Source organism: Actibacterium mucosum KCTC 23349 (assembly GCF_000647975.1).
GTDB lineage: Bacteria > Pseudomonadota > Alphaproteobacteria > Rhodobacterales > Rhodobacteraceae > Actibacterium > Actibacterium mucosum.
On record NZ_JFKE01000005.1, the window covers coordinates 166,103 to 220,919 of the forward strand.

A 54,817-nucleotide genomic window follows, 5' to 3' on the forward strand; every position below is an offset into this window, starting at 1 on the left:
ACAGGAATACCGGCAGCGGTCGCTTCGCGGATCAGTGGATCCATTCCATCTGGAAAGAATTCGCCCACAAGTAACATGCTCGGATTACGGCTTATCGCCTGTTGGAGCAACCGTGGGTAGTCGCTTGTCATGTTGGATGTATCGGTGACGGCAATGTATTGGTAGTCGATACCAAAGGTTTCTGCGCCTTCATCGAAACCTTGCTTGACTGCCGCGAAAAACGGCCAAGAAAGAGGGCCACTGACGACAAGTATTGGGCCGTCATTGTCTGCAACGGCAGGGACAACCGATGACATGGCAACCGCCGCACCGACGGTGAGCGACTTGATCAGGTTTGAGAACATTTTTTACCTCCTTGCTCGTCGAAGTTCCCGCTTCGGTCTCCTCCCGAGCTTTGTCCGACCTGGACCATCAACCATCGATTCAGGCTCTTTGTCAATAATTATTCAGACTGAATTACTATTGACGTGTGACGTCTGGTTTCGATACCTTCGGTGCTCAGAGCAGTGCTCTGGATCGTTGATAAGCCAGTCTTCGAGAGGCGCTGTCAGGAGGAAAGAATTTTGAGAACAGTGTTATGTTACGGTGACTCAAACACTTACGGACAAACCACCGCAAATAAGCCGGACGACCGGTATCGCCATGACGTGCGTTGGCCAGGGGTGTTGCGTAAGCTCCTTGGGTTAGATTGGCTTGTTATCGAAGAAGGCTTGAGTGGTCGAACAACCGTGAGTGACGATCCAATTGAGGGTGCCGAAAAAAACGGTCGGTCCTATTTGCGCCCCTGTATCATGAGCCACAAACCGCTTGACTTGATCGTTATCATGCTTGGCACAAATGATCTAAAAATTCGTTTCAACAAAACCCCTGGGGAAATTGCCATGGGAGTCGGCGCATTGATCACGGATATCAAATCAATGCCTGCTGGCGTAGATGGTCGGATCCCTGAAATACTGGTGGTCGCTCCGCCTCCAACTGCACCTGATTTGAAAGAATGGGCACCTGTTTTTGAGGGCGCCTATGAAAAATCCAGGTCCCTTGCCCTTCATTTCGAACGAATTGCAAACGCGCATGAGGCGCATTTTTTCGATTCAGCCCTGGTTGTGAAGTCTTCGAACGAGGACGGGTTTCATTTAGATGCACAGGCGCATAGTGATTTAGGACACGCTATTGCAGAAGAAATTGCATCCATTGGTTGGCCAGGATAATGCGCTACCTTCGATCAAAGTTAGGAGCGCGTCTTGCCTGATATGAGATTTTCGCCACCACCGCCCGTCCGACGCTCCAGCGATGCCAGCGGCATGAATCAAATGGTCGCGCGCAGTTTGAACGAACGTCTGATCATGTCGATGCTGCTTCAATGTGACGGCATGACGCGAAACGAACTGGTGCAGGCAAGCGGTTTGTCGGCTCAGACAATCTCAGTGATTGTTCGCGCCCTCGAGGCCGAAAAGCTAATTGTAAAAGGGAACGCGGTAAAGGGGCGAGTGGGTCCTCCGAGCAGGCCAATCAACCTCAACCCGAACGGTGCATTTGCCATCGGGCTGAACGTTCGCAGCACTGAGGTCACTGCCATTGTTGTAAACCTACTTGGCCAAGAGGTGGCAGGCTTGAGCCAGGGTCTCGCTGACACTTCGTCGGAGGCCTTGCACGAAGCCATTAAACAGATGATCAAAACGCTAGAGGTGGATTGCGGCAAAAGGAGATGGTCTCGACTGATCGGAGTCGGCCTCACCTTACCCCGGCCAAACGCGAGAATGGCGATCTCGGAGACAGAACTCGACGCTGCAAATCTGGAGAGCTTTCTGACATCCTTAGTCGGGCGGGATGTTCATATTCAGGAAGAAATGACTGCGCTTGTGAGCGCCGAGGCGATCTTTGGTGCGGCGCGCAAAGGCACTGACTATTTGCAATGTTTTGTCGATACCGACCTGCACACTCGTGTTTGTTTGGACGGCAGAATTTACTCTGGGAACGTCGCCAAAGGGAAAGACAACCTTGTTCATAACGACGGTACAAATTCGGAAAAATGGCTCGATGACACCGCAGATGCTTTGGTTGAGCGGATTGAATCCCTCGCGCAATTCATCACGACGCCCATCGTGGTGATCTCTTCAGCCTACTCGTCTGATACGACGCGAAAGCTGAGTTATGCGGTTCAGAAACTGGTGGGACCAAGCAAAGAAATCCTGCCGAGTTCCTTTGGCTCGCAGGCGCTTTGCATAGGAGCTGCAGCACTCCCATTTCAGGTGCGATTTGTGGCAAAGGTGGATTAGGCCTGCCGCGCGGAGCTCTTGCGTAGCTCTAGCGAAGCGGGCCGGGTGGCACGGTCGAGATTGGCGTAAACGGCTGGAACCAATCCGCCAAGTGATTTGTGTGGTCGCTGTGTATTGAGTCGATCCTCCAGTTTTCAATGATCTGTCGGGCTTCGGCGAGATTGCCGAAGATAAGTTCATTCAGACACTGCGTTTCGCAGACGGCCATTAGAGCTTTCCACGAACGCGTTTTGCACTGACTTACCGGGCGTGAAGTAGTGCCAGCCGACACCCGTATCCTGGCACCATCGGAGAAACGCGTGAGATGTCATCTCCGTTCCATTGTCGCTGCCAATCATATCTGGCTGAACGCAACGCCGGATCAGGTTGTCCAGTTCACGGATCATCCGCGCCCCGGACAACCAGCGATCCACGACTGTTGCCAGTGCCCCACGGGTGCAGTCATCCACAATCTGATCCTCCCCCACTGAAGTCGGCCTCCGCTGCGTTTAGGAGCGCAGCGAGGAAACACTTGCCCAACAAGCGACCAAAGCCCGAAGAGATAGTCACGAAGCTACGGCAGGTTGAGGTGACCCGAAAAAAGAAGAAATGGTGGGCGACCCTGGAATCGAACCAGGCGTGAGTCGCCTCGAGGGAGTTACAGTCCCCTGCCACACCTTGCGGCCTGTCGCCCAACCTGGCGTGCTGGATAGCCCCGACCGGCAAGGGCGTCAACATGAAAATTGCTTGCGGTTCCGGTTTCAACTCGTCATGTTCGCCGACCTGAACGAAAGGGTCCCGTGACCATGAAAAAACCGGCTTGGGTAGTTGAAAAAGAACGTGCCAAACGCGCAGCCGCGGCAGAGACCGTTTGGCTGTTTGGCCTGCATGCAGTTCGCGATGCGTTGATGAACCCGGCGCGTCAAAAACTGCGGCTGGTGCTGACCCGCAACGCCGCCGACAAGCTGGTCGAGGCGATTGCCGCCGGTGGGATCGAGCCCGAAATGGCGGACCCGCGAAAATTTCCGGTGCCGTTGGATCCGGGATCCGTCCACCAGGGCGCGGCGCTGGAGGTGAAGCCGCTGAACTGGGGCAGCCTCAGCGACGTTGCAATTGGTGGCGAGGGGATGCCTCGGTTGGTGCTGCTGGACCGGGTGACCGACCCGCATAACGTGGGTGCGATCCTACGCTCGGCCGAGGTGTTCGGAGCCCGCGCGGTGATTGCGCCGCACCGCCATTCGGCACCGGAAACCGGGGCGCTGGCGAAAACCGCGTCCGGCGCGTTAGAGCGGCAGCCTTACCTGCGGGTTAAGAATCTTGGCGACACGATGCTGCAATTGCGCGACATGGGTTATTACATGATCGGGCTGGATGGCGAAGGACAGGTGGCCCTGCATGACGCCGCCCTGGCCGAGGCCGACCGCCCTCTGGCACTGGTGATGGGGGCAGAAGGGCCCGGACTGCGCGCCCGCACGCGCGAACTGTGTGACGTGCTGGCCCGTATCCCGTTCTCGGGCGACTTTGGCTCTCTCAACGTGTCAAATGCCGCCGCCGTAGCGCTTTATGCGGCCCGCGCCGCGACAGAGGCCAGGCTCACGAACAGTTAAACAGTCCTTCACACTTCTATTACATCGTTTGGACCTGTCGAAAGACGTACCTATCTATTCACGTGAGGCACGAAACCGGAACCGTCGTGCTTTCACTGTCCCTCGTTCCACAACTGGCGCCCGTCCTCTTGGATCGGGCGCTTTTTTCTGGTTGAGTGCCGGCATGAGTGACTATTCAGATCCGTATCTTCGCAAGCTGCTGACACGGGCGCAGAACATCGCCGTTGTGGGCGTGTCTCTGAACCCCGTTCGGCCCAGCTATTACGTTGCGCGATATCTTGGCCGGAAGGGCAAGCGTGTGATCCCGGTAAACCCGGTGGCCGCAGGCGAAACCTTGTTCGGCGAAACGGTCTATGCCTCGTTGTCAGACATCCCCGCCGACACGAAGGTGGACATGGTTGATATCTTTCGCCGATCTGAATTCGTACCGCCTATTGTGGACGAGGCGATGGAAAGTTTTCCGGGGTTGAAGACAGTTTGGATGCAGATTGGCGTCAGCCATGCAGAGGCCGCCGCCAAGGCCGAGGCCGCGGGGCTGGACGTGGTGCAGAACCGGTGCCCCAAAATTGAATACCAGCGGTTGTTTGGCGAGCTGCGGATGGGCGGTTTTAATACCGGGATCATCTCGTCAAAGCTCTGACGCCCTCAATTCTGCCGCATTGCGCCGTTAGGCTTGCCTGAATAGGCAAAAACAGGCCGGGCAGATGGTTAAGACTTATGAAGATTTTCGTGCCGCGCTGATTCAGCGCGAATCGTCAGGCAATTACAGCGTGGTCAGCGCGGCCGGATTCCTGGGCGCGTACCAGTTTGGCGAGGCAGCGCTGGTGGATCTGGGTTATGTCGTGCATGACGGCAACCCGTTCGACAATCAGATCACCGCGTGGACCGGCAAGAACGGCATCACCAGCACCGGCGCGTTTCTGGCCAATCCCGGCGTGCAGGATGCGGCGGCGGACCAATGGTTCGCGCTGTTGTGGAGCTATGCCGAAAACCTGGGGCTGGACGCTTATATCGGGCAAGAGATCGACGGGGTATGGATCACCGCCAGTTCGATTGTCGCGGGTGCCCACCTTGTTGGTATCGGCAGCATGCGCGACTGGTTGGAAAGTGGCGGAACGTTGAACCTGACCGACGGGAATGGCACACCGGTAGAAGAGTATCTGGCGTTGTTCAGCGGCCACCAGTTGCCGTTTGATACCGGCGAAACGCCGGGAGACCTGACGCCCCCCCAAGATCCGGTTATCGAAGGGACCGATGGATCCAACATCTTACTTGGCGGATCCGGTGGTGAAGTATTTGACGGCAAAGGTGGGTTGGACCTGATCTTTGCCGGGGGTGGCGACGATACCGTTTTTGGCGGCGATGGTGTCGACATCATTCTGGGTGGCGCTGGCGGCGACGTTCTGAACGGCGAAAACGGCAATGATATCATCGTTGGGGGTGAGGGCCGCGACGAGATAACAGGTGGTGCAGGTGATGACGTGCTGATCGGACAAGGCGGCACGGATTTGTTTATCTTTGCCGACGGCTGGGGGGACGATCGGATCACGGATTTTGACGCGTCGTCGACGGGCGATGTTGTGGTGCTGCGGGATGTTGCGTCGATTACGGACTACAACGACCTGGTGGCTCACCACATGCTGCAATGGGGCAACAACGTTCTTATCCATGATGGGATGGGCAACACGATCACGCTGGTTGGGTATGAGTTAAACGAACTGGAGAGCGGGGATTTTGTGTTCTAGGGCGTGACCTGATTGAGCGCCTTGCGGCGCATTTCTTTGGTCTCGCTTAGCCGCCTTGCGGCACGCTCGGGTGGGCGTTCAGGTGCCGCGTTGCGCTTTTTCCGTGATCCCGGACGTGCCTTCACGGCGCTCCAGTTCGGAAAATACATCGGCCAGTGCCACGTCGCGCGCGGCAAGCATGACAAGCAGGTGGTAAAGCACGTCGGCGGCTTCGGATGTCAGCCTTGCATTGTCGCCCTTTACCGCTTCGATAATGGCCTCAACCGCTTCTTCCCCGAACTTTTCCGCGCATTTTTCCGGCCCCTTGGCCAGTAGCTTAGCTGTCCACGAGCTTTCCGGATCGGCGGTTTTGCGGGTCTCGATCGTGGCGGCGAGGGATTCAAGTGTGGTCATTTCCGAAGATCATCCAATCTGCTGTCTTTCATAAATACCGCATCCCACATCGCAAATGCTTCAGCTGCAAAAGAACTGCCCAAAATATCGTCCCGGTCAAGGTAGATCGCTTTTACGTCACCTCTCTCAGATGACAGATCCAGTAATCTAGCGCCTCCGGAGTCTTTGTTATAGGCCAAACCAAAGCACCACCTTTGTTCAGCTGTTGCTTCTTCGGACCAATTTCCTGTGCCGAAACGAAAAACGGGGTCCAATTCCGGATGACCCTCTGCATATCGGACCCAGTAGAAGGCGATCCACTGTCCTTTGGCATCTTCGATGTCGCCGTTGATCTGCACTGTATTCTTGCCACAACAATCACACGGCGTACTCTCGAAATCCGTTTCCACTATCCGCAAGTCTTCCCAGACGAGAGTCACGGTAATCTCATCGGAATTTCGGCCTTGGCCATATGCGCCTTTGCCTCGCCAATCGTGAAATCGCCGAAATGGAAAATCGACGCGGCCAACACGGCGCTGGCGCCGCCTTTGGTCACGCCTTCGACGAGGTGGTCGAGCGTGCCGACACCGCCCGAGGCGATGACCGGGATATTGACCGCGTCCGAGATGGCGCGGGTCAGCGGCAGGTTGAACCCGGCGCGGGTGCCGTCGCGGTCCATGCTGGTCAGCAGAATCTCGCCCGCGCCTTTGGCTTCGACCAGCTTGGCAAATTCCACCGCGTCGATGCCGGTGGGTTTGCGGCCGCCGTGGGTAAAGATCTCCCACTTGCCGGGGCTGACGGTTTTGGCGTCGATCGCCACCACGATGCATTGGCTGCCGAATTTTTCCGCCGCCTCGCGCACCACGTCGGGATTGGCCACGGCGGCGGAGTTGAAGCTGACCTTGTCGGCCCCGGCCAGAAGCAGGGCGCGCACATCGTCAACCGTGCGCACGCCACCGCCCACGGTCAGCGGCATAAAACACTGCTCGGCCGTGCGGCGCACCAGGTCGAACATGGTGCCGCGGTTTTCGTGGGTGGCGTGGATGTCGAGAAAGCAAAGCTCGTCCGCGCCGGCGGCGTCATAGGCTTTGGCGGCCTCGACCGGGTCGCCGGCATCCACCAGATCAACAAAGTTCACACCCTTGACCACGCGGCCATCGGCCACGTCCAGACAAGGGATGATGCGGGTTTTCAGCATGGCAATGCCCTTTGCGTTCAATTGACCGACCAATAGCGTCTTGGCCATTCGAAGACCAGTGTCAAACCTTTGCCACCCTTGTCAGGTGCAGGGGATCGCACTACCCCTTTCTGTATGACACGGTTTGGTATTCTTTCTTTTGGTATCGTACTTGGCCTGGCTTGGCTGGTGGGGTTGCTTGGGTATTACAGCCGTTTACCGGGCTTTCTGCCCCTTGATTTCATGCTGTTCCGGTTTCAAATCGTCAGTGCGATGCAGGCCTGGCAAGCGGGCGACGTTGCCCTGCATGTCTGGGGCACCAAGGGTCCAGACACCATCTTTCTCGCACTTTATGGTGTGGTGCTGACGGCGGTTGCCATCTGGTATTGGCAAGGGCGGCTGAGGGCGCTGATGCTGGTGCTGGTGTGGGTGGCTGTTGGCGCGGATTACGTAGAGAACCACTATAATCTGCGGTTGCTTGCGGGACAGGGTGGCGTCGGGCCACACCTTGTTGCAAGCTGGGTCAAATTCCTGGCAATTGCACCGCCCATGAATTGGGGTCTGGTCCTGTGGTTCCGCGAAATCCGTGCGCGCCGCGTTTCGTGATCAGCAATTGATAAAGCGCTTATTGGTTTTCGCGGCAGCGGTATTAACTTTCTTGTCGTAAAGGAATTAACACAGCCGTCACAATAGGTTTAAGATTGTGTTAAGATTTTCCCAACGCTGAAGCGTTGGCTGATTCTTGGCATTGAACTATGCGTGATAGCGGGTGGAGAAAGTTGAATGACCAATCAAATGCGTGTGCTTAGTGATGCGACACTGGAAGCGATGGAAAATCGTTTTGTTCCAGGCGCTTGGATTTTCCCGTTTGCGACGGCTGGCGGCCTGATCTGGGCTGCGCTGATTTGGGCCGTCCTTTCTGTGAGCGGCTTGACGGGCTGAATCAATTCACATGAACGAGCGCTGCCGAAATGCGCAGCTTTCAGTCCTGCGGGACAGAAAACTGATTGGGCGTTAACCTTTTAGGACGCGCAATGCTTCGGCCAAATCAATTGCACCGTCATAAAGGGCCCGCCCGGAAATCGCACCATTCAGATCAGCGCCACAATCGCGCAATGCAACCAGGTCTTCCAAAGACGAGACCCCACCCGAGGCAATAACCGGGATGGATACCGAGCGCGCCAAATCGGCGGTCGCCTCAATGTTTGGTCCCTGCATCGCGCCATCGCGGTTGATATCTGTATAGATGATCGCCGCCACGCCAGCGTCTTCGAAACTGCGCGCCAGGTCGGTCACCATCACGTCGGTTTCTTCGGCCCAACCTTTGGTCGCGACCCGCCCATTCCGGGCATCAATGCCAACAGCCACTTGCCCCGGAAACGCTTTGGCCGCCTCGCGCACCAGATCGGGGTTTTCCACCGCTACGGTCCCCAGGATCACACGCGCCAGCCCCTTGCCCAACCACTTCTCAATCGTGGCCATATCGCGGATCCCACCGCCCAGCTGCGCAGGCACTTTGCACCGGCTCAGGATCGCCTCGACCGGCGCAGCGTTCACCGGCTCACCTGCAAAAGCACCGTTCAGATCGACCAGATGCAACCACGCGCAACCGGCTTCCACAAAGGCTTCGGCCTGCGCGGCAGGATCGTCATTGAACACGGTCGCCTGATCCATCTCGCCCTTGTAAAGGCGCACGGCCTGTCCGTCTTTCAGGTCGATGGCGGGATAAAGGATCATGTCGGGCTCCTGTCTTTGTCTGCCGCCTTTATGCACGCCCCACGCCCAAGCGCAACGGCAAGCCGACTTAACGTCATGCTTGCCACGGGCGTGTCGCCCCATGCAGGATATCCGCCACAAGGGAGGACACCATGTTCAAAAAACTCGCTCTGACCACGGCATTCATGTTTTCTGCCGGTGTTGCCATGGCCGCCGATCCGGTTGAAGGCATTTGGAAGACCACGCCCGATGACAACGGCAATTTCGGACATATTCAAATTGCCCCTTGCGGCGCCAAGATCTGCGGCACGCTGATCAAGGCCTTTGACAGTTCCGGCGCACAGGTCGAATCCGAAAATGTTGGCCGCGCCATCATCTGGGACATGCAAGCGCTGGGCGGTGGGAAATACGGCAAGGGCAAGGTCTGGGCCCCGGATCGCGACAAGACCTATAACTCGAAAATGGCTCTCAGCGGCGACAGTCTTGCCATATCGGGCTGCGTTCTGGGTATCTGCCGTGATGGCGGCCAGTGGAACCGGGTGAAGTAACTCGATCAAACCGCAACGGGCGGCAACCCGAGCGCGGGGGCTTGCCCCCCAAGCGAGACAAGAACGGCACGCGTGCCCGCCAGGGTGCGCGTTCCTTTAACAAACAGCTGCTTACGGTGCCCAGCGCAGGAAGTTTCCGATAATCCGCAAACCCGTGGCTTGGCTCTTTTCGGGATGGAATTGGGTGCCCACCATATTGCCGCGCCCCACGATCGCCGTGATGGAACCGGCATAGTCGCAATGAGCCACCAGGTGCTCGGCTGCGTCCACCCTGAAATGATAGGAATGCACGAAATAGGCGTGATCGCCCGTTGCAACCCCGTCCAACACCGCGTGCGGTTGGTCAATCACAAGATCGTTCCAGCCCATATGCGGTACCTTCAGCGATGCATCGCTTGGCGTGATCCGGTCCACCTCGCCGCCGATCCAGTCAAAGCCCGGCGTTTCAGAATATTCCAACCCGCGCGTGGCCATCATCTGCATGCCAATGCATATCCCCATGAACGGACGGCCCGCGCTCATAACCACCTCTTCGATGGCTTCATACAGGCCGGAATGGTCGAACAGTTCTTGCCGACAGGCCGGAAAGGCCCCGTCGCCGGGTAATACCACCCGATCGGCGCGCCGCACCGCTTCGGGGTCCGAGGTCACCAGAACCTCGCCCGCATCCACCTCGCGGGCCACCCGCTCAAAGGCCTTCTGGGCCGAGTGCAGGTTTCCCGATTCATAATCGACAATGGCGGTCAGCATGCGCAGGTCTCCGGTTTTCTGCCTGTCACGTCGCGCGAAACGCGTCGGGCGTCAAGCCCGATCCGCCAAAGGCAGGCTGTCCAGCAGGGTGATAACCTTGTTGAACGCATCCAGATCCGGGTTCCCGCGGTCTACGGGGCCGAATTGTTCCGACAAGAACAATGTTGCAAAGCCATGGATCAACGACCAGACTTGCGCCTCAACCGGACCGCTCTCCGCACCTTCGGCCACAAACGGCGCACAGCACTGACGCAGCATGTCATAAGACGCACCGGGGCTTTCGGGTTGTACCTCGTTCAAATACAGCATCGCGCTGATCCCGAAGATCAGTTCGAACAGCGCCGGGTTCTCCAGCGCGAATAACAGGTAGCCAAGGCTGATCGCCTTAAGGCGTCTGTGTGGGTCGTCGCCGACTTTGTCCAATTCACGCTGCATATAGCCACGGAAAATGACAAAGCCTTCCTCGGCAATTGCCCCCCTAAGCCCTTCGACACCTTTGAAGTGGTGCGCGGGCGCCGCATGGCTGACCCCCGCGCGCGCCGCGCAACGGCGCAGCGTCAGCTTGTCGATCCCGTCCTCAGCCAGAATCGCAATGCCTGCCTGAATCAGCGCGTTACGCAGGTCGCCGTGGTGGTGTTTTGTCTTCTTTTCAGTCATTTGCAGAAATTCTAATGATAAACTTGACAGCGTCAAGATGTGTGTTAACTTTACAGTGTCAAGTTTGGACACGGAGACGCGAAATGACTTTGCTAGCCTTTTACAGATATGTTTTTCTATGGTTCCTTACGCTGGGTGTGGCGCTGGCATCCTGGCGTTTCCTGGTGGCGGATATCACCGTCGTGATGAGCGCCATGATGCATCAGTTGCAAGGTGCCAAAGGTGCCTTCTACGCACATATCTTCTTTGCCCCCATCGCCCTTGCCATGGTGCCGTTTCAGTTCTCGCAGAAACTGCGCGCCAATAGGCCCGGCCTGCACCGCTGGATGGGCCGCACTTATGGCATGTCAATCCTGATTGCAGGTGTTGCCGGTCTGATCATCGCGCCCAATGCCGATGGCGGCCTGTTCGCAGCCACCGGATTCTTTGTGCTTTCTGTCCTCTGGCTGGTCACCACGGTTCTGGCCGTGTGGCACGCCCTGAACCGCCGTATCCCGCAACACCGCAAATGGATGATCCGGTCGGCCGCACTGACCCTCGCCGCTGTCACGCTGCGGCTGCAATTACCGTTGGGCGTGCCCGTGGTTGGCTTTGAATTCGCCTATCCCGTCATTGCCTGGACATGTTGGGTGCCGAACCTGATCGTGGCCGAATGGTGGCTGCGCCGCCGCCCGGCCGCTCTGGCCGCCTAAAGCGCACCCTTGGTCGAGGGGATCGCGTCCCCCTTGCGCGGGTCGGCCTCCACCGCCTCGCGCAGGGCGCGTGCCACGGCCTTGAACGCGGCCTCGGCAATATGGTGGCTGTTGATTCCGTGCAGCGCGTCAATATGCAGGGTGATCCCGCCGCTCGACGCCAGCGCCTGAAAGAACTCGCGCACCAGTTCGGTATCAAAGGTCCCGATCTTGGCGGTGGGCAGATCGACATTCCACACCAGGTAAGGGCGGTTCGACAGGTCCAGCGCCGCGCGCACCAACGCATCATCCATCGGCAACAGGCAGGCGCCATAGCGGCGGATGCCACGCTTGTCGCCCAACGCCTGCACCAAAGCCTGACCCAGCGCGATGCCCACATCCTCAACCGAGTGGTGGTCGTCGATATGCAGGTCGCCAGCGCAACGAATGGTCATGTCGATCAGCGAATGGCGCGACAACTGATCCAGCATGTGATCAAAGAACCCGACGCCGGTTTGGTTGTCATAAACGCCCGTTCCGTCGAGGTTCACCTCAACCGAAATCTGTGTCTCTGCCGTCTCGCGTGTGATCTTGGCCGTCCGCATCGCGGGTCTCCTGATGTTGCGAGGGGTCTTATAAGCGCCGAATGCGGCGCATGAAAGGCGGTTCAGACAAGGCGCGCGGCAGATGTGACATTCCCACCGCGCGTGAAGAAAGCCGGGCCACCAAGGGCCCGGATTGATGAACGCATAACCGGGCGCCGATCAGACGTGGATCGCCCCGTCACCGCAAGCCAGAGCCGCCTCGCGCACAGCTTCCGAATAGGTTGGGTGCGCATGGCAGGTCAGCGCCAGATCCTGGGCCGAGGCGCCAAACTCCATCGCCACGCACACCTCGTGGATCAGGTCGCCCGCACCCGGCCCGATGATATGGGCGCCCAGAATGCGGTCGGTCTCGGCATCGGCCAGGATCTTCACAAAACCCTCGGCCTGTTTGATCGCCTTGGCCCGTGCATTGCCCATGAAGGGGAACTTGCCCACTTTATAGGCGCGCCCGGCCTCTTTCAGAGCATCCTCGGTCGCGCCAACGCTGGCAACCTCGGGCGCGGTGTAGATCACGCCGGGGATCACGCCGTAATTCACGTGGCCATGTTTGCCCGCGATTACCTCGGCGACGGCCATGCCCTCATCCTCGGCCTTATGGGCCAGCATCGGGCCGTCGATCGCATCGCCAATGGCATAGATGCCCGGCACGTTGGTGGCCCAATGCGCATCCGTCTTGATCTGACCCCGCGGGTGCAACTCTACGCCCAAAGCCTCCAGCCCCAGACCGTCGGTAAACGGCTTGCGGCCTGTGGCCACCAGAACCGCATCCGCGTCCAGCACATGTTCGCTGTCATCCTTGCGCAGCTTATAGGTGACCTTGGCTTTGGTCTTGGTCGTATCCACCTTCTGAACGGCAGCGCCCAGGATGAACTCGAAGCCCTGCTTTTTCAGGATGCGCTGGAAGGTCTTGCAGACCTCGGCGTCCATGCCCGGCGTGATCTGGTCAAGGAATTCGACAACCGTCACCTCGGATCCCAGCCGTTTGTAAACCGACCCCATTTCCAGCCCGATCACGCCGGCGCCAATCACCACCAGTTTCTTGGGGATCTTGCCCAGCTCCAGCGCGCCGGTAGAGGTCACAACGATCTTCTCGTCCACCTCAACACCCGGCAGGCTGCTGGCCTCGGACCCGGTGGCGACGATGATCGCCTTGGCCTCGTGCACCTCGTCGCCCACCTTGACCTTGCCGGCCTCGGGGATCGAGCCCCAGCCTTTCAGCCAGTCGATCTTGTTCTTCTTGAACAGAAATTCGATGCCGGCGGTGTTCTGGCCAACAACCGTGTCCTTATACGATTTCATCTGCGCCCAATCGACCGAGGGGCTTTTGCCCTTCAGACCCATATCGGCGAAGTTGTGCTCGGCTTCGTGCAGCTGATGCGTGGCATGCAGCAGCGCCTTTGACGGGATACAGCCGACATTCAGGCAGGTGCCGCCCAGCGTCTCGCGGCCTTCCACACAGGCGGTTTTCAGGCCCAGCTGCGCACAGCGGATCGCGGCCACATAGCCGCCCGGGCCCGCGCCGATTACGATGACGTCATAGTTTGCCATTTCATTTGTCCTTTTTGTGGGCCGGGCTTCGGGACATTTTCCCGACCAAAGATGGATTGTCGAGTGAGTTCGCACACCGCGTCATTGCAGGTAACCTTTGCTGTAAAGGCGCCACAGGATGAGGCTGGGCAGTGCGCTGACAGTCATCGCCACAACCAACAAGCTACGCATAAAACTCACCCCTGCGTCGTGGTCTCGGAAAACCTCACGTATCAGCGCGTCGGAATTAGAGGTCTCATCCAGAACTCCGCCGTCAAGCAGTAGTGTCAGATCGAGTGGCGGCGGGGGGTTTTGGACGTGATCCAGAAACGCAAAGAAGGAATTGGGGAACGTCAAGGCAAGCAGGATCACCGCTGGCCACAACGCCAGTTTTTGGTACCGGTACGCGCAAGCCGACAAGGCGATCCCCGCCAAGAAATACACCACGATTCGGGCCGTCCCCCCCAAAGAAGGGTCTTGAGTGGGTGCGCTCGCTATGAAGTGTAAATACGCAACAAACAAACTGATCGCAACAACGCCCCACGCAACCAAGCACACGGCAAGAATTGCAATGCGCTGGTCCAAGGGGCGTTTATTCGAAACGTCTGTCATGCCACGCGTTCAGCCAGAGTTTACAGATCCATCAGCAGGCGGCGCGGGTCTTCCAGGGCCTCTTTCACGCGGACCAGGAAGGTCACGGCACCTTTGCCGTCGACGATGCGGTGATCATAGCTCAGCGCCAGATACATCATCGGGCGGATCACCACCTGGCCGTTGATGGCCATCGGGCGGTCCTGGATCTTGTGCATGCCCAGAATACCCGATTGCGGCGGGTTCAGGATGGGCGAGGACATCAGCGAGCCATAGACGCCGCCGTTCGACAGGGTGAAGGTGCCGCCCTGCATCTCGGCCATCGACAGCTTGCCGTCGCGGGCGCGCTTGCCTTTTTCGGCGATGGCTTTCTCGATCTCGGCGAACGACATGCTGTCGGCGTCGCGGATCACCGGCACCACAAGGCCGGTCGGCGTGCCGGCGGCCACGCCCATATGAACGAAGTTCTTATATACGATGTCGGTGCCGTCGATCTCGGCATTCACCTCGGGCACTTCTTTCAGCGCGTGACAGCAGGCCTTGGTGAAGAAGGACATAAAGCCCAGACGCACGCCGTGTTTCTTTTCAAAGAGGTCCTTGTACTCTTTGCGCAGATCCATCACCGCGCCCATATCCACCTCGTTATAGGTGGTCAGCATGGCGGCGGTGTTCTGGCTGTCTTTCAGACGCTTGGCGATGGTCTGACGCAGGCGGGTCATTTTCACCCGTTCCTCGCGTGCCGCATCGTCAGCGGGGACAGGCGCGCGCGGCGCGGCAGCCGGTGCAGGGGCCGCAGCGGCGGCCGGTGCGATGGCGGCTTTCAGAACGTCCTCTTTCATAATGCGACCGTCGCGGCCCGAGCCCTGCACATTGGCCGGATCGATGCCTTTTTCCGCCATCAGCTTGTTTGCCGAAGGGGCGTTTTCGACGTCTTTGCCGCCGGTCGCTGCGGGGGCCGCCGCCGGTGCCGGGGCCGCAGCGGGTGCCGCGGCAACCGCACCGCCCGAGATCACGGCCAGCTTGGCGGTGGCATCCACGGTGGCGCCTTCGGCGGCGATGATTTCGGCCAGCACGCCCGAGGCGGGTGCCGGAACCTCGACCGATACTTTGTCGGTCTCCAGCTCGCACAGCATTTCGTCCTGCGCAACGTTGTCGCCCACGGCTTTGAACCAGGTCGAAACGGTGGCCTCGGTGACGCTTTCGCCCAGCGTGGGCACCATCACGTCAACGGCGTCGCCCGACGGGGCGGGTGCGGCGGCTGCGGGGGCCTCGGCTGCGGGGGCAGGGGCGGCTGCTGCGCCTTCGCCCGCCGACACATTGGCCAGCAGCGCGTCAACGCCAACGGTTGCGCCTTCTTCGGCGACGATCTCGGCCAGCGTACCGGCAACGGGGCTGGGCACTTCGACGGTGACCTTGTCGGTCTCCAGCTCACACAGCATCTCGTCCACGGCAACGGCGTCGCCGGGTTTCTTGAACCAAGTGGCCACGGTGGCCTCGGTCACGCTTTCGCCCAGAGTGGGTACACGAACTTCAGTGGACATCTTCTCTTACCCTTCGATGGTGAGCGCTTCGTTCACGAGCGCGGCTTGTTGTGCTTTGTGCTGGCTGGCCAGACCGGTGGCTGGCGATGCCGAGGCGTTGCGGCCCACGTAGCGCGGACGCTGGTGGCTGGCCTGAATGCGGGTCAGCACCCATTCCAGGTTCGGTTCCACAAAGGTCCAGGCCCCCTGGTTCTTGGGCTCTTCCTGGCACCAGACGATTTCGGCCTGCTTGAACCGTTCCAGCTCCTTGACCATCGAAATGGCCGGGAACGGATAGAACTGCTCAAGCCGCAGCAGATAGATATCGTCGATGCCGCGGGCGTCGCGTTCCTCCAGCAGGTCGTAATAGACCTTGCCCGAACACACGACGACGCGTTTCATCTTGTCATCGGCCACCAGTTTGGTGTCGGAATTGCCCTGTTCGGCGTCGTCCCACAGCACGCGGTGGAAGGACGAACCGGTGGTGAACTCGTCGGCGGTGCTGACGGCCAGTTTGTGCCGCAACAGCGATTTCGGCGTCATCAGAACCAGCGGCTTGCGGAAGTCGCGGTGCAGCTGGCGGCGCAGGATGTGGAAATAGTTGGCCGGGGTCGTACAGTTGGCCACGATCCAGTTATCTTCGGCCGACATTTGCAGGAACCGTTCCAACCGGGCCGAGCTGTGCTCGGGACCTTGGCCTTCGAACCCGTGCGGCAGCAACATCACCAGACCCGACATACGCAACCATTTGCGTTCGCCCGAGCTGATGAACTGGTCAAACATGATCTGCGCGCCATTGGCAAAGTCGCCGAACTGCGCCTCCCACATGGTCAGCGCGTTTGGTTCCGCCAGCGAATAGCCGTACTCGAAGCCCAGCACCGCGTATTCGCTGAGCATCGAGTCGATCACCTCGTACTGCGCCTGACCGGCGCGGATGTTGTTCAGCGGATAGTAACGCTCTTCGGTGTCCTGGTTGATCAGGCCCGAGTGGCGCTGGCTGAACGTGCCGCGGGTGCTGTCCTGACCGGCCAGACGTACCGGATAGCCTTCGGTCAACAACGAACCAAAGGCCAGCGCCTCGGCCGTGGCCCAGTCAAACCCCTGGCCTGACTTGAACATCTCGGACTTGCTGTCCAGCAAGCGCGAAACGGTGCGGTGCGTGGCAAAACCTTCTGGCGCGTGGCACAGCGCCTTGCCCACCTCTTCCAGGGTTTCGGGCGAAACAGAGGTCACGCCGCGCTCGTAATCTTCGCCCTCGCGATCCAGATGCGACCAACGCCCGTCCAGCCAGTCGGCCTTGTTGGGTTTATATTCCTTGCCGGCCTCGAACTCTTCGTTCAGGTGCGATTGGAAGGCCGCCTTCATATCCTCGATCTCGCCCTCGGGGATCAGGCCATCCTTGACCAGCCGCTCGGTATACAGGCTCAGGGTCGTTTTATGGCCCTTGATGCGCTTGTACATGATCGGGTTGGTGAACATGGGCTCGTCGCCCTCGTTGTGGCCAAACCGGCGATAGCAGAAGATGTCGATCACCACGTCCTTGCCAAATTTCTGGCGGAACTCGGTGGCCACCTTGGCGGCGTGCACCACGGCCTCGGGGTCGTCACCGTTCACGTGGAAGATCGGCGATTCCACCACCAATGCATTGTCGGTGGGGTAAGGGCTGGAGCGGCTGAAATGTGGCGCGGTGGTGAACCCGATCTGGTTGTTCACCACGATATGGATCGTACCGCCGGTCTTGTGGCCACGCAGGCCCGACAGGGCAAAACATTCCGCAACAACACCCTGACCCGCAAAGGCCGCGTCGCCATGCAACAGTACGGGGATGACCCCGGTACGCGCGCGGTCGTTCAACTGATCCTGCTTGGCGCGGGCCTTGCCCAGAACAACCGGGTTCACCGCCTCCAGGTGGCTGGGGTTGGCTGTCAGCGACAGGTGCACCTCGTTGTCGTCAAAGGTCCGGTCAGAACTGGCGCCCAGGTGGTATTTCACATCGCCCGAGCCGTCGACATCTTCGGGTTTGAAGCTGCCGCCCTGAAACTCGTTGAAAATGGCGCGGTAAGGCTTGGCCATCACATTGGCCAGCACCGACAGACGGCCCCGGTGCGGCATGCCGATCACCACCTCTTTGGCGCCCAGCGCCCCGCCGCGTTTGATGATCTGCTCCATCGCCGGGATCAGGCTTTCGCCGCCATCCAGGCCAAAGCGCTTGGTGCCCATGTATTTGACATGCAGGAACTTTTCGAAACCCTCGGCCTCGACCAGCTTGTTCAGGATCGCCTTGCGCCCTTCGCGGGTGAACCGGATTTCCTTATCAAAACCCTCGATCCGCTCTTTCAGCCAGCCGGCCTCTTCGGGGTTCGAGATATGCATGTATTGCAGGGCAAACGTGCCGCAATAGGTGCGCTTCACGATGTCCAGGATCTGGCGCAGCGACGCGATCTGCAGGCCCAGAACCTGGTCGATAAAGATCGGGCGGTCCATGTCGGCCTCGGTGAAGCCATAGGATTTCGGATCCAGTTCCGGGTGCGGGGTCTCGTCGCGCATGCCCAGCGGGTCCAGATCGGCCACCAGGTGGCCGCGAATACGATAGGCACGGATCAGCATTAGCGCGCGGATCGAATCCAGCACGGCGCGTTTAACCGCCTCGTCGCTGACTTCAACACCTTTCTCGGCCGCCTTGGCTTTGATCTTCTTGCCGGCTTCCTTGGTCTCGGCCGGGGCGGGCCATTGGCCGTCCAGCGCCGCGGTCAGATCGTCACTGGGGGCCGGTGGCCAGTCGCCACGCGCCCATGACGGCCCGCTTGCCTCGGCCTTCACGTCCAGCTCGGCATCACCCAGCTGCGCAAAGAACTGCTGCCACGCCTCATCGACCGCATTGGGGTCGTTGGCGTATCGGGCATACATCTGCTCCAGATACTCGGCATTGTGGCCTTGCATGAACGAAGACGCGTGAAATACGTCGTTGGGTGATTGATCCGTCATCCTTGCCTCCACATTGGCGGGCTGCTGTTAAATTGCGGCCCTGCGGGCCATTACTTTTTGTTAGATCCGGGCTTTTTCAAGCCCGGATCGGTGTCACTTTTTGTTAGCCGATCGCTTCCAGCACGGCTTCGCCCAGCGTTGCGGGGCTGTCGGCCACCACGATGCCGGCGCTGCGCATGGCTTCGATCTTGTCCTCGGCGCCGCCTTTGCCACCGGCGACAATCGCGCCCGCGTGGCCCATGCGGCGGCCCGGAGGTGCCGTGCGGCCCGCGATGAAGCCCGCGGTGGGCTTCGAGCGGCCCTTCTTGGCCTCGTCCTTCAGGAACTGCGCGGCTTCTTCCTCGGCGCTGCCGCCGATTTCACCGATCATGATGATCGACTGGGTTTCGTCATCGGCCAGGAACATTTCCAGCACGTCCAGATGCTCTGTGCCTTTGATCGGGTCGCCGCCGATACCCACGGCCGAGCTTTGGCCCAGGCCGCTGTCCGAGGTCTGTTTCACCGCTTCATAGGTCAGCGTCCCCGAGCGCGACACAACCCCAACGCTGCCGCGTTTGTGGATGTGGCCCGGCATGATGCCGATCTTGCAGGCGTCGGGTGTGATGACACCGGGGCAGTTCGGGCCGATCAGGGTCGAGCTGCTGGTTTCCAGCGCGCGCTTAACTTTCATCATGTCCAGCACCGGAATGCCTTCGGTGATGCACACGATCAGTTCCATCTCGGCGTCGATGGCTTCCAGGATCGAGTCGGCCGCGAAGGGCGGCGGCACATAGATCACCGAGGCGTTGGCCTCGGTCACGTGCTTGGCTTCGTGCACCGAGTTAAAGACCGGCAGGCCCAGATGCGTCTGACCACCTTTGCCCGGCGTCACACCGCCGACCATTTTGGTGCCATAGGCAATTGCCTGTTCCGAGTGAAAAGTGCCCTGCGAGCCGGTGAGGCCCTGACAGATCACCTTGGTGTTTTCGTCTACGAGGACTGCCATTGTTTTGGCTCCTGTTTCAAGAATTGGGGATGAGGCCGTGAGATGCGTTCATGGTGATCGAAACGTTCTTGCCATCAAGCTTTCTAGTCTCACGATCTCTATAGATTTGTGCGGTCATTATTACCGGGCGACCCAGGGCAACGAACCGTGACGTGACACTTGCTTCGCTAAATCTGGTTCTGTTGTCGTTTTTCAGAAGTACAACATTGGAAGGCAGCGTTTTTTGCACTTCCTCTATGAACCTCGTTAGAAACTGTTCCGGGTCAGAAACCTCCGATTGAAGAGCGCAATAAGAATAGCCTACACCACGAGTTGGATAGTCTTCACTATAACCGTCAGCGCTAAACTCGGCGTGGCTATAAGGGACGGCTACCGTCTCTTGCTCATTTGCGTAAGTGTTTCGGATTGCGTTTCTTAGTTGGGTTCGAGACCTTTGAGCTGTCGCAACACAAGTATCAAAGTAAAGTTTCAAGAACTCATCAGATTTCGCGGCCCTTGGTTTGGAAACTTGTGCGGATACCTGTTCAGATTGCGGTTGCATTTGGCAACCCGCCAACGCTGCAATAACCGAAAAAAGAATAGCTAACCGCACGACGTTACCCTTTCACCGCTTTCACGATCTTCTCGGCGCCGTCTTTCAGGTCGTCCGCCGCGATCACGTTCAGGCCCGAGGTGGCGATGATCTCTTTGCCTTTTTCCACGTTGGTGCCTTCCAGCCGCACAACGAGAGGCACTTGCAGACCCACCTCTTTCACCGCGGCGATCACGCCCTCGGCGATCACGTCACAGCGCATGATGCCGCCAAAGATGTTCACCAGGATACCCTTCACGTTGGGGTCCGAGGTGATGATCTTGAAGGCTTCGGTCACTTTTTCCTTGGTGGCGCCGCCGCCCACGTCCAGGAAGTTGGCCGGTTCCGCACCATACAGCTTGATGATGTCCATCGTCGCCATGGCCAGGCCCGCGCCGTTCACCATACAGCCGATCTCGCCATCCAGCGCGATATAGTTCAGGTCGTATTTCGACGCTTCCAGCTCTTTGGGGTCTTCCTCGGTGGTGTCGCGCAGTTCGGCGACATCGCGCTGGCGGTACATGGCGTTGCCGTCAAACCCCAGCTTGGCGTCCAGAACCTTCAGCTCGTTGCCGGGCATCACGATCAGCGGGTTGATCTCCAGCATCTCCATGTCCTTCTCGACGAAGGCTTTATAGAGGGTGCCCATCAGCGCCACGCATTGCTTGACGGCCGCGCCTTCCAGACCCAGCGCAAAGGCGATGCGGCGGCCGTGATAAGGCATATAGCCGGTGGCCGGATCAACGCTGAACGACAGGATCTTTTCGGGGGTCGAGGCCGCAACCTCTTCGATGTCCATGCCGCCTTCGGTCGAGCAGACGAACGACACGCGGCTGGTCTGACGATCCACCAGCAGGGCAAGGTACAGCTCGCGATCGATGTCGCTGCCTTCTTCGATATAGATGCGGTTGACCTGCTTGCCCACGGGGCCGGTCTGGTGCGTGACCAGCGTGCGGCCCAGCATCTTTTTGGCTTCTTCGGCGGCTTCTTCTACCGATTTGGCCAGACGCACGCCGCCTTTTTCACCAGCTTCGGCTTCCTTGAAGCTGCCTTTGCCGCGGCCACCTGCGTGAATTTGCGCCTTGACCACCCAAAGCGGGCCGCCCAGCTCGCCAGCAGCGGTTTTGGCATCTTCGGCTTTCAGTACAACGCGACCATCCGAAACCGGGGCACCGTAGTCACGCAGCAGGGCCTTTGCCTGGTATTCATGAATGTTCATGAACTTTTCCCTTCATTAGAGCTCTCCGGACCCGGATAAGCACGAAATATCAAGCCAGCAAAGGGATTCGGAAAAGTTAGCGCTATATTGGTCAATCTTTTTGCATTTTGTGATCACAAGCTAAAAAAGTGTGATCACAACGTGGAATTTCGTGTTTCCAAACTGGTGACGGACTGGGCATCGGTTCACCCTTTTTGACACCAAAACCGGTGAATTGCGTCGTTTTCTGGTGGCTTGCGGCCTCAAATCGCGCGTTAAACTAACAGGTCATTGTCGCGCAGTGACGACTCGAATGCGGTCTTGTTGCAAAGGTCAAACCTGTCGCCAGTCCGGTTGGCGGTCACGATGCGGTCGCATCTGAAGGTACGCGGGGCGTTACGCAAACGGTCGTGGGCAATCACGTACCAAACCGGGTATTTCAGCAGTAGATAATGCGGTTCGATGTGCCGTTTGGAATGCGCCCCATCCTCACGTTGGTAGGTGACCGCCAAAACCTCCTGATCCAGAAACGCCTGATGCAGGGCCTGCACCACACGCTTTGGCGGTGCAGTGACCCCGGCCTGAACATAGGTTGATGCTGTGATCCCCACTATGATCCGTGACTTCAACCTGTCGATTTGACGCCGCCTTTCAGGAGAGAACGAGGCCACCAACTGTCGGCGCACCGAGGCAAGATTTGCAAGAAAAAGGGCCGAGCCCATCTGCTCGGCCACTTCAATGCTGATCAGCAGGTCAATCGCGTCGGCATAGGCAAGGTTCAACCGCCCGACGCCCCAGTTCCGGTCCAGACGCACGCCGCCGCCCCGACCGCGGTCGGCATCAATCGGCAAGCCGCGTTCGCGCAGCAATTCCAGATCGCGTGACACTGTCCGGGTGCTTACGCCCAAATCCTGCGCCATGTCTTGCACCGTCCGGTGCATGTCCTGTTTCAGCAAAGCCTCCAGCCGGTCCAGGCGATGCAGGCGATCTGTTGTGGTTGAGCCGGTCATGCAAAAAATACGACGTGATTTGACATATTTGTCAATACATCCATCCCGAGGCCCGGAACGTGGCCAAAAAGCAGGAGAATGAAGATGAAGATGAATTACGCCGTGCTGGGCACAAACGACATGGATGCCGCTGTGGCGTTTTACGATCGGCTGTTTGACGGTATGGGCATGAACAAGATGCAGCCGGCTGAGCGCATGACTTATTGGGTCAGCCAGGATTTCGCCTTCGCGGTTGCTATTCCGTTTGATCAGGCCCCGGCCACGCACGGGAACGGCACCATGCTGGGCTTTGGTCTGGGCAGCACGGAAGAAGTGCAGCGTTTGCATAAGTTGGCCCTTGAACTTGGCGGTACCTGCGAAGGCGCACCTGGCCAGCGCGGCCCGCGTTATTCGGCCTATATCCGCGATATGGATGGCAACAAACTGTGCTTTGCCGACTAAACAGAAAACAATGCGGCAGGTTCCCCCCCCTGCCGCAATTGGATGCAGGTCAAGTCGGTACTGTTGTTTACAGACCTGACGCTCCTGAAATCTGGTGGGGTGACCCTTGATCTCATGCACAATCGGGTATTCACAAAAACTTGGTTTGAACGACCAAATCCCTGCGATAAGGTCCATTGGCAATATCGAGGGCAGTTTATTGACAAGTCAAAAACCTACGTGGGGTATCGTCGCGACAGTGCACGAACCCTTTGAAATCCTGCGGCTTTTTGTAACTCATCACCTTGCTATGGGGGCGACGAAAATTCGCCTTTACCTCGAAGGTCCGGACGGGCCGGCATTCGCCGAGAAGCTCAAAGATTTCGCCGGATGTGAGCCCATTATCGCGGACAACACGCACTATGCGACCTACTTGCCCAATGGGCTTGGCGCGATCTTTCCGCAGCGTCAGCACACCAACGCAACCGCCGCATACCGAGAGATGGATGTTGACTGGATTTTGCACATCGATGCCGATGAATTCCTGCAATCAACGGACCTGTCTGACGAGCTCGACCGTCTGCCCGCCGACATAAACAGTGTCAGGTTCGTCAATGGCGAGCGTTACTTCGTGGAAGGCGAAGAAGCGGATACGCCGTTGAACGGGCACTGCCTTGCGCCATTGCTTGCCGATCACCCAACTTCGGCGCCCTTCCGCAAGGAGCCGTATGTGTCCTTCACCAACAACGGATTCACGGCCCACGATTTGGGCAAGTCGGCGACACGCGCCGGTGTGCCCGTGGAAATCCAGGTGCATTGGCCCGATCCGTCGCCGTTGATCCGCTCGCATATTTCCAATGAAAGCTGGCTGGTGCACTACGACGCCATTACGCCGACGCATTGGCTGTCAAAGCTGCTCAGGTTCCACCGGGCAAACCGCCGGATGTACCGCAACCCGCGGACAGGCGGCCAAAGGTACAAACAGATTCAGTATTTTCTTGCGCGAAACTGGGATCTGGAAGAAGCCACGCGGATTTTCGACGCGCTGCGCAGGTTGACGCCTGATCACGCAGAGCAACTCAGGAAATTGGATCTTCTCAGACCCATCATGCATCTGAGGTCGTCAGAAGGCGAGACGCCGACCGCACCTTTCGATGCGGCGCGGTTTGATGCTGCGGTGATCCGCAGCATCCAAAACCCGCCTTCCGGGATGCTATCAGGCCAGGGTGCTGTCGATGCCTTTGCAGGCCTCGACTAGGCCTTTCACCGCGTCGACCGACTTGTCGAACATGGCCTGCTCGTCTTTGGTCATCTTGATGTCGACAACCTTTTCGATGCCGTTGGCGCCGATGATCGTCGGCACGCCAACATACATGCCTTTCAGGCCCAGCTCGCCATCGCAATAGGCCGCACATGGCAGCAGGCGACGCTGGTCTTTCAGATAAGCCTCGGCCATTTCGATGGCGCTGGTGGCCGGCGCGTAAAAGGCCGAACCGGTTTTCAACAGGCCAACGATCTCGGCGCCGCCGTCACGGGTGCGCTGAATGATGGCGTCCAGTTTCTCCTGCGTGGTCCAGCCCATTTCGACCAGGTCGGGCAGCGGGATACCGGCAACGGTCGAATAGCGCGCCAGCGGCACCATGGTGTCGCCGTGGCCACCCAGAACAAACGCGGTGACGTCTTTCATCGAGACGTCGAATTCCAGGCTCAGGAAGTGGCGGAAACGGGCGCTGTCCAGAACGCCAGCCATGCCGCAGACCTTGTTGTGGGGCAGGCCCGAGAACTCGCGCAGCGCCCAGACCATGGCGTCCAGCGGGTTGGTGATGCAGATCACGAACGCGTCCGGCGCGTTGGCAGCGATGCCTTCGCCGACCGATTTCATCACTTTCAGGTTGATGCCCAGCAGGTCGTCGCGGCTCATCCCAGGTTTGCGCGGAACACCGGCGGTCACGATGCAGACATCGGCACCAGCGATATCGGCATAGTCCTGCGTGCCTTTCAGCTTGGCGTCAAAGCCTTCCGAAGGGCCCGATTCAGCAATATCCAGGGCTTTGCCTTCAGGCGTACCTTCGGCAATATCGAACAGAACCACATCGCCGAGTTCCTTGATGGCAGCCAGATGGGCCAGTGTACCACCAATTTGTCCGGCGCCGATCAGCGCAATCTTGGGTCGAGACATGAGGGTCATCCTGTCAGTTGAAGTTGGCGAATGCCTAGCCGCGGATGGCCCTGCGTGCAACCCTGCTGCGCTGCGGCGCAAATAAGCAACTGCCTTTCCATTGCTCATGTTATGCGCTAACGGAAGAAAAACCCCCGAAAAACAGGCGTAAGAATGCTTGACCTGAATGTTACATTTTTCGCGCTGGCAATCCCGGCGGTGATCTTTTCTGGCGTGTCGAAGGGGGGGTTTGGCTCGGGTGCATCCTTTGCCGCCGCGCCGATTCTGGCCATGATCCTGCCGCCAGCGGTCGCCGTGGGGGTGATGCTGCCGGTCCTTATGGCCATCGACGTGGCCACGCTTGGCCCCTATTGGAAGAAGTGGAACAGCCGCATCGCGTTGTTGCTGATCCTGGGCGCTTTGCCCGGTGTGATCCTGGGGGCGTTGGTATTCAAATCTGCCGACCCTGATCTGCTGCGCCTGCTGATCGGTGGCATCGCGGTTGGGTTCGTGGTGTGGCAGGGCATTGTCGCGATGGGTTGGATCAGGCCCCGTGAACGGCCCTTTGGTGACGTCGCCGGGGGGCTCTTCGGCGCAACCGCTGGGTTTACAAGCTTTGTCAGCCATGCAGGTGGCCCGCCGGTCACGATTTACCTTTTGTCCTCGGGTCTCAGTAAAACCGCCTTTCAGGCCACAACCGTTCTTGTTTTCTGGGCGATCAACCTGACCAAGGCCGTGCCCTATGCGATGCTGGGCCTCTTCACCCGCGAGGCGTTGATTGCCGCCGCTTGCCTGATCCCCTTCGCCGTGTTCGGCGCCCGGATCGGAGTTTGGGCGCACCGTATCGTGCCGGAACGGCTGTTTTTCGGGCTGACCTACGTGATGCTGCTGCTGACAGGATCCAAGCTGATCTTTGACGCGCTGACCTAGGCACCCTGGCCGGGCAAGGCGGCCGCCATCGTTTCAAATGCCTGACCTGAACTGACAAGGCACGTCACGCCGTCGGCGTTTGTGACCGTAATGGTCCAGCTGCCGGTTTGATCGTTGGCGTGCACCTCCATGACCGAGTTCGCACCCAGCCCGATGGCCCGCCGCGTTTCGCCGTATTTGGTTTGCAGTTGCTCCAGAACCGCCGCGCGTGGCCCGCATGACTGCATCGTCTGGGCCCGGACCGAGCCCGCGATCAAAACGCCGAGGCACAGGGTGACAGCGAAAAATTCTTTCATGAATCTGTCCTTTCCTAATGGGGCGGCCCTCCACGCACCCGGTTGCAGGGAAAAGGCTGCGCCTGCGGCCTCAATTATTGGTAAACGATGCGTGACGGCGGGGCGTTGCTGCGTCGCGGCAAATTTGGCCTTGCCAAATGCTGCGTGCGGTGAAAGTTTTGCGCAACAATATTTCGGAGGAGAATCAAGCATGCCAGCCCGCCCTTACCGTTCCGTGCTTTACATTCCCGGCTCTAAAGAGCGCGCTTTGGAAAAGGCACGCGGGTTGGCCTGCGACGCAATTATCTTTGACCTCGAAGACGCCGTGTCTCCGCAGGAAAAAGTGAATGCTCGCGACACGCTTGTGTCTGCTTTGTCGACCGGCGGGTTCGGAAACCGTGCGCGGATCGTGCGGATCAACGGGCTGGACACCGAATGGGCCGCGGGCGACATCGCTGCTCTGCAAGGCGCGGATTTCGATGCACTTCTGATCCCCAAAGTTGGCAGCGCGGCCGATGTGCAGGCCGTCGCCGACCAGATCGCCGATATCCCGCTTTGGGCGATGATGGAGACACCCGCCGGCATGCTGAACGCCGCCGAGATTGCTGCCCATCCCCGCATGGCTGGGTTCGTCATGGGCACCAACGATCTGGCGAAAGAACTGAAATGCCGCTTTCGTGCCGATCGCCTGCCCATGCTGACCTCGCTGCAATTGTGCCTGCTGGCCGCCCGTGCAGAGGGGATCGTGGCCGTCGACGGCGTGTATAACGCCTTCAAGGATGAAGACGGGTTGCGCGCCGAATGCGAACAGGGCCGCGACATGGGCTTTGACGGCAAAACCCTGATCCACCCTGCACAACTGGCCATCGCCAATACCGCCTTCGCACCAACCGAGGCCGAGATTGATCTGGCCGAACGCCAAATTGCCGCCTTTGACGCCGCCAAAGCCGAAGGGCAGGGCGTGGCGGTTGTTGATGGAAAAATCGTCGAGAATCTGCATATCGTGACCGCACAGGAAACACTGGCCAAAGCGGCCGCAATTGCAGATTTGGAAGGCAGTTTATGACATTGATCGTTGTGGGGCTGATCTTGTGGTGGTCGGCCCACCTCTTTAAACGCGTGTTCCCCGCGGCGCGCGCAAAATTCGGCGACCCGTTCAAAGGCATCGTTGCCATCGCGGTGGTTGCGTCCATCGTGGCGTTCGTGTTCGGCTATCGCGAGGCCGAGTTCATTCCCGTCTGGACACCGCCCGCTTGGGGACAACACGCCAACAACCTGTTGATGTTGATCGGCATCGGTCTGATGGGCCTGGGCTATACCAAAAGCCGCCTCACGGGGCGGTTGCGCCATCCAATGTTGACCGGCATGGCGTTGTGGTCGGTGTCGCACCTGTTGGTGCGCGGTGATCTGGCCGCGATTTTGATGTTTGGCGGGCTGGGCATCTGGGCGCTTGTGACCATGATGATCATCAATGCAACCGAACCCGGCTGGGCGATCAGCAAGAACGGCACCATCGCGGGGGATGTCCGTTTTGTTGCCCTGTCGGTTGCCGCCTTTGCTGCCATTGCCATGGCTCACAGCCTTCTTGGCCCCAACCCTTTTCCGATGTGATGCTCATGCAAGCTTATCGACTGCTTACCGAAGAAGACACCTCGGCCTTTTGCCACAAGGTGACCGAGGCCCTGTCCAAAGGCTGGACGCTTTATGGCGACCCCGCCTATGCCCACGACCCGGTCACGGGAAAGATGCGCTGTGCGCAGGCCGTGGTCAAAGACGCGCCTGGCGACTATGCGCCAGACATCAAGCTAGGAGCACTCTGAACCCATGCCAAAGACCAATCCGGGCCGTTTCTTCGAGGATTACACATTGGGCGAGGTCATCGCCCACGCCGTGCCGCGCACCCTGTTAGGGGGCGAGCGGGCGCTTTATCACGCGCTTTATCCCGCCCGGCACGCGCTTTATTCCTCGGACGAATTTGCCCGGGCCAGCGGCCTGCCCGCGTCGCCGCTGGACGACCTGATCGCCTTTCACACCGTGTTTGGCAAAACCGTGCCCGATATCTCGCTGAACGCGGTGGCCAATCTGGGCTATGCCGAGGGGCGGTTCCACGCGCCGGTCTTTCCCGGCGACACGCTGCGGTCGGAAAGTCAGGTGATTGGTCTGAAACAGAACTCGAACGGCAAGTCCGGCGTGGTCTGGGTGCGCACGCGCGGGCTGAACCAGCGGGGCGAGCTGGTACTGGACTACGTCCGCTGGGTGATGGTGCGCAAGGGCGATCTGGACGCGCCCGCACCCGAACCGGTGATCCCGTCGCTGGCGCAGGTGGTTGATCCATCCGACCTAATCGTGCCGCAGGGCCTGACCTTTGCCGATTACAACTTTGCCCTTGCGGGCGAGGCGCACCGCTGGGGCGATTACGCGCTGGGCGAGGTAATCGACCATGTCGACGGCGTGACCATCGAAGAGGCCGAGCATATGCAGGCCACACGCCTGTGGCAGAACACCGCCAAGGTGCATTTCGACGCCACCTTCCGCCCCGACGGCCGGCGGCTGATTTATGGCGGCCACGTGATCTCGATGGCCCGTGCGCTCAGCTTCAACGGGCTAGCCAACGCGCAGATGATCGCCGCGATCAACGGCGGTGCGCATGCCAACCCGTGCTATGCCGGCGACACCGTAAAGGCGTGGACAGAGGTGTTGGACAAAGCTGAAACCGCCGCACCGGGTGTGGGCGCGCTGCGCCTGCGGCTGGTGGCGATGAAGGCGGGCGAGGCCGGGCTATCGCGTGGCGAAGACGGGAAATACCTGCCCGGGGTCTTGCTGGATCTCGACTACTGGGCTTACATCCCCACATGACCCGTTTCGCCGCCATATTCGCGATGATTCTGGCGCTGGCCTCACCGGCCCGCGCGCTGGATGACGACGTGGCGGGCTATGTGGAGTCCAACCTTCTGGCGATTTTCTACCACGAGCTGGGCCACGCCCTGATTGACCTGATGGGCCTGCCGGTTTTCGGGCAGGAGGAAGACGCCGCCGACGTCCTCAGCGTTGTTCTGATCGACGCGTTCTTCGAAGAAGAGGCCGCGGTTCAGATCGCCTATGACACCGCCTTTGGCTTCTACGACGACGCGCAACAATACGAGCCGATCTTCTGGGGCGTGCACGGCCCGGACCTGCAGCGCTATTACACGCTGGTCTGTCTGTTTTACGGTGCCAACCCCGACGAGCGTGCGGATGTGGCCGACGAGCTGGGCCTGCCGGGCGAGCGCGCCGAGACCTGCGAGGAAGAATTTGACCTGGCCGCCGACAGCTGGGGTTCGGTACTGGACGAACTGGCCGCCGGCCCCGCGCAACGCACCGATCTGGTGCTAGAGATCGACACGCGCAACGAGTTGGACGTTTTCACCGCCGAAGTGATGCAGGCCGAAATGGATGCGCTGGCCGAGGATTTTGCCTTGCCCGGTGACCTTTTGGTGGCCATTGCCCCCTGTGGCGAGGCGAATGCCTTTTATGATCCGTCCGAAGCCCTGATCCTGATGTGCACGGAATTGACAGAGTATCTGGCCAATGCTGCGCCGTAGCGGGATATGTGATCACAACGCCAATTCCCGTGATCACAAACCTGACAAATGCGCGCAGATCGCATATTTTTTGCAATGATCAGCGCTAACGAGCCGTGACTCGGCTGAAAAAATCCGTAAGACCGGGGACAACATCATAGCGACACGACAAAGAGGTAGCCATGGCAGACGTCAACAGGGGAAACCGGCCGCTTTCGCCGCATCTGGCGATTTACCGCCCGCAAATCACGTCGATCTCGTCGATCCTGACCCGGATCACCGGTGTGGCACTGATCCTGGCGTCGTTGATGGTTGTGTGGTGGCTGCTGGCCGCCTCGGCCGGTCCTGAATATTTTGCCGTGGCCGATGGCGTGGTGCGGTCGCTGATCGGCGATCTGATCCTGCTTGGCTCGCTCTGGGCGCTTTGGTATCACCTGCTGGCGGGCGTGCGCCACCTGATCTGGGACAGCGGGCGCGGTCTGGAACTGGACACCGCCAAACGCCTGGGCTGGGCCGTTGTGGCCGGTTCGTTCATTATGACCGCATTCACACTGATCGTGATCTAAGGGGGTTCCGATGGCTTTTCTGACAGATCGCAAACGCGCAAATGGCATGGGCTCGGCGCATGCCGGCGTGCATCACCACTGGTCGATGATGGTGTCCTCGGCGGCGCTTTTGATCCTGGTGCCGCTGTTCATCTTCACTTTCGGCCCGATCCTGGGCGAACCGCATGACGTTGTGGTGGCCTATTTCGCGCGGCCCTTCCCGGCCATCGTCTCGGGTCTGACCATCGTCACCGGGCTGATGCACTATAAAAACGGTGTGCAGGCCACGATCGAGGATTACACCAGCGGCCTGACCCGCCATGTGCTGATCGTTGCCTTCACCTGCCTGTGCTATGCGGCGGCCGCCACCGGCCTGTTCGCCATCGCCCGCATCGCTCTTTAATCCGGAGACCGCACCTCATGGCTGCTTACGAATTTGAGACCCACGAATACGATGTTGTGGTTGTTGGCGCTGGCGGCGCCGGTCTGCGCGCGACGCTTGGCATGGCCGAACAGGGCCTGCGCACCGCCTGTGTGACCAAAGTGTTCCCGACCCGCTCGCACACGGTGGCCGCCCAGGGCGGCATCGCCGCATCGCTGGGCAATATGGGCCCCGACAGCTGGCAGTGGCACATGTATGACACCGTCAAAGGCTCGGACTGGCTGGGCGATACCGACGCGATGGAATACCTGGCGCGCGAGGCGCCCAAAGCCGTGTACGAGCTGGAACATTACGGCGTGCCCTTCTCGCGCACCGAAGAGGGCAAGATCTATCAGCGCCCGTTCGGCGGCCACACCACCGAGTTTGGCGAAGGCCCGCCCGTGCAACGCACCTGCGCCGCCGCCGACCGCACAGGTCACGCCATCCTGCACACGCTCTATGGCCAGTCGGTCAAGAACAACGCCGAGTTCTTCATTGAATACTTCGCCATCGACCTGCTGATGTCCGATGACGGCGAATGCCAGGGCGTGCTGTGCTGGAAGCTGGACGATGGCACGTTCCACGTGTTCAACGCCAAGATGACGGTTCTGGCCACCGGCGGCTACGGCCGCGCCTATTTCTCGGCCACCTCGGCCCATACCTGCACCGGCGATGGCGGCGGCATGGTGATGCGCGCCGGCCTGCCCATGCAGGATATGGAGTTCGTACAGTTCCACCCCACGGGCATCTACGGCTCGGGCTGCCTGATCACCGAAGGCGCACGCGGCGAGGGCGGTTATCTGACCAACGCCGAGGGCGAACGGTTCATGGAGCGCTATGCGCCCACCTACAAGGACCTTGCCCCGCGCGACTATGTCAGCCGCTCGATGACGATGGAGATCCGCGAAGGCCGCGGTGTGGGCGCCGAGGGCGACCATATTTTCCTGAACCTCAACCACCTGCCCGCCGAGGCCCTGGCCGAGCGCCTGCCCGGCATCTCGGAAAGCGCGCGCATCTTTGCCGGTGTCGACGTGACCAAGGAACCGATCCCGGTTCTGCCGACGGTGCACTACAACATGGGCGGTATCCCGACCAACTATTGGGGCGAGGTTCTGAACCCGACCGCAGACAACCCCACCGCCGTTGTACCCGGCCTGATGGCCGTGGGCGAGGCCGGCTGTGCCTCGGTCCATGGCGCCAACCGGCTGGGCTCGAACTCGCTGATCGACCTTGTGGTGTTTGGCCGCGCCTCGGCCATCCGCGCCGGCGCCGTGGTTGACCCGACCACCGCCGTGCCCACCGCACCCGCCGCGCAGATCCAGAAGTCCTTTGACCGGTTCGACGGGCTACGCCACGCCAAGGGCGCCATCCCCACCGCCGATCTGCGGCTGGACATGCAGAAAACCATGCAGCGCGACGCGGCCGTGTTCCGCACCGCCAAAACCATGGCCGAAGGCGTGGACGCAATGACCGCGATCGCCGGCAAGATGACCGACCTGAAGGTCACCGACACCACGCTGGTCTGGAACAGCGACCTGATGGAAACGCTGGAACTGACCAACCTGATGCCCTCGGCGCTGACGACCATCGTGTCGGCCGAGGCCCGCAAGGAAAGCCGCGGCGCCCACGCGCACGAGGACTTTGCCGAACGCGACGACGAAAACTGGCGCGTGCACACCGTGGCCCGCGTCGACGCGGCCGGCACATCGGTCGATCTGTCCTATCGCCCGGTCATCGCCGACCCGCTGACCACCGAAGACGAGGGCGGCATCAGCCTGCAGAAAATCGCCCCCAAGGCGCGGACGTTCTGATGATGTTGCTGTTTGGGGATGTGTTGCCAGACAGTTTCACTGCCGGCAGATGCGTAAAATGTGATGTTGAACTGATGCGTTGTTGCACACGCACGTCCCGTCAAGCGTTCTAGAAGGGTGCCATGTTTCTGAAAAAGAAATCGAAAATTCGGCCTGGTGACGTGCCCGAACCGGAGTTTCCGGTTCTTGAGGGAATGCCTTACGAAGAATACTTGGCCCTTTGTCATGATCGCCTCAAGCCAAGAACCTATCTTGAAATCGGCACCGAGTCCGGCAAAAGCCTTGTGCCGGCTCGTGGCCATTGCATTGCGATCGACCCAGAGTTCAAGATTTCTCATGACGTCGCGGCCAACAAATCTTCGCTCTTCTTGTTCCAAGGCCCCAGCGATGATTTCTTTGCTTCGAACTACATGGATCGCAACGCGTTCAAAATTGACTTTGCCTTTCTCGACGGCATGCATCTGTTCGAGTTTCTTCTCCGCGATCTGATCAATACCGAGCGCCATGTGTCCGGTACCGACGCCACGGTTATGATGCACGATTGTTTGCCGTTTTCGCGTCAGATCGCTCTGCGTACCTGGGATACTGATATCAACTTGTCCTGGACGGGTGATGTCTGGAAGCTGATCCCCATTATCGCGCGCTACCGCCCGGACATCGAAATGAAGGTGTTGGATTGCCCGCCAACGGCACTGGTTCAACTGCGGGGTCTTGATCCAAATTCCACCGTTCTGTCTGACAACTACGATGCCATTGTCGGCGAATTCATGAATGAAACACTCGACAGTTTTGGCGTTGAAGAATTCTTGAATCTCTTCGAACTCAGCGCGACATCATGACGAAGTCGCCCCTTCATATCATTTCTACGCGTCAGCTTGGCCGACGTCACGCAGCCGGTCTTCGCAACTTCCGCAACGCCATGTTTGGCAAACATGGCGAAAGCCAAGAAAGGTAACTCCATGGTACAGTTCAGTCTTCCCAAGAACTCCAAGATCACCAAGGGTAAAACCTGGCCCAAGCCCGAAGGCGCCACCAACGTGCGCGCCTTCCACATCTATCGCTGGAACGAGGAAGACGGCCAGAACCCGCGCGTCGATACCTATTTCCTGGATATGGACACCTGCGGCCCGATGATTCTGGACGCGCTGATCAAGATCAAGAACGAGATCGACCCCACGCTGACCTTCCGCCGCTCGTGCCGCGAGGGCATCTGTGGGTCCTGCGCGATGAATATCGACGGGATCAACACGCTGGCTTGTATCTACGGACTGGACGAGGTCAAGGGCGACGTCAAGATCTACCCGCTGCCGCATATGCCGGTGGTCAAGGACCTGATCCCCGACCTCACGCATTTCTACGCCCAACACGCGTCGATCATGCCGTGGTTGGAAACCAAGACCAACCGCCCCGCCAAAGAGTGGAAGCAGTCGATCGAAGACCGCAAAAAGCTTGATGGCCTGTATGAATGCGTGATGTGCGCCAGCTGCTCAACCTCGTGCCCCAGCTATTGGTGGAACGGTGACCGCTATCTTGGCCCGGCCGCGCTGCTGCACGCCTATCGCTGGATCATCGACAGCCGCGACGAAGCCACCGGCGAGCGTCTGGACGAGTTGGAAGATCCGTTCAAGCTGTATCGCTGTCACACGATCATGAACTGCACCAACACTTGCCCCAAAGGCCTGAACCCGGCCAAAGCGATTGCCGAGATCAAGAAGATGATGGTCGAACGGGTCGTTTGACGCCTCAACGTGCAATGCAAGGCCCGGGCCGGGATTGGCCCGGGCTTTTCTTTTAAGGCAACCTGATGCCTGTACTTCTGCTGATTCTGTTGCTGGGCGTTCTCGCCTTCCTGTGGTGGCGCCGATCCACCACCACGCTGACGCGCAATTGCCGCTGGCGGCAGGACCGCAAGGCGGGACAATGGCGCTGCAACTATTGCGGGGCCACTCTGCCTGATACCGGTAAACCACCCGTGGACTGCCTCAATCCGGTACGCGGTTGACTTTCTGCGTCGCGGCGTCCATATCGCCCCCGTAGTGCCGTCCCCCGCCGCGTGAGCGTGGGTGCCCGACAAACAGGGGCGAGATGGCACCGCAGACGATTCATAGGTTCCCACATCACGCAGGGGTCCGACAGGCCACAGAAACCGGCCTGCCCCATGCGACATCCCGCAACTTGCGGGCAAGGGTGGTGTTTTGCCGCCCGAAAGGACAATAATTTGACGAATTTCGCTTCGCTTGGCCTGGCCAAGAAACTGGTCGCGGGCCTTGATGCCGCGGGCATCAAAGACCCCACACCGATCCAACAACATGCGATCCCGCTGGCGCTGGAAGGGCGCGACATCATGGGGTTGGCGCAGACCGGCACCGGCAAAACCGCCGCCTTTGGCCTGCCGTTGATCCAACAGATGATGCAATTCGGCACAAAGCCTGATCCCAGGACGATCCGTGGTCTTGTTCTGGCCCCCACGCGGGAACTGGCCAAACAGATTCAGGACAACCTGCGCAACTATTTGGGGAAATCGCCCATGAAGGTGGGCATGGTTGTCGGTGGGCAGTCGATCAACGCGCAGTCACAGCGCCTGTCGCGCGGCACCGATATCGTGGTGGCAACACCCGGCCGACTGCTGGACCTTTTGAATCGCAAGGCGGTTACTCTGAACGCGACCCGCTTTCTGGTTCTGGACGAGGCCGACCAGATGCTGGACATGGGCTTTATCCACGACCTGCGCAAAATCGCGGGATACCTGCCGGAAAAACGGCAAACCATGCTGTTTTCGGCCACTATGCCCAAGTTGATGGCCGAGATCGCGGAATCCTTCCTGAACAATCCCGAACGCGTGCAAGTCTCGCCCCCGGGCCGTGTGGCGGACAAGATCACGCAAGAGGTGCATTTCGTGGCACAGCCCGAAAAGACCGAGCTGCTGAAAGAGTTTCTGTCCAAGCATACCGATGAACGTGCGCTTGTGTTTGCCCGCACCAAACATGGTGCCGAGCGTCTGATGAAGCATCTGGTCAAAGCGGGCTTCGAGGCCGCCTCGATCCACGGTAACAAGACCCAGGGTCAGCGAGACCGCGCTATTGCCGGTTTTCGCGACGGAGCCATCAAAGTGCTGGTGGCCACGGATGTGGCCGCGCGCGGCATCGATATCCCTGACGTCAAGCATGTCTACAACTATGATCTGCCTAACGTGCCCGACAATTTTGTGCACCGGATTGGCCGGACCGCCCGCGCCGGGGCCGAGGGCCGCGCGATTGCGTTCTGTGCGCCTGATGAAGCCAGCCAGTTGCGCGCGATCCAGAAGGTTATGAAGCTTGAAATTCCGGTAGGCAGCGGTACGCCGCCCGCTGGTCTGACACCTCATAAAAAGCCGGCGCGCGGTGCGAAACCGGGCGGCAAACCCGGCAACAACAATCGGCGGCGCCCGCAGCGCCGCCGGAATCGTGGTCCGAAAAAGGCCGCTTAGCTGTAGCGCTCGGCGCCGATCAGCTGCCAGTCATTGTAGCGGTCGCCATGGGCAAAGCCCACCGGCAGGATCCGCGCAATGTCGGCCCGGTCGGCGTCGCTCAGCGCGATCTGATCCGCCTCGGCCCAATGGGCCAGATGCTCGGCGCTGCGCGTGCCGGGGATCGGGATCAGGTGTTCGCCCTGGTCCAGCACCCAGGCAATCGACGCCCCGGCCACGGTCCAACCCTTGCCCTGACACCATTCGCGGAAGGCGGCCAGGTATTCGGCGTTATGGTCGAAATTGGGCCGGGTAAAGCGTGGGATCTCGCGGCGGAAATCTTCCGCGGCCATCTGCTCGGGCGCGATGGATGCATCCGACAGAAACCCGCGCGCCAGCGGCGAAAACGGGATGAACGCCGTTCCCAGCTCGTCGCACGCCTGCAACAGGCCCAGTTCCGGGCCCCGTGACCACAGCGAATACTCGTTCTGCACCGCCGTGCAATGGTGCACCTTGGCCGCGCGCCGCAACGTGCCGGGTGAGATTTCCGACAGGCCATAGCCGTCGATCAGCCCTTCCTCGATGAAACCCGCCAGGGTTTCCACCACGGTCTCCACCGCGATCTCGGGCTGGCGGCGGTGGATATAGAACAGCTCCACCTTGTCGCGGCCCAGCCGCTTTAATGATTCTTCCAACTCGGCCCGCAGGTAATCCGCATCATTGTTGAACGTCCGCCGTTCCCCCCGCACGATCCCGGCCTTGGTCGCCAGAACAATCTCGGTCGGCTTGGCGGCCAGATACTTGCCAATGATGTTTTCGGATACGCCCATGCCATAGACATTCGCGGTGTCCCAAAAGTTGATCCCGGCCGCAACCACCGCGTCCAGACACGCCATCGAGGTCTCTTCATCCGTCGACCCGAAAAACCCGGCAAAACCCATCGCGCCAAAACCAATGGCGCTCACCTTCGGGCCATGGGCCCCAAGTTGACGTTGCTTCATATCCAATGCTCCCAAGGAAAAAGGCTGCCCCGGGGTCGGGTGCAGCCTGTGAATACGCCCCCATGTTACCCGCCCGGGCGCAAAGCCGTAAACCCCCGGCCTGCACAAATTCTGCACGTTTTAGGCGTTTCATCTGCACAGCCGCGCCGTAAGATGCCCCCAACGCCACTAAGGAGGGTTCCATGCGTTCGGCCGGATTTCGTTTCTTTGTTGTGGGCCTTCTGGGCCTTTTGATGTTCATTCCCCTGTTTTTTGCCGGCGACATTGTCGACAGCCGTGCCCGCTACTCGCGCGAGGTCAATCAAAGCGTTGGCCAGGAATGGGGCGGCGCGCAAACCCTGCGTGGCCCGCAACTGGTCATTCCGGTGTCCAAAACCGTCACCCAGACCCGCAAGGAAACCATCACCGACCCCGCAACCGGCGAGGCCGCCCGCGACCCGGTCTCGGGCGAGGCGCGGTTCCGCGTGGTCGAGGAACAGGTCGAACAAAAGCTCACGCCGATCTACCTGCTGCCCGACCGCTTCGATGTGCAGATCGACGCCACCACGCAGATCCGCAGCCGTGGCATCTTCGATGTCCCGGTCTATCAGGCCGAGGCGGTGATGCAGTTCACCTTCAACCTCGACCGCGCCCGGGCGCTGCTGGATGACGGGCAATACGCCAAATGGGAGGGCACCACCCTGCGCGTGGCGCTGTCCAGCAACCGGTCGCTGCGCGGCCAGGCTGACCTGTCGGCCGATGGCAGCCCGCTCAGCCTGGAACCCTTTTCCCGCGACAACAGGCTGGGCATCACCAGCGCCCTGGGTGATCCGCAGGGCATGCAGGCCTTCACCCTGCGGCTTGGCCTGAACGGCGCGCATGGCTTCCGCGTTGCCCCGGTGGGCCGGACCAGCGTGGTTGACATGACCAGCGACTGGCCCGATCCCAGTTTCACCGGCGCCTTCCTGCCTGATGAGCGCACCGTTTCGGATGCCGGGTTTCAGGCCCGCTGGACCATTCCCCACCTGGCCCGCAGCCAGCCCGAGGTGGCGCGCGCCGACCAGCTGGCCAAGGCCAATGTCTCCACCTTTGGGGTAGAGCTGATCCAGCCCAATGATTTCTACCAAAAGGCCTATCGCGTCGCCAATTACGGCATCCTGTTCATCGCGCTGACCTTCCTGACCGTGCTGTTGGTGGAACCGCGTGGCGGCACGCCCACCCACCCGGTGCAATACTTGCTGATCGGGCTGATGCAGGCGCTGTTCGTGGTGCTGATGGTCGCCTATGCCGAACATATCGGGTTTGGCGCGGCCTATGCGCTGTCGGCGGGGGCGGTGGTGTTGGTGCTGACGATGTATGGGTTTGTCGGGCTGCGGCTGGGCAAGCGCGCGCTGGTGCTGGGCGCGGTGTTGTCGGTGCTTTACGCGCTGGTCTACCTGATCCTGCGCAGCGCCGATTTCGCGTTGCTGGCTGGCTCTACCCTGGTCTTCGCGGCACTGGCCGGCACCATGTTCGCCACCCGGAACGAGCAGTGGTACGGCCCCGACGGCCCCGGCCGCGGTCTGCTGCGCCGCCGGCCCAAGCCCGAGACGCCCAAATCGTAATGCATGACGCCGGGCCATCATGGCCCGGCTTTTTGTTCAGCTGAACGCGGCGTCCAGGGCGATCTCGACCATGTCGCCAAAGCTGCGCTCGCGGTCTTCGCTGGGCAGCGCGTCGCCGGTCAGCAAATGGTCGCTGACCGTCAGAACCGCCAAAGCGCGGCAACCATAGCGGGCGGCAACGGTGTAAAGCTCGGCCGCCTCCATTTCGACCGCCAGAACCCCGTGGCGGGTCATCTGCTCGTTCAGGTCGGGGCGTTCGTCATAGAACACGTCGGCCGAATAGATCCCGCCCACATGCAGGGGCACGTCGCGGCTGCGTGCGGCGGCGGCGGCGGCCTCCAAAAGTTTAAAATCCGCACAGGGCGCATACTGCAATTCTTTAAAGAATCCCCGGCTGGGGGTGGATAAAGTTGAAGAAGTCATTGCAAGAATCACGTCGCGGACGTTGACGTGCTGCTGCATTGCCCCGCAGGACCCGATGCGGATCAGCGTTTTGGCGCCGTAATCCTTGATCAGTTCGTTGGCATAAATTGACAGGCTGGGCATGCCCATGCCCGAGCCGTGAATGGTCACCGGGTTGCCCTTGTAGGTGCCGGTGAAGCCCAGCATGCCCCTGACTTCGTTGACCAATTTGGCGTCGGTCAGAAAATTCTCGGCCGCCCAGCGGGCCCGGTACGGATCGCCCGGCAACAAAACGGTTTCGGCAATTTCGCCCGGCTGGGCCCCGATATGGATGGTCATGGCAATGTCCCTTGTTTTTAAGGCACTTTGCCCCCGTGGCCGCCGCGAATGCAAGCGGCTGTTACCAAATTGGGCGTGCTGCGCACGCAAGGTTATTTCTCGCGTGCCGCCTTGCGGCGGACAGCGCTCGGATTTGGCGTTTGCCGGGCCTGTTGTGGTTATTCTGCAGCGATATCAGAGGGATCGGCCAAGGTGACGATGTCACCCATGATGCGGTTCAGCTCAAAATCCTTGGGCGTATAGACCCGGGCAACCCCCATGGCGCGCAGGCGTTCGGCATCCTCGTCGGGGATGATGCCGCCCACCACAACCGGGATATGGTCCAGGTTTTCGGTGCGCATGCGCTGCATCAGGTCCTCCAGCAGCGGGATGTGGCTGCCCGACAGGATCGACAGGCCGACCACGTGCACCTCTTCGTTGCGCGCGGCCTCGACGATCTCTTCGGGGGTCAGGCGGATACCTTCATACGAGATGTCCATGCCGCAATCGCGGGCACGCGCGGCGATTTGCTCGGCCCCGTTGGAGTGGCCGTCCAGGCCGGGTTTGCCCACCAGGAATTTCAGACGGCTGCCCAGTTTGGTGGAGACCACATCCACCTGCGCGCGGATATCGTCCAGCCCTTCGGTCCGGTTTGAGGGGTTGCGCGATACGCCGGTGGGGCCGCGATACTGGCCAAACGCGGTGCGGATCATGTCGCCCCATTCGCCGGTGGTCGCACCCGCCTTGGCCGCCTTGATCGAGGCCGGCATGATATTGGCACCGCTGGCCGCCGCGGCGCGCAGCTCGGCCAGCGCCGCCTCAACCGCACCCGCGTCGCGGGTTTCGCGCCAGGTGGTCAGGCGGGTGATCTGATCGGCCTCGGCGGCGGGGTCGGCCACCATAATGGCCTCATCCCCGGCGGTCAGGGGGCTGTCTTCGCCCTCGGTCCAGCGGTTCACGCCCACCACCGTGGTCTCGCCGCCTTCGATGCCGGTGATGCGTTCCGAATTGCTGTCGACCAGCCGCGATTTCATGTATTCGATCGCCGCCACCGCGCCGCCCATGCCGTCGATCTGCGCCAGTTCGGCCCGGGCGCCGTCTTTCAGCGCCTCAACCTTGCGCGTCACCGCCGGGTTGCCGTCAAACAGGTCGCCATATTCCAGCAGGTCGGTCTCGTAGGCCAGGATCTGCTGCATCCGCAGCGACCATTGCTGATCCCACGGGCGCGGCAAACCCAGCGCCTCGTTCCACGCCGGCAGCTGCACCGCGCGGGCGCGGGCGTTTTTCGACAGGGTCACCGCCAGCATTTCCAGTAGAATACGATAGACGTTGTTCTCTGGCTGCTGTTCGGTCAGGCCCAGGCTGTTCACCTGCACGCCATAGCGGAAGCGGCGGAATTTTGGCTCGTCGATGCCATAACGCTCGCGGGTGATCTCGTCCCACAGCTCGACAAAGGCGCGCATCTTGCACATCTCGGTCACGAACCGGATGCCGGCGTTCACAAAGAACGAGATGCGGCCAACCATGCCCGGAAAATCCTCATCCGCCACCTTGCCGCGCAGATCGTCCAGCACGGCGGTGGCGGTGGCCAGGGCAAAGGCCAGCTCTTGCTCGGGCGTCGCGCCGGCCTCTTGCAGGTGATAGGAACACACGTTCATCGGGTTCCATTTCGGCAGATGCTGGCGGGTATAGGCCGCCACGTCGGTGATCATCCGCAGGCTGGGCTTGGGTGGGCAGATATAGGTGCCGCGCGACAGGTATTCCTTGATGATGTCGTTCTGCACCGTGCCCTGCAGTTTCGACACGTCAGCGCCCTGTTCCTCGGCCACCGCGATATAGAGCGCCAGCAGCCACGGCGCCGTCGCGTTGATTGTCATCGAGGTGTTCATCTGTTCCAGCGGGATCTGATCAAACAGCGCCCGCATGTCGCCCAGATGGCCCACCGGAACGCCGACCTTACCAACCTCGCCGCGCGCCAGTTCGTGATCGCTGTCATAGCCCGTCTGCGTCGGCAGGTCGAAGGCCACCGACAGGCCGGTCTGACCCTTGGCGAGATTGCCGCGATACAGCGCGTTCGAGGCCTTGGCCGTGGAGTGGCCGGCATAGGTGCGGAACAGCCAGGGGCGGTCTTTGGTTTGGTTGGTCATCGCAGGTCCATACGAAATAAAGTTTCCGTTTGTGCCATTTGTACGGAATTATCTGTCGATGTCAATTCGCTGCGACGCGGCATCCCTGATGCGCTCGGGCGGTAGGGACCAAATCATTGTCTGGGCCGACTGAAACCCGAAGATATGGCGCAATGGTCCGGTTGTCACACGGCCGCCGGGTTCGAACCCCTGGCTGAGATACAGCGCCCGGGCTCTTGTGTTGCTGTCGATCACATCAAGGCGGACCGAGCGCTGCCCGCGGGCCCGGGCCTCGGCCTTGATGGCGTGCAGAAGGGCTGTGCCGATTCCCTTGCCGCGCGCCTCGGGGGCCACGAAGATACCGTCCATCAGCAGGCACCCCTGGGCGACCTCGCGTTCAAGCGTTGAAAGAAGCAAAGCCCGCCAAACCCCGCCAAACAAGCCATAAACGCGGCGGTAATCACCCATCGAGCCGCCCACAAAGGCGCCGTCTGCTGTTTTGAAACCCGCCGCGCCCAATACGCGGCCCTGCGGGTCCTGCGCGGTCAGGCAATAGGCCGGGTCCAGCCCCAGGGTCAGCACCGCCAGCGCCTTGGCGTCCGGCCCCATCACCTTGATCAGCTTGGCCGAGAACGCCGCCCAGAACAGCCGCGCCACATCGGCGCGCGCGGATTCGGGAAAGCCGGGGCGGATTTCAAAGCGGTATCTGGACATGACATGCAGCTGGGGGCGGCCCGCGGGGAATCAAGGTCAGGAAATCCGCAGAGACATAAAGTTTCAAAAAATGATGCCAAGGGGTTGTAAAGTTACGCGCTCGATTGTAGCTATGCTGCATGTGCCGCACCGATTCTGCATTGCGGCAAGGAGAAACGGGAATGAAGGAGGTTCAGATGGCTCTCGACACCAATGACGGCGCAGCGCAAAGCAACGCCCCCACCAAGGACCTCTACGAGGTCGGCGAAATGCCCCCAATGGGTCATGTACCCGCCAAGATGTACGCTTGGGCGATCCGGCGTGAGCGTCATGGCGAACCAGACAAGTCGTTCGAGGTCGAGGTGGTGGACACCCCCAAATTGGACAGCCACGAAGTGCTGGTTCTGGTGATGGCGGCGGGCGTGAACTATAACGGTGTTTGGGCCGGTCTGGGTGTTCCGATCAGCCCGTTCGACGTGCACAACGCCGACTTCCACATCGCGGGTTCCGATGCGTCGGGCATCGTTTGGGCGGTTGGTGACAAGGTTAAGAACTGGAAAGTGGGTGACGAGGTTGTCATCCACTGTAACCAGGACGATGGCGATGACGAGGAATGCAATGGCGGCGATCCGATGTATTCGCCCAGCCAGCGGATCTGGGGCTATGAGACGCCTGACGGTTCGTTCGCCCAGTTCACCAATGTTCAGGCGCAGCAGTTGTTGCCGCGTCCCAAGCATCTGACCTGGGAAGAATCGGCCTGTTACACGCTGACGCTGGCCACCGCTTATCGCATGCTGTTTGGCCACCACCCGCACGAGTTGAAGCCGGGCCAGAATGTGCTGGTCTGGGGTGCGTCGGGTGGTCTGGGCTCGTTCGCGATCCAGTTGATCAATACCGCCGGCGCCAACGCCATCGGCGTGATCAGCGACGAGGACAAGCGTGACTTTGTCATGGGGCTTGGCGCCAAAGGCGTGATCAACCGCAAGGACTTTAACTGCTGGGGTCAGCTGCCCACGGTCAACACGCCGGAATACAAAGAGTGGTTCGGCGAGGTGCGGAAGTTCGGCAAAGCCATCTGGGACATCACCGGCAAAGGTGTGAATGTTGATATGGTGTTCGAGCACCCCGGCGAGTCGACCTTCCCCGTATCAACGTTCGTTGTAAAAAAGGGCGGCATGGTTGTGATCTGTGCGGGTACCACCGGCTATAACCTGACGATGGACGCGCGCTATGTCTGGATGCACCAAAAGCGCATCCAGGGCAGCCACTTTGCCCACCTGAAACAGGCCGCCGCGGCCAACAAGCTGATGGTGGAACGTCGGATCGACCCGTGCATGTCCGAGGTGTTCCCTTGGGAGGAGATCCCCGAGGCGCACATGAAAATGATGCGCAACCAACACAAGCCCGGGAACATGGCCGTTCTGGTCCAAGCCCCGCGCACCGGTCTGCGCACATATGAGGATGCCTGCGAAGGCTGACCCCTCATTTTCCCCATCGACTGGTGCAGCCCCTCAACCCTCATCCGGGTTGAGGGGTTTCTTTTCTGCGCGTTAAAAACGCTAGGAGAATCCCAAAAACACGTCTAGGTTGTATGTGAATCATGCAACAATCTGCGGACAAAGGGGACACTATGGCGAATGAGTGGATAATCGACGTTCTTGTCGACCTGCAGGACTTTGCACGAAACAATGACATGCCCGGGCTTGTTAAGCAGTTGGATGAATCCCTTGCCGTGGCGCGGGCCGAGGTTGCAGCAGGCCGGCGCGTCACCGCACCGAGCGCGATCGAACACTTGTTGCGCAGCGCGCAGAAGTGGCCGGGTTATTGACAGGCAAAACGGCTGGCACATGGTGGGGCAGGGCGTTAGGGTCCGCCCATGTCTCTGCCCCAACTGCAATTCTCTGACGATCAGGCCGAAGCCTATGACCGCATCACCGAGATGTTGCAGTCGGTTGGCGTGGATATCGACAATGGCGTTCTGACACCCCGGATCGATGGGCGGGCCAGCAAGGTCATGGCCGTGATCGGCAAAGCGGGATCGGGTAAGACACTGTTATTGGCAAAGCTGGGCGATGCGCTGGCCGAGGCCGGGGCCGAGGTGGTGTCGGGCGATTACGAGAACCGCCGCCGCAAGGACAAGCGCACGCTTGCCATCCTGGCCCCCACCAACAAGGCCGCCAGCGTGCTGCGGTCGCGTGGCGTGCCGGCCACCACGATCCACCGCATCCTCTATACGCCGGTCTATGATCCCGAATATGAACGCATCGCCGAATGGCTGGCCGGGCAGGGCGAAAAGCCCGAGATCGAGGGCTTGACCGAGGCAGCGTTGGATCGCGCCTTTGCCTTTTACCAGTCCAACAAGTCGATCCCCGGGGCGCTGGCGGCCGCGGGGCTGCGCGGGTCGGACTTTATCCTGGGCTGGAAACGGCGTGAGGATCCGCTGGATATCGGCTTTGTTGACGAGGCGTCGATGCTGGACGCCAAGCAATTCGAAGACCTGTCCGAGATCTTTCCCACCCTCGTTCTGTTTGGCGATCCCGCGCAGCTGGCGCCGGTCAACCAGTCAGGCGGTATGGTGTTTGATGCATTGGCTGAACCCGCCAAGCTGATCCTGCATCGCGTGCACCGCCAGACACAGGACAACCCCATCCTGGACCTTGCCCACGCGCTGGCAGACCCGGCACTGGGGTTCGAAGATTTTGAGAAGATGATCAGCGAGGTCGCCGCCCGCGATGACCGCGTGGTGATGGCCGGCCGTGTCGAGGCCGACCTGATGGCGCGCTCGCCGGTGCTGGTCTGGCGCAATGCCACGCGCATCCGCCTGATCCATGCTTTCCGCGCCGCCTATGGCGCGCCTGCGGACGAATTACTGCCCGGCGAGCCGCTGATCTGCGACGGGATAGAACTGCCGCTGAAGCACCGCAAAAAGCGGCTGGATCTTGAGGCGCGCGGCCTGATCAAAGGCGCGCAGGTGGTCTATCTGGGCCCCGGCCGCAAACCCGGTTTCTCGCGCCTGCATGTTTTCGGGGCCGAAGACCCGCAGGTTTCAGCAGCCTCGATCGTCAAGATCGAACTGCCGGACGAGGAAGAACCCTTTATCCCTTACGCCGCCACCATGGGTGCTGCGTTCCTGCACGGTGCGGCCGTGACCATCCACAAGGCGCAGGGCAGCCAGTGGCCGGATGTGCAGGTCTTTGCCCCAGACCTTTGGGCTGCCGCCCGCATGGGCCGGTCGGAGGCCGGGCAGCCCCTGTGGAAACGACTGGCCTACGTGGCGATCACACGGGCGGAAAAACGGTTGCTGTGGGTGGTGCGCAACCGGCTGGCGCGACCCTCGGGCAGTTTGGCGACCGACGATCTGATTGCGGCCCCGGCTCCATTCACGCTGACCTCGGAATCGGATCAGCCGCAAGACGGCTGATCCGCGGTTCTCTGGTAGCGCTCAGCGCTCTTTCACATAAGGCTGTCCGCCGGCCCTTGGCGGTACAGCCTTGCCAACAAACCCGGCCAGGATCACAACCGTCAGAATGTAGGGCAGGGCGTCCATGAACTGCACCGGAACGGTGAAATTACCCACTTCTACGTTCTGGTATCGCACGACGACAGCTTGCAGGAATCCAAACAGCAATGTGGCCGACAATGCGTACCACGGCCGCCATTTTGCAAAGATCAGGGCCGCCAACGCGATAAACCCGCGACCGGCGGTCATGTCCTTGACGAACCCGCCCAGCAGCGCCGTGGACAGATAGGCCCCGGCAATCCCGCACAGCACGCCACAAAGGATCACCGCGACAAACCGCAACCGAATGACCGAGATACCGGCGGTATCCACCGCCTCGGGCGCTTCGCCCACAGCGCGCAGACGTAACCCGAACCGGGTGCGATAAAGCACCCACCATGACAGGGGCACGGCAAGAAGAGCCAGATAGACCAGCAGTGTGTGGCCCGAGATCAGTTCCGAGTATACCTGCTGTATTGGGCTTGCCTCGGCAATCAATTCGTTAAGGCGACGCCCGGTTTCGGCAGCATCGCTTGGTCCTATGGCAAAAGGCAGCTCAATCGGATTGAAGCGCGCAGCCCCGTCCAGGGACGGCGTGCGCCCGCCCTGGGCGAACCAGTCCTGCGCCACTACAACGGTCAAACCTGCAGCAAGGAAGTTGATCGCCACGCCCGAGATCAGTTGATCCCCACGGAACGTGATCGATGCCAGCCCGTGGATTCCGGCCAACACCACCGACGCAAAAATGCCGGCCAAAAGGCCAAGCCAAACATTGCCGGTAATGGCTGCAATGGCCGCCGCCATCATGGCCGCGCCCAACATCTTGCCTTCCAGCCCGATGTCGAAAATGCCCGCACGTTCAGAGAATAACCCGGCCAGACAGGCCAGAAGCAGCGGAATGGCCAAGCGCAACGAGCTGTCGAGGACTTGCAGAAGTTCGAGGAAATCCATCAGCGGTCTCCCTTGCCGACGCTCAGGAACAGCCGTTCAAGCGGCCAGCGCACCATATTGTCCAACGCGCCGGTGAACAGGATCACCAGCGCCTGGATAACAATCACCATCTCGCGCGGGATCTTGGTCCACAGGCCCAGCTCGGCCCCACCCTGATACAGGAACCCAAAAAGTACGGCTGCAATGAGAATGCCAAAAGGGTGATTGCGTCCCATAAGTGCCACGGCGATGCCGATAAAGCCGGCCCCTTCGACCGAGTTCAATACCAAGCGTTCAGATTCCCCCATGACCGAGTTCACGGCCATCATACCGGCTAAACCGCCCGAGATTAGCATGGCGATCATCGTGATCTTTGTGGTCGAGATACCGGCGTAATCGGCTGCGCGTGGTGACTTGCCAAAAGACCGCATTTCGAACCCGATCCGCGTCCGCCAGATCAGCGCCCATACCGCAACGCAAGCACCCAAAGCCAGGAAAAGGGACACATTGGCGGGAGGGGATTTCGAGAAAGGGATGCCAACCACGGCCAAAATCTCGTGCAACGTTGGCAGGTTTGTACCTTCGGGGAATTTCGCGCTGGCCGGGTCCATAGAGCCGGCGGGGCGCAGCAGGTTCACCAGCACATAGTTCAACACCGCCGCGGCAATGAAGTTGAACATGATCGTGGTGATCACGATATGGCTGTCGCGTTTGGCTTGCAGATAGGCCGGGATCGCCGCCCATGCGGCGCCGAACACCGCGCCACCCAGCGCGGCAAAGACAATCGCCAAGGTCCAATGCGGCCAGGGCAGCGCCAGGCACACCAGCGCCACGCCCAAACCGCCGAGTGTCGCCTGTCCCTCGCCGCCGATATTGAACAGGCCCGCGTGAAAGGCCACTGCAACCGCCAGCCCGGTGAACAGGAAATTGGTGGCGTAATACAGCGTATAGCCCCAGCCATAGGTTGACCCCAGCGCGCCCTGAATCATCGTGGTGGCTGCAGTCATCGGGTCTTCGCCGGTGGCCAGGATCATCAGGCCTGACAGCATAAAGGCCACAATCAGGCTGACCAGAGGGATCAGCACGATATCGGCCCAACGAGGCATACGTTCCATCAGGCAGCATCTCCGGTTATGCCGGCCATCAACAGGCCCAGCTCTTTTTCGTCGGTTTCGCCGGGCAGACGTTCGCCCATGATCTGGCCATCAAACATCACCGCGATGCGGTCCGACAGCGACATGATCTCGTCCAGCTCAACGCTGACCAGCAAGATCGCCTTGCCCGCGTCGCGCAGCTCGACAATGCGTTTGTGAATGAACTCGATGGCGCCGATATCCACGCCCCGCGTCGGCTGCCCCACCAGCAAAAGGTCGGGGTTACGTTCAATCTCGCGCGCCAGTACAATTTTTTGCTGGTTCCCGCCCGAGAAGTTGCGCGCGGCAAGGTTTGTGATGGGGGGGCGAACGTCGAACCGTTCCATTTTGGCGGCCGTTTCGGCCCGAATGGCGGCGTTGTTCATGAACATCGCGTTGCGCTGATAGTCCGGATCGTGGTGATAGCCGAAGGCCACGTTTTCCCAGGCTGCGAATTCCAGGATCAGCCCCTCGTCCTGCCGTTCCTCGGGCACGTGCGAAATGCCGCGGGCCCGGCGCGACTGACCGTCGGAGTACTTTCCGGTCAGGTCAATCTCGTCGCCGTTCAGCCGCACATTGCCGGTGCCGCGCATCATGCCACCCAGCACTTCCAGCAGTTCGGTCTGCCCGTTGCCGGCCACGCCGGCAATGCCAAGGATCTCGCCGGCGCGCACGTTCAGCGACACACCCTTCAGGCGCTGCACACCGTCGCCATCGTGCACCGACAGCCCCTCAACCTCCAACACTGGCGCGCCGGGTTGCGCCGGGGCTTTGTCGACATTCAACAGAACCTTTCGGCCCACCATCAACTCGGCCAGCTCTTGCGGATTGGTCTCGGCGGTTTTGACCGTCGCCGTCATCTCGCCGCGCCGCATCACGCTGACCGTGTCGGTGATATGCATGATCTCGCGCAGCTTGTGCGTGATCAGGATGATGGTTTTGCCCTCGGCCTTCAGCCGTTCCAGAATGCGGAACAGCTGATCGGCCTCGGCCGGGGTCAGCACCCCGGTCGGCTCGTCCAAAATCAGGATATCGGCCTCGCGATACAGCGCCTTCAGGATTTCCACCCTCTGGCGGTGGCCCACCGACAGATCCTCGATCAACGCGTCGGGATCGACGTTCAGTTCGTATTCCTCGGCCAGCTGTTTCAGGCTTTTGCGTGCCTTGGTGATCGACGGCTGTAACAGCGCGCCATCTTCGGCGCCCAGGATGATGTTTTCCACCACCGAGAAGTTCCGAACCAGCTTGAAATGCTGAAACACCATGCCGATGCCGGCGCGGATGGCGGCCTGGCTGTCGGGGATGGTTGTCTGTTCGCCGTTGATGAAAATCTCGCCCGCATCGGCCTTGTAGAACCCGTACAAAATCGACATCAGCGTGGATTTTCCCGCGCCGTTTTCGCCGATGATGCCGTGGATCGTGCCCGGCATCACGCGGATGGAGATGTCTTTGTTTGCCTGGACCGGGCCAAACGCTTTGGAAATCCCGCGCAGTTCGATTGCCGCGTCGCTCACGCTGTCCCCCTGGGGTTATTGCTTGTTGGGGCCGCGCCGTTCAGGGCGCGACCCTTTGTCAAACGACCTTGCGATCAGAATTCGTGGACCGGGCAGCTGTCATTGGCGTAATAGGCCACCACTTCCAGATCACCGGCGATGATCTTGTCGCGGGCTTCATCCACGGCCGATTTCATCTCGTCGCTGACCAGCGCGGCGTTGTTTTCGTCCATGGCAACGCCCACGCCTTCCTCGGCCAGACCCAGCACGGTGAAGCCACCGGTTTCAACCGCGTCGCCGGCTTTCATCGAGTTGTAGACGGCCACGTCAACGCGTTTCAGCATCGACGTCAGAACCTTGCCCGGGTACAGGTGGTTCTGGTTGCTGTCCACGCCGATCGACAGGATGTCGCCATCGGCCGCGGCCTCCAGCACACCAACACCGGTGCCGCCCGCGGCGGCATAGATCACGTCAGCGCCCTGGCTCATCTGTGCCTTGGCGATCTCGCCGCCTTTCACCGGGTCATTCCATGCAGCCGGCGTGGTGCCGGTCATGTTGGCCACAACGGTGATATCAGGATTCACAGCCTTGGCGCCCTGGGCATAGCCGCAGCCAAAGTGGCGGATCAGCGGGATGTCCATGCCGCCAACAAAGCCAACCGTGCCCGACTCGGACGCCATCGCGGCCATCATGCCCACAAGGTACGAGCCCTCATGTTCCTGGAACGAGATCAGCTGTACGTTGGCGGGCACCTCGGGCAGCCAGCCATCGATGTTGATGAACTTGGTGTCCGGATAGTCCGCGGCAACCTCGCCCACGGGGGTAGCAAAGGCAAAGCCGGTGGTGATCACCGGGTTGGCGCCAGCTTCGGCAAAGCGACGCAGGGCCTGCTCGCGCTGGGCTTCCGAGGTCAGTTCAATTTCAAGGAACGTGCCGCCAGTTTCGTCGGCCCATTTCTGTGCACCGTTAAATGCCGCTTCGTTGAACGACTTGTCGAACTTGCCGCCCAGATCAAAGATCAGCGCAGGTTCTGCCAGGCCGGCACCGGCAGTCACGGCCAGTGCAGCCGCCGTGCCCAAAAGGGTTTTCATCATGGTCATGGAACAGTACTCCCTGTCTGTTGATGCAAAGGTTCTGGGCCTTTAAAGCCTGCCTTCGCTTGAACGTCATTGCCAAATAAGGCCGCAGCGTTCCGGCAGGGTCAACCGGTTTTTACCCAATTGGTCAGAGAATCCCGCTGCGTCGCCTTGACTAAGCAATTGATGCCGAAAGAATCAACGCATCCAGGCGGCTGCCGTCGGGCTTTTGATAGTATCGCGCACGGCGGCCCGATTCTGCGAATCCGGTCTTTTGGTACAGAGCTATCGCCGCGGCGTTGTCGGCGGCAACTTCCAAGAAAGCCTCGGTGGCTGATCGCGCTGCAGCATCGCGCAAGAAACCGCGAACCAATTTCACGCCCAGCCCTTTGCGACGGTGGGCGGGGTCAACCGCGATGGTCAGCAATTCGGCCTCGCCCGCCACGACACGGCCAAGAAAGAAACCATTGGGTTCGGTCAGGGCAAAAACCGTGTCGGACGTAAGCAGCGTTGCAAACTCATCCGCTGACCAAGGGCGCGGCGTGGTGAAACAGGCCGCATGCAACTTCGCCATTTCGGCAGGGGTCATGGGATGATCTCGGGCGGAGGGTCCGAAGCCGGCGCAGCATCCGCCGCGCGCATATAAAGCGGGGCAGGTGCCGCCGGTGCATCCTGCCAGCGTTCGGCGGCGATGCGCGCGATGGCAGCGGCAGGGGCGAAATGCGACGGCGCAACCTGCGCGTTCAGATGGTCGGCAACCGGTGCCGCGCCCGTACCGATGCAGCGCAGACCCTGCTGTGACAGGGCTTGGGGGATTTCGGCAATGTCGGTTAATGCGGCGTCAAATGGCGCGGCGGTCCGAAAGCCCTGTGCATAAACCCGGCCGCGCCGGGCGTCGATGCAGGAAAGGACTGGTCCGGGTGTGTGCAGTGCCAGCGCTTCAAGAATGCTGACACCGACGGCCGGAATGCTCAAAGACATGGCCAGCCCGCGCGCGGCAGAGACAGACAATCGGATACCGGTGAAATTGCCCGGGCCCACGCCCACACCAATGGCGTCCAGATCGCGAAACTCTGCACCGCCCTCGGTCAGCGTTTCGGCGATCATCGGCATAAGGCGTTCAACTTGGCCGCGGGTCATATCTTCATAGATCGCAGCCACGCATTCCCCGTCCGCCAGCAAGGCGGTGCAACAATGCGCGTCAGAGGTGTCAAAGCCCAGGATCAGGGGCTTAGGCGGCAACCGGGCGCACCTCTGTCACTTCGGGGATGTAATGGCGCAGCAGGTTTTCGATCCCCATTTTCAGCGTCAGGGTCGAGCTGGGGCAACCGGCGCAGGCCCCCTGCATATGCAGGTAAACAACGCCGCGTTCGAACCCGTGGAACGTGATGTCGCCACCGTCCTGCGCCACGGCGGGGCGCACGCGGGTGTCCAGCAACTGTTTGATCTGGTCGACAATCTCGGAGTCTGGCCCGTCATGCTCGGCATGACCCGCCGGCGCCTGCGCAGTGCCCGACATCACCGGTTGGCCGGACTGGAAATGCTCCATGATTGCGCCCAGGATTGCCGGTTTGATATGGTCCCAGTTCACCGCCTCGGCCTTGGTGACGGTCACAAAATCATGGCCAAAGAACACGCCCGTCACACCTTCTACAGCGAACACACGCAGTGCCAGAGGCGAGGCATCAGCCGCCTCGGCCGACGGGAAATCAGCGGTGCCAGCTTCCAACACCGTCTGACCGGGCAGAAACTTCAGCGTTGCGGGGTTAGGAGTGGATTCGGTTTGAATGAACATGTGCGCGCCTCCGGCTAGGTCTTTGGATATGCGCTTTTGCCCGGTGGCTGTCAAGGATTAGAATGGTTCTAATCTGGGCGGCGCGAAGGAGACCCCGCCGCCCAGAAACCCATAATCAGGCCAGTTCCAGCGCCGCAACCCGCGCTTCGTCATAGCCTTTTTGCGGGTCTTCGGTCAGCAGCGAGGGCTGATAGCGGATGGTTTCAACATCGGTCACGCCGATCAGTTCCAGCCACCACTGCAGATAGTTCGAATGGAAATCCACGCCATACTTGGTGTCGGCACCCGGGGCCCAAACGCCGCTGGAGGTGAACAGCGTGGCCCTCTTGTTTTCCAGCAGGCCGAAATACCCCTTGTCGGGGGCAAAACCGAACAGCAGGCCGGGCTGGGTGATGATGTCGATATAGTGCTTCAGACGGTACGACACGCCACCGTTCCACATCGGTGCACCGATAACGTAGTGGTCGGCCTCGATGAACCGCTTGGTGATGCGCGACACCTCGTCCCACGCGGTTTGCTTGGCCGGGTCCATCTCGCCGTCGCCGAAAAAGGTCATCTTGGCGGCCGCCGGGTCGCCGTCGAATGCGGGCAGGTTCTCGGCCCACAGGTCAAGGGTATCCACCTCCAGATTCGGGTCTTTGGCCTTGGCGGCGGCAATATAGTCACGGGCCAATGCGTTCGATTTCGACTCGGCGCCGCGAGGCGAAGCGACGAGGTGCAGGATCTTGGTCATGGTTCTCTCCAAAGTAACCGTCAAAACGTGTTTTAGAAGTTACTTGGCGAAGAGTAACTTTCAATCCTATATTTTGATGGTTGCGAGAATGTGATCAGGAATTGCCCGATGCGCCCCCCGTTTGTCCCCGTTGCCGACCACCCTGCGCTGGATTTCCTCAACACCATCGGTGCGCCGCGTGGTGAGGAATACGAGTGGCTGGCGGACGGTGCCGATTTGCTGGACGTCATGAGCGTCCTAAAACTGGCCGATCCTGCGAGCCTTTCAGCCCTTGCCACTCAGCTGGGTCCCGAGGCGATGAACAAGGCTGCCGCCGAGGCTCGCGTTCTACGCGAGGTTCTGCGGGCGTTTTTGGAACAAGACGATCCGGCACTGATCGTGCAACTGAACGCTGTGCTGCGGTCCGAGCGGTCACATTTAGCGCTTGAAAACGCAACCGAAGGTTTCACGCTTGAACGCGTTCACGATTTCGAGGCTGAGGGGGATTTGCTGGTGCCGATCGCGGCAAGTATCGCTGATCTGCTTGCGCAGACAGACCCGAACCGCCGCCGCAACTGCGACGGGCCAACCTGCACCATGTGGTTTCTGGATGTGTCCAAGAACAACAAGCGCCGCTGGTGTTCCATGTCAGTGTGCGGCAACCGTGCCAAGGCACGAGCACATCGAGCAAAGGCGAAAGAGGGCTAGGCCCTTACAGCCGCGTTGTTGCCGCCCATTCCCAATAAAGCGCACGCGCGCGTTCGGTGATCGGCCCGACGGGATAGGTCACTTCGTCAAAGGCCGTGACAGGCGTGACCTTGGACATGTTGCCGGACATAAACACCTCGTCTGCATCACGGAAATCTTCAAAGCTCAGCACGGTTTCGTGCACACTGACCCCATCCGCCCGAAGATTGGTTATGTGGCGAGCCCGCGTGATCCCAGCCAGGAAGGTGCCATTGGGAATCGGCGTATACACCGCGCCGTCTTTGACCATGAAGATATTCGCGGTTGCGGTTTCGGCCACGTTGCCCATGGCGTCAGCAACAAGCGCGTTGTCAAAGCCTTTTGCCCGCGCCTCGGTCAACATGCGCGCGTTATTCGGGTAAAGGCACCCGGCCTTGGCGTTCACCACGGCATCTTCCATTACCGGGCGGCGGAACCGGGTGGTTGTCAGGCGCGCGGTGAGTTCTGGCGGCGCCATAGGGATCACTTCCAGACACAGGGCAAAGCCCGTGCTTTCCGCTGCCGGGACAATTGCGCCGGGCCCGCTTTCAACGGCCCAATACATCGGGCGGATATAAACCGCTGCATCGTCGGGATAGGCGCGCAGACCGTCCCATGTGATCGATTCCATCTCGTCCACGCTCATCGTTGGCGTGATCATCAGTGCCTCTGCCGAACGGTTCACGCGTTCCAGATGAGGGCGCAGGTCGGGTGCAACACCGTTCACGTAGCGCGCGCCATCAAAGACCGAGGTTCCAAGCCACGTGCCGTGATCCGCTGCGCGCATAACCGGTACGTCGCCCTGATGCCAGACGCCTTCGAAATAGGTGCGGATTTGGGTGCCGGTTGCCATGGTTCGCCTCTTGCGCCGTTTTCCTTGCCACGCTAGCCGCGCCTTGGCGACGGGTCCAGACCGGATGTTATCCCTCGGCAATCAGGGCATGGATGTCCAGAGCTTCGGTTACCATCTGCAAGTTGCCATGCCTGTCGCGGGGCCACTCGGCCTCGGGTCGGTCACGGTAGAGTTCCACACCGTTGCCATCGGGGTCGCGCAGGTAAACTGCTTCGGACACACCGTGATCGGCCGCCCCGTCCAACTGCACACCGGCCTCAACGACACGGCGTACGACCTTTGCAAGATCCTGGCGCGATGGATAAAGGAACGCCACGTGGTAAAGACCGGTGTGACCGAAAGGCGCCGGTTTTCCGCCGCGGCTTTCCCACGTGTTCAGCCCGATGTGATGGTGATAGCCGTCAGCGCCCAAAAAGGCGGCA

60 protein-coding genes, 1 tRNA gene and 1 pseudogene (2 of these 62 cut by a window edge) are annotated in these 54,817 nt (G+C 60.3%); 29 read left to right on the forward strand and 33 right to left on the reverse strand.

The window, feature by feature from the left end; all coding sequences use genetic code 11:
* Positions 1–344: the start of a sugar ABC transporter substrate-binding protein gene (locus ACMU_RS12720; RefSeq protein WP_035260151.1), read on the reverse strand. 637 nt of this gene lie to the left of the window's left edge; the window shows 344 of its 981 coding nt (coding positions 1–344); the start codon lies at positions 342–344; its stop codon lies beyond the left edge, outside the window.
* A gap of 228 nt (positions 345–572) precedes the next feature.
* Between ACMU_RS12720 and ACMU_RS12725 the strand changes: the two genes are divergently transcribed.
* Together ACMU_RS12725 and ACMU_RS12730 are read left to right on the forward strand one after the other, a co-directional pair.
* A complete protein-coding gene (locus ACMU_RS12725) occupies positions 573–1,208 on the forward strand; it encodes an SGNH/GDSL hydrolase family protein (protein ID WP_236626265.1) in 636 nt (211 codons plus the stop codon).
* 102 nt (positions 1,209–1,310) lie between these two features.
* A complete protein-coding gene (locus tag ACMU_RS12730) occupies positions 1,311–2,276 on the forward strand; it encodes an ROK family protein (RefSeq protein ID WP_051588325.1) in 966 nt (321 codons plus the stop codon).
* On the opposite strand, the pseudogene ACMU_RS19770 reads toward ACMU_RS12730, so the two are convergent.
* Both ACMU_RS19770 and ACMU_RS19305 read right to left on the reverse strand, forming a co-directional pair.
* Positions 2,273–2,728 (reverse strand): annotated as a pseudogene (locus ACMU_RS19770) (integrase core domain-containing protein); the annotation flags it as partial. The gene ACMU_RS12730 and the pseudogene ACMU_RS19770 sit on opposite strands and share 4 nt — an antisense overlap.
* Before the next feature lie 137 nt (positions 2,729–2,865).
* Positions 2,866–2,949 (reverse strand) — tRNA-Tyr (locus ACMU_RS19305).
* Between the two features lie 112 nt (positions 2,950–3,061).
* Between ACMU_RS19305 and rlmB the strand changes: the two genes are divergently transcribed.
* The 3 genes from rlmB (at position 3,062) to ACMU_RS19895 (ending at position 5,607) form a co-directional block, all read left to right on the forward strand.
* Positions 3,062–3,862: a 23S rRNA (guanosine(2251)-2'-O)-methyltransferase RlmB gene (gene rlmB / locus ACMU_RS12740; protein WP_035260154.1), complete on the forward strand. Its 801-nt coding sequence runs from the start codon at positions 3,062–3,064 to the stop codon at positions 3,860–3,862.
* Positions 3,863–4,025: 163 nt separating this feature from the next.
* A complete protein-coding gene (locus ACMU_RS12745; RefSeq protein ID WP_035260156.1) occupies positions 4,026–4,502 on the forward strand; it encodes a CoA-binding protein in 477 nt (158 codons plus the stop codon).
* A 64-nt stretch (positions 4,503–4,566) separates the two neighbouring features.
* The gene (locus ACMU_RS19895) at positions 4,567–5,607 is read left to right on the forward strand and encodes a calcium-binding protein (RefSeq protein WP_051588326.1); all 1,041 of its coding nucleotides are present in this window, start codon (positions 4,567–4,569) and stop codon (positions 5,605–5,607) included.
* Between the two features lie 78 nt (positions 5,608–5,685).
* Here the strand turns inward: ACMU_RS19895 and ACMU_RS12760 are convergent, their stop codons facing one another.
* Genes ACMU_RS12760 through hisF form a run of 3 tightly spaced genes read right to left on the reverse strand, consistent with a single transcriptional unit; the run spans position 5,686 to position 7,177 of the window.
* Entirely contained in the window at positions 5,686–6,000 is a 315-nt protein-coding gene (locus ACMU_RS12760; protein WP_035260157.1) for a phosphoribosyl-ATP diphosphatase, read from the reverse strand.
* A complete protein-coding gene (locus ACMU_RS12765) occupies positions 5,997–6,419 on the reverse strand; it encodes a hypothetical protein (protein WP_035260159.1) in 423 nt (140 codons plus the stop codon). Before ACMU_RS12765 ends, ACMU_RS12760 begins: the two co-directional genes overlap by 4 nt.
* Positions 6,416–7,177: an imidazole glycerol phosphate synthase subunit HisF gene (hisF, locus tag ACMU_RS12770; protein WP_035260633.1), complete on the reverse strand. Its 762-nt coding sequence runs from the start codon at positions 7,175–7,177 to the stop codon at positions 6,416–6,418. Before hisF ends, ACMU_RS12765 begins: the two co-directional genes overlap by 4 nt.
* Before the next feature lie 114 nt (positions 7,178–7,291).
* Here hisF and ACMU_RS12775 point away from each other — a divergent pair, with 114 nt between their 5' ends.
* Together ACMU_RS12775 and ACMU_RS19505 are read left to right on the forward strand one after the other, a co-directional pair.
* On the forward strand, positions 7,292–7,762 hold the full coding sequence (locus ACMU_RS12775; protein ID WP_035260161.1) for a hypothetical protein: 471 nt from the start codon (positions 7,292–7,294) through the stop codon (positions 7,760–7,762).
* 177 nt (positions 7,763–7,939) lie between these two features.
* Positions 7,940–8,098, forward strand: coding sequence for a hypothetical protein (locus ACMU_RS19505; RefSeq protein WP_161635682.1), 159 nt, complete (start codon positions 7,940–7,942; stop codon positions 8,096–8,098).
* Between the two features lie 72 nt (positions 8,099–8,170).
* Here ACMU_RS19505 and hisA read toward each other — a convergent pair whose 3' ends face one another.
* Positions 8,171–8,893, reverse strand: a complete 723-nt coding sequence (gene hisA, locus ACMU_RS12780) for a 1-(5-phosphoribosyl)-5-[(5-phosphoribosylamino)methylideneamino]imidazole-4-carboxamide isomerase (RefSeq protein WP_035260162.1) — start codon at positions 8,891–8,893, stop codon at positions 8,171–8,173.
* A 131-nt stretch (positions 8,894–9,024) separates the two neighbouring features.
* Between hisA and ACMU_RS12785 the strand changes: the two genes are divergently transcribed.
* Entirely contained in the window at positions 9,025–9,420 is a 396-nt protein-coding gene (locus ACMU_RS12785) for a DUF2147 domain-containing protein (RefSeq protein ID WP_035260164.1), read from the forward strand.
* A 111-nt stretch (positions 9,421–9,531) separates the two neighbouring features.
* Here the strand turns inward: ACMU_RS12785 and hisH are convergent, their stop codons facing one another.
* A complete protein-coding gene (gene hisH / locus ACMU_RS12790) occupies positions 9,532–10,170 on the reverse strand; it encodes an imidazole glycerol phosphate synthase subunit HisH (protein ID WP_035260166.1) in 639 nt (212 codons plus the stop codon).
* 51 nt (positions 10,171–10,221) lie between these two features.
* Complete coding sequence (locus tag ACMU_RS12795; protein WP_035260169.1) at positions 10,222–10,827, reverse strand: TetR/AcrR family transcriptional regulator; 606 nt, start codon at positions 10,825–10,827, stop codon at positions 10,222–10,224.
* 83 nt (positions 10,828–10,910) lie between these two features.
* Between ACMU_RS12795 and ACMU_RS12800 the strand changes: the two genes are divergently transcribed.
* Positions 10,911–11,519: a DUF2306 domain-containing protein gene (locus ACMU_RS12800; protein ID WP_035260171.1), complete on the forward strand. Its 609-nt coding sequence runs from the start codon at positions 10,911–10,913 to the stop codon at positions 11,517–11,519.
* On the opposite strand, the gene hisB is transcribed toward ACMU_RS12800, so the two are convergent.
* The 8 genes from hisB to ACMU_RS12840 form a co-directional block, all read right to left on the reverse strand.
* Positions 11,516–12,103, reverse strand: a complete 588-nt coding sequence (gene hisB / locus ACMU_RS12805) for an imidazoleglycerol-phosphate dehydratase HisB (protein WP_035260172.1) — start codon at positions 12,101–12,103, stop codon at positions 11,516–11,518. The genes ACMU_RS12800 and hisB overlap by 4 nt on opposite strands.
* Positions 12,104–12,262: 159 nt before the next feature.
* The gene (lpdA, locus tag ACMU_RS12810) at positions 12,263–13,651 is read right to left on the reverse strand and encodes a dihydrolipoyl dehydrogenase (protein ID WP_035260174.1); all 1,389 of its coding nucleotides are present in this window, start codon (positions 13,649–13,651) and stop codon (positions 12,263–12,265) included.
* A gap of 81 nt (positions 13,652–13,732) precedes the next feature.
* The gene (locus tag ACMU_RS12815) at positions 13,733–14,242 is read right to left on the reverse strand and encodes a hypothetical protein (protein ID WP_035260176.1); all 510 of its coding nucleotides are present in this window, start codon (positions 14,240–14,242) and stop codon (positions 13,733–13,735) included.
* 20 nt (positions 14,243–14,262) lie between these two features.
* Positions 14,263–15,762: a 2-oxoglutarate dehydrogenase complex dihydrolipoyllysine-residue succinyltransferase gene (gene odhB, locus ACMU_RS12820; protein WP_035260178.1), complete on the reverse strand. Its 1,500-nt coding sequence runs from the start codon at positions 15,760–15,762 to the stop codon at positions 14,263–14,265.
* A 6-nt stretch (positions 15,763–15,768) separates the two neighbouring features.
* Positions 15,769–18,726 (reverse strand): 2-oxoglutarate dehydrogenase E1 component, encoded by a 2,958-nt coding sequence (locus tag ACMU_RS12825; protein ID WP_035260180.1) that lies wholly within the window; start codon positions 18,724–18,726, stop codon positions 15,769–15,771.
* Between the two features lie 103 nt (positions 18,727–18,829).
* Positions 18,830–19,711: a succinate--CoA ligase subunit alpha gene (gene sucD, locus ACMU_RS12830; RefSeq protein ID WP_035260183.1), complete on the reverse strand. Its 882-nt coding sequence runs from the start codon at positions 19,709–19,711 to the stop codon at positions 18,830–18,832.
* 596 nt (positions 19,712–20,307) lie between these two features.
* The gene (sucC, locus tag ACMU_RS12835) at positions 20,308–21,501 is read right to left on the reverse strand and encodes an ADP-forming succinate--CoA ligase subunit beta (RefSeq protein WP_035260185.1); all 1,194 of its coding nucleotides are present in this window, start codon (positions 21,499–21,501) and stop codon (positions 20,308–20,310) included.
* Between the two features lie 254 nt (positions 21,502–21,755).
* Entirely contained in the window at positions 21,756–22,490 is a 735-nt protein-coding gene (locus ACMU_RS12840; protein ID WP_035260188.1) for a helix-turn-helix transcriptional regulator, read from the reverse strand.
* A gap of 84 nt (positions 22,491–22,574) precedes the next feature.
* Here ACMU_RS12840 and ACMU_RS12845 point away from each other — a divergent pair, with 84 nt between their 5' ends.
* Both ACMU_RS12845 and ACMU_RS12850 read left to right on the forward strand, forming a co-directional pair.
* A complete protein-coding gene (locus ACMU_RS12845; RefSeq protein WP_035260635.1) occupies positions 22,575–22,931 on the forward strand; it encodes a VOC family protein in 357 nt (118 codons plus the stop codon).
* Between the two features lie 145 nt (positions 22,932–23,076).
* Positions 23,077–24,168 (forward strand): glycosyltransferase family 2 protein, encoded by a 1,092-nt coding sequence (locus ACMU_RS12850; protein WP_152544612.1) that lies wholly within the window; start codon positions 23,077–23,079, stop codon positions 24,166–24,168.
* Here the strand turns inward: ACMU_RS12850 and mdh are convergent.
* The gene (gene mdh, locus ACMU_RS12855) at positions 24,127–25,089 is read right to left on the reverse strand and encodes a malate dehydrogenase (protein ID WP_035260192.1); all 963 of its coding nucleotides are present in this window, start codon (positions 25,087–25,089) and stop codon (positions 24,127–24,129) included. The two genes, ACMU_RS12850 and mdh, sit on opposite strands and share 42 nt — an antisense overlap.
* A 153-nt stretch (positions 25,090–25,242) precedes the next feature.
* On the opposite strand from mdh, the gene ACMU_RS12860 reads away from it, so the two are divergent.
* Positions 25,243–25,998: a sulfite exporter TauE/SafE family protein gene (locus tag ACMU_RS12860; protein ID WP_035260193.1), complete on the forward strand. Its 756-nt coding sequence runs from the start codon at positions 25,243–25,245 to the stop codon at positions 25,996–25,998.
* Here ACMU_RS12860 and ACMU_RS12865 read toward each other — a convergent pair.
* Positions 25,995–26,294, reverse strand: a complete 300-nt coding sequence (locus ACMU_RS12865; protein ID WP_035260194.1) for a hypothetical protein — start codon at positions 26,292–26,294, stop codon at positions 25,995–25,997. The genes ACMU_RS12860 and ACMU_RS12865 overlap by 4 nt on opposite strands.
* A 190-nt stretch (positions 26,295–26,484) precedes the next feature.
* Between ACMU_RS12865 and ACMU_RS12870 the strand changes: the two genes are divergently transcribed.
* The 12 genes from ACMU_RS12870 to ACMU_RS12925 all read left to right on the forward strand — a co-directional run bounded on the left by ACMU_RS12870 (position 26,485) and on the right by ACMU_RS12925 (position 36,076).
* Complete coding sequence (locus ACMU_RS12870; RefSeq protein ID WP_035260196.1) at positions 26,485–27,339, forward strand: HpcH/HpaI aldolase/citrate lyase family protein; 855 nt, start codon at positions 26,485–26,487, stop codon at positions 27,337–27,339.
* Entirely contained in the window at positions 27,336–27,884 is a 549-nt protein-coding gene (locus tag ACMU_RS12875) for an NnrU family protein (protein ID WP_035260197.1), read from the forward strand. The genes ACMU_RS12870 and ACMU_RS12875 overlap by 4 nt, the downstream gene beginning before the upstream one ends.
* Before the next feature lie 5 nt (positions 27,885–27,889).
* Positions 27,890–28,093: a DUF1737 domain-containing protein gene (locus ACMU_RS12880; protein WP_035260199.1), complete on the forward strand. Its 204-nt coding sequence runs from the start codon at positions 27,890–27,892 to the stop codon at positions 28,091–28,093.
* Between the two features lie 4 nt (positions 28,094–28,097).
* Positions 28,098–29,129, forward strand: a complete 1,032-nt coding sequence (locus ACMU_RS12885) for a MaoC family dehydratase (RefSeq protein WP_035260200.1) — start codon at positions 28,098–28,100, stop codon at positions 29,127–29,129.
* A complete protein-coding gene (locus ACMU_RS12890) occupies positions 29,126–29,854 on the forward strand; it encodes a DUF4344 domain-containing metallopeptidase (RefSeq protein WP_051588327.1) in 729 nt (242 codons plus the stop codon). The genes ACMU_RS12885 and ACMU_RS12890 overlap by 4 nt, the downstream gene beginning before the upstream one ends.
* A gap of 161 nt (positions 29,855–30,015) precedes the next feature.
* The gene (sdhC, locus tag ACMU_RS12895) at positions 30,016–30,399 is read left to right on the forward strand and encodes a succinate dehydrogenase, cytochrome b556 subunit (RefSeq protein WP_035260202.1); all 384 of its coding nucleotides are present in this window, start codon (positions 30,016–30,018) and stop codon (positions 30,397–30,399) included.
* A gap of 10 nt (positions 30,400–30,409) precedes the next feature.
* On the forward strand, positions 30,410–30,781 hold the full coding sequence (gene sdhD, locus ACMU_RS12900) for a succinate dehydrogenase, hydrophobic membrane anchor protein (protein ID WP_035260205.1): 372 nt from the start codon (positions 30,410–30,412) through the stop codon (positions 30,779–30,781).
* Between the two features lie 17 nt (positions 30,782–30,798).
* Positions 30,799–32,610, forward strand: coding sequence for a succinate dehydrogenase flavoprotein subunit (gene sdhA, locus ACMU_RS12905; RefSeq protein WP_035260208.1), 1,812 nt, complete (start codon positions 30,799–30,801; stop codon positions 32,608–32,610).
* Positions 32,611–32,732: 122 nt separating this feature from the next.
* Complete coding sequence (locus tag ACMU_RS12910) at positions 32,733–33,449, forward strand: class I SAM-dependent methyltransferase (RefSeq protein ID WP_051588328.1); 717 nt, start codon at positions 32,733–32,735, stop codon at positions 33,447–33,449.
* 120 nt (positions 33,450–33,569) lie between these two features.
* Positions 33,570–34,349, forward strand: coding sequence for a succinate dehydrogenase iron-sulfur subunit (locus ACMU_RS12915; protein WP_035260639.1), 780 nt, complete (start codon positions 33,570–33,572; stop codon positions 34,347–34,349).
* Between the two features lie 65 nt (positions 34,350–34,414).
* Complete coding sequence (locus tag ACMU_RS12920) at positions 34,415–34,612, forward strand: hypothetical protein (RefSeq protein WP_035260210.1); 198 nt, start codon at positions 34,415–34,417, stop codon at positions 34,610–34,612.
* 216 nt (positions 34,613–34,828) lie between these two features.
* Complete coding sequence (locus ACMU_RS12925; protein ID WP_035260211.1) at positions 34,829–36,076, forward strand: DEAD/DEAH box helicase; 1,248 nt, start codon at positions 34,829–34,831, stop codon at positions 36,074–36,076.
* On the opposite strand, the gene ACMU_RS12930 is transcribed toward ACMU_RS12925, so the two are convergent.
* Complete coding sequence (locus ACMU_RS12930) at positions 36,073–37,056, reverse strand: aldo/keto reductase (protein ID WP_035260212.1); 984 nt, start codon at positions 37,054–37,056, stop codon at positions 36,073–36,075. The genes ACMU_RS12925 and ACMU_RS12930 overlap by 4 nt on opposite strands.
* A 182-nt stretch (positions 37,057–37,238) precedes the next feature.
* Between ACMU_RS12930 and creD the strand changes: the two genes are divergently transcribed.
* The gene (gene creD, locus ACMU_RS12935) at positions 37,239–38,639 is read left to right on the forward strand and encodes a cell envelope integrity protein CreD (RefSeq protein WP_035260215.1); all 1,401 of its coding nucleotides are present in this window, start codon (positions 37,239–37,241) and stop codon (positions 38,637–38,639) included.
* Positions 38,640–38,675: 36 nt separating this feature from the next.
* Here the strand turns inward: creD and deoD are convergent, their stop codons facing one another.
* The 3 genes from deoD to ACMU_RS12950 all read right to left on the reverse strand — a co-directional run bounded on the left by deoD (position 38,676) and on the right by ACMU_RS12950 (position 42,199).
* Complete coding sequence (gene deoD / locus ACMU_RS12940; protein ID WP_035260218.1) at positions 38,676–39,380, reverse strand: purine-nucleoside phosphorylase; 705 nt, start codon at positions 39,378–39,380, stop codon at positions 38,676–38,678.
* 158 nt (positions 39,381–39,538) lie between these two features.
* Positions 39,539–41,506, reverse strand: coding sequence for a protein meaA (locus tag ACMU_RS12945; protein ID WP_035260219.1), 1,968 nt, complete (start codon positions 41,504–41,506; stop codon positions 39,539–39,541).
* Between the two features lie 48 nt (positions 41,507–41,554).
* Complete coding sequence (locus ACMU_RS12950; RefSeq protein ID WP_035260221.1) at positions 41,555–42,199, reverse strand: GNAT family N-acetyltransferase; 645 nt, start codon at positions 42,197–42,199, stop codon at positions 41,555–41,557.
* A gap of 176 nt (positions 42,200–42,375) precedes the next feature.
* On the opposite strand from ACMU_RS12950, the gene ccrA reads away from it, so the two are divergent.
* From ccrA to ACMU_RS12965, 3 genes are all read left to right on the forward strand, one after another.
* The gene (ccrA, locus tag ACMU_RS12955; protein WP_035260640.1) at positions 42,376–43,656 is read left to right on the forward strand and encodes a crotonyl-CoA carboxylase/reductase; all 1,281 of its coding nucleotides are present in this window, start codon (positions 42,376–42,378) and stop codon (positions 43,654–43,656) included.
* Positions 43,657–43,871: 215 nt separating this feature from the next.
* Positions 43,872–44,006, forward strand: a complete 135-nt coding sequence (locus ACMU_RS19900; RefSeq protein ID WP_268870870.1) for a hypothetical protein — start codon at positions 43,872–43,874, stop codon at positions 44,004–44,006.
* A gap of 48 nt (positions 44,007–44,054) precedes the next feature.
* Positions 44,055–45,599, forward strand: a complete 1,545-nt coding sequence (locus ACMU_RS12965) for an ATP-dependent DNA helicase (RefSeq protein WP_035260226.1) — start codon at positions 44,055–44,057, stop codon at positions 45,597–45,599.
* A gap of 21 nt (positions 45,600–45,620) precedes the next feature.
* Here the strand turns inward: ACMU_RS12965 and ACMU_RS12970 are convergent, their stop codons facing one another.
* From ACMU_RS12970 to ACMU_RS13005, 8 genes are all read right to left on the reverse strand, one after another.
* Positions 45,621–46,628, reverse strand: coding sequence for an ABC transporter permease (locus ACMU_RS12970; RefSeq protein WP_035260229.1), 1,008 nt, complete (start codon positions 46,626–46,628; stop codon positions 45,621–45,623).
* A complete protein-coding gene (locus tag ACMU_RS12975) occupies positions 46,628–47,722 on the reverse strand; it encodes an ABC transporter permease (RefSeq protein ID WP_035260230.1) in 1,095 nt (364 codons plus the stop codon). The genes ACMU_RS12970 and ACMU_RS12975 overlap by 1 nt, the downstream gene beginning before the upstream one ends.
* The gene (locus tag ACMU_RS12980) at positions 47,722–49,254 is read right to left on the reverse strand and encodes an ABC transporter ATP-binding protein (RefSeq protein ID WP_035260232.1); all 1,533 of its coding nucleotides are present in this window, start codon (positions 49,252–49,254) and stop codon (positions 47,722–47,724) included. The genes ACMU_RS12975 and ACMU_RS12980 overlap by 1 nt, the downstream gene beginning before the upstream one ends.
* A gap of 74 nt (positions 49,255–49,328) precedes the next feature.
* Positions 49,329–50,333 (reverse strand): BMP family lipoprotein, encoded by a 1,005-nt coding sequence (locus tag ACMU_RS12985; RefSeq protein WP_035260234.1) that lies wholly within the window; start codon positions 50,331–50,333, stop codon positions 49,329–49,331.
* Positions 50,334–50,484: 151 nt separating this feature from the next.
* On the reverse strand, positions 50,485–50,898 hold the full coding sequence (gene rimI / locus ACMU_RS12990; protein ID WP_035260235.1) for a ribosomal protein S18-alanine N-acetyltransferase: 414 nt from the start codon (positions 50,896–50,898) through the stop codon (positions 50,485–50,487).
* Positions 50,895–51,551, reverse strand: coding sequence for a tRNA (adenosine(37)-N6)-threonylcarbamoyltransferase complex dimerization subunit type 1 TsaB (tsaB, locus tag ACMU_RS12995; protein ID WP_035260237.1), 657 nt, complete (start codon positions 51,549–51,551; stop codon positions 50,895–50,897). Before tsaB ends, rimI begins: the two co-directional genes overlap by 4 nt.
* Entirely contained in the window at positions 51,541–52,104 is a 564-nt protein-coding gene (locus tag ACMU_RS13000; protein ID WP_035260238.1) for a NifU family protein, read from the reverse strand. Before ACMU_RS13000 ends, tsaB begins: the two co-directional genes overlap by 11 nt.
* A 115-nt stretch (positions 52,105–52,219) precedes the next feature.
* A complete protein-coding gene (locus ACMU_RS13005; RefSeq protein ID WP_035260239.1) occupies positions 52,220–52,837 on the reverse strand; it encodes an FMN-dependent NADH-azoreductase in 618 nt (205 codons plus the stop codon).
* Between the two features lie 108 nt (positions 52,838–52,945).
* Between ACMU_RS13005 and ACMU_RS13010 the strand changes: the two genes are divergently transcribed.
* Positions 52,946–53,524: a CGNR zinc finger domain-containing protein gene (locus ACMU_RS13010; RefSeq protein WP_035260240.1), complete on the forward strand. Its 579-nt coding sequence runs from the start codon at positions 52,946–52,948 to the stop codon at positions 53,522–53,524.
* 4 nt (positions 53,525–53,528) lie between these two features.
* Here ACMU_RS13010 and ACMU_RS13015 read toward each other — a convergent pair whose 3' ends face one another.
* Positions 53,529–54,395, reverse strand: coding sequence for a branched-chain amino acid aminotransferase (locus ACMU_RS13015; RefSeq protein WP_035260242.1), 867 nt, complete (start codon positions 54,393–54,395; stop codon positions 53,529–53,531).
* A gap of 67 nt (positions 54,396–54,462) precedes the next feature.
* A protein-coding gene (locus ACMU_RS13020) for a VOC family protein (protein ID WP_035260244.1) crosses the window boundary here: on the reverse strand, positions 54,463–54,817 show its 3' portion. The gene runs 128 nt beyond the window's last position; 355 of the gene's 483 nt are visible here — the last part of the coding sequence; the start codon falls outside the window, past its right edge; the stop codon is at positions 54,463–54,465.

What these genes read in the sequence shown, in the direction of transcription:
- ACMU_RS12795 (WP_035260169.1), bottom strand. Translation starts at nt 10,827, where the DNA reads ATGACTGAAAAGAAGACAAAACACCACCACGGCGACCTGCGTAACGCG.
- ACMU_RS12930 (WP_035260212.1), bottom strand. Translation starts at nt 37,056, where the DNA reads ATGAAGCAACGTCAACTTGGGGCCCATGGCCCGAAGGTGAGCGCCATT.
- ACMU_RS12965 (WP_035260226.1), top strand. Translation starts at nt 44,055, where the DNA reads ATGTCTCTGCCCCAACTGCAATTCTCTGACGATCAGGCCGAAGCCTAT.
- ccrA (WP_035260640.1), top strand. Translation starts at nt 42,376, where the DNA reads ATGGCTCTCGACACCAATGACGGCGCAGCGCAAAGCAACGCCCCCACC.
- ACMU_RS12915 (WP_035260639.1), top strand. Translation starts at nt 33,570, where the DNA reads ATGGTACAGTTCAGTCTTCCCAAGAACTCCAAGATCACCAAGGGTAAA.
- rlmB (WP_035260154.1), top strand. Translation starts at nt 3,062, where the DNA reads ATGAAAAAACCGGCTTGGGTAGTTGAAAAAGAACGTGCCAAACGCGCA.
- hisH (WP_035260166.1), bottom strand. Translation starts at nt 10,170, where the DNA reads ATGCTGACCGCCATTGTCGATTATGAATCGGGAAACCTGCACTCGGCC.
- ACMU_RS12815 (WP_035260176.1), bottom strand. Translation starts at nt 14,242, where the DNA reads ATGACAGACGTTTCGAATAAACGCCCCTTGGACCAGCGCATTGCAATT.
- ACMU_RS12910 (WP_051588328.1), top strand. Translation starts at nt 32,733, where the DNA reads ATGTTTCTGAAAAAGAAATCGAAAATTCGGCCTGGTGACGTGCCCGAA.
- ACMU_RS12920 (WP_035260210.1), top strand. Translation starts at nt 34,415, where the DNA reads ATGCCTGTACTTCTGCTGATTCTGTTGCTGGGCGTTCTCGCCTTCCTG.
- ACMU_RS13015 (WP_035260242.1), bottom strand. Translation starts at nt 54,395, where the DNA reads ATGGCAACCGGCACCCAAATCCGCACCTATTTCGAAGGCGTCTGGCAT.
- ACMU_RS12865 (WP_035260194.1), bottom strand. Translation starts at nt 26,294, where the DNA reads ATGAAAGAATTTTTCGCTGTCACCCTGTGCCTCGGCGTTTTGATCGCG.
- ACMU_RS12875 (WP_035260197.1), top strand. Translation starts at nt 27,336, where the DNA reads ATGACATTGATCGTTGTGGGGCTGATCTTGTGGTGGTCGGCCCACCTC.
- ACMU_RS13000 (WP_035260238.1), bottom strand. Translation starts at nt 52,104, where the DNA reads ATGTTCATTCAAACCGAATCCACTCCTAACCCCGCAACGCTGAAGTTT.
- creD (WP_035260215.1), top strand. Translation starts at nt 37,239, where the DNA reads ATGCGTTCGGCCGGATTTCGTTTCTTTGTTGTGGGCCTTCTGGGCCTT.
- odhB (WP_035260178.1), bottom strand. Translation starts at nt 15,762, where the DNA reads ATGTCCACTGAAGTTCGTGTACCCACTCTGGGCGAAAGCGTGACCGAG.
- ACMU_RS12840 (WP_035260188.1), bottom strand. Translation starts at nt 22,490, where the DNA reads ATGACCGGCTCAACCACAACAGATCGCCTGCATCGCCTGGACCGGCTG.
- ACMU_RS12825 (WP_035260180.1), bottom strand. Translation starts at nt 18,726, where the DNA reads ATGACGGATCAATCACCCAACGACGTATTTCACGCGTCTTCGTTCATG.
- rimI (WP_035260235.1), bottom strand. Translation starts at nt 50,898, where the DNA reads ATGACCCCTGCCGAAATGGCGAAGTTGCATGCGGCCTGTTTCACCACG.
- ACMU_RS12985 (WP_035260234.1), bottom strand. Translation starts at nt 50,333, where the DNA reads ATGACCATGATGAAAACCCTTTTGGGCACGGCGGCTGCACTGGCCGTG.
- hisB (WP_035260172.1), bottom strand. Translation starts at nt 12,103, where the DNA reads ATGCGGACGGCCAAGATCACACGCGAGACGGCAGAGACACAGATTTCG.
- sucC (WP_035260185.1), bottom strand. Translation starts at nt 21,501, where the DNA reads ATGAACATTCATGAATACCAGGCAAAGGCCCTGCTGCGTGACTACGGT.
- ACMU_RS12785 (WP_035260164.1), top strand. Translation starts at nt 9,025, where the DNA reads ATGTTCAAAAAACTCGCTCTGACCACGGCATTCATGTTTTCTGCCGGT.
- ACMU_RS12730 (WP_051588325.1), top strand. Translation starts at nt 1,311, where the DNA reads ATGGTCGCGCGCAGTTTGAACGAACGTCTGATCATGTCGATGCTGCTT.
- ACMU_RS12885 (WP_035260200.1), top strand. Translation starts at nt 28,098, where the DNA reads ATGCCAAAGACCAATCCGGGCCGTTTCTTCGAGGATTACACATTGGGC.
- ACMU_RS12800 (WP_035260171.1), top strand. Translation starts at nt 10,911, where the DNA reads ATGACTTTGCTAGCCTTTTACAGATATGTTTTTCTATGGTTCCTTACG.
- sdhD (WP_035260205.1), top strand. Translation starts at nt 30,410, where the DNA reads ATGGCTTTTCTGACAGATCGCAAACGCGCAAATGGCATGGGCTCGGCG.
- ACMU_RS19900 (WP_268870870.1), top strand. Translation starts at nt 43,872, where the DNA reads ATGCCCGGGCTTGTTAAGCAGTTGGATGAATCCCTTGCCGTGGCGCGG.
- ACMU_RS12975 (WP_035260230.1), bottom strand. Translation starts at nt 47,722, where the DNA reads ATGGAACGTATGCCTCGTTGGGCCGATATCGTGCTGATCCCTCTGGTC.
- ACMU_RS12775 (WP_035260161.1), top strand. Translation starts at nt 7,292, where the DNA reads ATGACACGGTTTGGTATTCTTTCTTTTGGTATCGTACTTGGCCTGGCT.
- ACMU_RS12890 (WP_051588327.1), top strand. Translation starts at nt 29,126, where the DNA reads ATGACCCGTTTCGCCGCCATATTCGCGATGATTCTGGCGCTGGCCTCA.
- sucD (WP_035260183.1), bottom strand. Translation starts at nt 19,711, where the DNA reads ATGGCAGTCCTCGTAGACGAAAACACCAAGGTGATCTGTCAGGGCCTC.
- ACMU_RS12860 (WP_035260193.1), top strand. Translation starts at nt 25,243, where the DNA reads ATGCTTGACCTGAATGTTACATTTTTCGCGCTGGCAATCCCGGCGGTG.
- hisA (WP_035260162.1), bottom strand. Translation starts at nt 8,893, where the DNA reads ATGATCCTTTATCCCGCCATCGACCTGAAAGACGGACAGGCCGTGCGC.
- deoD (WP_035260218.1), bottom strand. Translation starts at nt 39,380, where the DNA reads ATGACCATCCATATCGGGGCCCAGCCGGGCGAAATTGCCGAAACCGTT.
- sdhC (WP_035260202.1), top strand. Translation starts at nt 30,016, where the DNA reads ATGGCAGACGTCAACAGGGGAAACCGGCCGCTTTCGCCGCATCTGGCG.
- ACMU_RS13010 (WP_035260240.1), top strand. Translation starts at nt 52,946, where the DNA reads ATGCGCCCCCCGTTTGTCCCCGTTGCCGACCACCCTGCGCTGGATTTC.
- ACMU_RS12950 (WP_035260221.1), bottom strand. Translation starts at nt 42,199, where the DNA reads ATGTCCAGATACCGCTTTGAAATCCGCCCCGGCTTTCCCGAATCCGCG.
- ACMU_RS19505 (WP_161635682.1), top strand. Translation starts at nt 7,940, where the DNA reads ATGACCAATCAAATGCGTGTGCTTAGTGATGCGACACTGGAAGCGATG.
- ACMU_RS12945 (WP_035260219.1), bottom strand. Translation starts at nt 41,506, where the DNA reads ATGACCAACCAAACCAAAGACCGCCCCTGGCTGTTCCGCACCTATGCC.
- lpdA (WP_035260174.1), bottom strand. Translation starts at nt 13,651, where the DNA reads ATGGCAAACTATGACGTCATCGTAATCGGCGCGGGCCCGGGCGGCTAT.
- ACMU_RS12760 (WP_035260157.1), bottom strand. Translation starts at nt 6,000, where the DNA reads ATGACCACACTTGAATCCCTCGCCGCCACGATCGAGACCCGCAAAACC.
- sdhA (WP_035260208.1), top strand. Translation starts at nt 30,799, where the DNA reads ATGGCTGCTTACGAATTTGAGACCCACGAATACGATGTTGTGGTTGTT.
- ACMU_RS12745 (WP_035260156.1), top strand. Translation starts at nt 4,026, where the DNA reads ATGAGTGACTATTCAGATCCGTATCTTCGCAAGCTGCTGACACGGGCG.
- mdh (WP_035260192.1), bottom strand. Translation starts at nt 25,089, where the DNA reads ATGTCTCGACCCAAGATTGCGCTGATCGGCGCCGGACAAATTGGTGGT.
- ACMU_RS12970 (WP_035260229.1), bottom strand. Translation starts at nt 46,628, where the DNA reads ATGGATTTCCTCGAACTTCTGCAAGTCCTCGACAGCTCGTTGCGCTTG.
- hisF (WP_035260633.1), bottom strand. Translation starts at nt 7,177, where the DNA reads ATGCTGAAAACCCGCATCATCCCTTGTCTGGACGTGGCCGATGGCCGC.
- ACMU_RS12880 (WP_035260199.1), top strand. Translation starts at nt 27,890, where the DNA reads ATGCAAGCTTATCGACTGCTTACCGAAGAAGACACCTCGGCCTTTTGC.
- ACMU_RS12870 (WP_035260196.1), top strand. Translation starts at nt 26,485, where the DNA reads ATGCCAGCCCGCCCTTACCGTTCCGTGCTTTACATTCCCGGCTCTAAA.
- ACMU_RS13005 (WP_035260239.1), bottom strand. Translation starts at nt 52,837, where the DNA reads ATGACCAAGATCCTGCACCTCGTCGCTTCGCCTCGCGGCGCCGAGTCG.
- ACMU_RS12845 (WP_035260635.1), top strand. Translation starts at nt 22,575, where the DNA reads ATGAAGATGAATTACGCCGTGCTGGGCACAAACGACATGGATGCCGCT.
- ACMU_RS19895 (WP_051588326.1), top strand. Translation starts at nt 4,567, where the DNA reads ATGGTTAAGACTTATGAAGATTTTCGTGCCGCGCTGATTCAGCGCGAA.